The following is a 57671-nucleotide window of genomic DNA, read 5'->3' as shown; positions in this document are numbered from 1 at the left end:
CATGGTGCTGTCGATCCTGCAGGTGGCCGGCGGCGCGCCACGCGCTGATCTGAGCACCAACGCGATCGTGCTGGCCGACATCGTGCTGGTGCTGATGGTGCTGCTGGTGTTCTGCCGGCCGCACCAGCGCTGGACCTGGGTGATCGTGGGCATGGTCGCCGGTTGCGTGACCATCGTGCTCAGCGGCAGCCGCGGCGTCTGGCTGGCGCTGTTGGCACTGCTGGTGGTGATGGCGATGAGCCTGCGCTGGCGCACCGGCCGCGCGCGCCTGGGCGTGCTGTTGGCGCTGGTGGCGATCGCCGGCACCTTGACCCTCACCATCCCGAGCCTGCGCGAGCAGGTCCGCCTGACCGAGCTCAAGCACGACGTGGTGCGGATGGAGCGCGGTGACAGCGACTCCTCCGCCGGCGCGCGCGTGGAGCGGCTGCAGGTGGCCTATGAAACCTTCCTCGATCACCCGCTGACCGGCGTGGGGATCGGCCATTTCGACAGCGCCATGCAGCGCCTGCCGGTGTGCCGGGATGATCCGAGTGAGCAGCGTTGCCATCTGGGCCACGCGCACAACGATCTGGCCGAGTGGGCCGCGACCCAGGGCGCGCCGGGCCTGCTGTTGCTGCTGGCCATCTACGGCGTGCCGCTATGGGTGTTCACCGGCCTGCACCGGCGCAGCGGCGAGCAGACCTTCCGTGGTCCGGCGGCCGCCGGGATCATGGTGGTGGTGACCTATGTGCTGTGCGGGATCACCCAGTCGATGTTCGCGCATCAGATCACGGCCAGCTTCTACGTCACCATCGTCGGCCTGCTGGCCGGGCTGTCGATCGTCCAGGGGTACACGCGGCGCCTGGCGCTGGCGTCGGCCGGGGCTCAGGCGCCGGGCTGATCCCGCGGCGGGTCGGTGACTGGCTGCCCGTTCTGCAGCATCCACAGCATGATGGTCTTCTGGCGCACGTAATTGGCGCGTACGTAGGCGTAGACCAGGCCGTGCCAGCCATCGCGGAAGCCGCCACGCAGCAGCAGCCCGCGCCAGAACCGCCACGCCGGCGCCAGGATCAGTTTGGGCAGGGTGGCGCGCTTGCCGCGCGCGAACTCGTGCTCGGCCATCATCCGCGCGTAGCGCTGGGTCTTGAGCAGCTGCTGCTCCAGCGAGCGGTAGGGGTAATGGATCAGGTCGCCGCGCAGGGTACCCACCGCACCATCGACGCTGGCCGCCTCATGGATCTCACGCTTGCCGCGCCAGCCGCCATGGCGGCGGTCGAACAGGCGCAGGACCCGGTCCGGGTAGGCATTGCCATGCTTCAGGAACTTGCCGAAGTACGCGGAGAGCCTTGCGAACCGGTAGCCATGGTGGCCGGCGAAGCCGTTGGCCTGGGCGGACAGGATCGCCTCGCGCAGGGTGTCGCTGATGCGCTCGTCGGCGTCCAGGCACAGCACCCAGTCATGCGCGGCCTGCTCGACGCAGAACGCCTTCTGGCTGCGGAAGCCATCGAACCGGCGTTGCAGCACCCGCGCCCCGGCGGCCGTCGCGATCGCCACGGTGGCATCGGTGGATTGCGAGTCCACGACGACGATCTCGTCGCAGAAGGCCAGCGAGGCCAGGCAATCGCCGATGCGGTCGGCTTCATTGAACGCGATAATGCAGGCCGAAATGCGAGGCCGTTCAGTGGGAGCGGTCGAGGAGGACATGATGGCCGAGTACCTGCTGTTTGCGACGGAGCGTTATGCGCTGCCCATTCTCGCCCCTCTGGCGCAGGCGTTGCACGCATCCGGTCAATCGGTGTCGGCCTGGTTCGCCGATGGCGCCGCCGGGGCCTCGCTGCCCGGCGTGCCCAATGTGGCCCTGAACGAGGCGCTGACACTGCGCCCGCGCGCGGTGTTCAGCGCCGCCAACTGGGTGCCGCCGTTCATCGCCGGGGCCAAGGTGCAGGTCTTCCACGGCTTCAACGTGCAGAAGCGCGACAGTGCCCGCGGCCACTTCCGGGTGCGCGGTCTGTTCGATCTGTACTGCACCCAGGGCCCGGCCACGACCACCCCGTTCCGCGAGCTGGCCGCGCGCGAGGGCCACTTCGCCGTGGCCGAGACCGGCTGGCCCAAGCTCGATCCGCTGTTCCGCGATGACGGTGGCTTGAGCGCCGGATTGCGCGTGCCGGCACAGGGCCGCCCGGTGATCCTGTTCGGCTCGACCTTCACCGAGCGGCTGAGCGCCGCGCCGCATCTGTACGAGCAGATCGCGGCCGATATCGGCCGCGGCGAGCACTACTGGCTGCTGACCCTGCACCCCAAGTGCGCCCCGGAGCTGTTCGAGCGCTACCGCGCGCTGGCCGGTGCGCATGCGCGCTTCATCGAGCCGGAACAGGTGATGGCCGCGCAGCGCGCCGCCGATGTGCTGGTCTCGGATACTTCCTCGATCGTCTCCGAGTTCATCGTGCAGCACAAACCGGTGGTGACCTTCCGCAACCGGGTCCCGCAGCCGCACATGATCGATTTCGACGACGCCACCCAGCTGCCGGCGATGCTGGCCCAGGCGTTGGATCCAGCGCCCGCCCTGATGGCCGAGATCCGCCGGTACGCGGACACCATCCATCCGTTCCGCGATGGGTATTCCTCCGAGCGGGTGATCGCTGCCACCGAGGATTTCCTGTCCGGTGAACTCGGCGCGCTCAAGCGCAAACCGTTCGGTGCGTGGACGCGCGGCCTGCAGATCCGCAAGGATCTCGGGTACTGGGGGCCGGCGAAGCGGTAGCGTCACCAGGTAGATCCACGCCATGCGTGGATGCGCTCCTACCAGCGCAGGCGACGCTTCGCCAACGCACGGCCCAACTGCTCGTACACCGCACGCGCCTCCGCTTCCGGCAGGTACTGCAGCACCAGCGGCGTGCCCATGCCTGCACCCGCGGTATCCAGCCATACGCTGGCGGTGCCCAGCCGGCGGTCCAGCGGCGAGCGGGTCAGGCGCAGCGCCTGCAGCTTGTCCAGTTCGGCAAAGCGCCACCAGCGCTGCCACCAGCCACCGCGCACGGCGACGTAGTCGTCATCCAGGTGATAGCCGATGCGCGCCATCTGCCGGTGCGCGCGGAACGCCGACCACGGCAGCCATAGCAGCACCAGCGCCCCCCACGGCCCGCCGTACCAGATCGCCGCCGCCGTCAGCAGCGGAACCAGGCACAGCGCGCCCAGGCACAGCCGCCACCAGCCGCGCCTCTGCACCGGCTGCCAGCGCGCCGGCGGCCACTGCAGGTGTGGCAGCAGATGCTGGACCAGCCCATCGCAGACGGCCGGCGTCGCCAGCGGCGCCAGCTCACGCAGGTCGCGGCGCTCGCCTTCGCCGGGGTTGCCTGCAGCAATATCGATACGCAGTTGCCGGCGCTGGAACCAGCGCTGCAGCGCGCTCTCGCGCAATGTCCACGCCTGGATCCGGCGCCGCGCCACGCTGGTGCGCATGCGGGTTAGAAGCCCACTGGCCACGGTCAGCCGGCGCTCGTGCTCACTGAGCCGGAAGCCGTAATAGCGCAGCAGCGCGAGCCCCACCGACAACACCCGCAGCATCACCCAGAAGCCCACCACGGCGACTACCGCGGCCATGGTCCAGAGCCACATTCCGGGATGCAGGTGGCTGGCATACCCGAAGGCCTGGCGGCCGCCGGCTTCGATCACATCGGAGACGCTGCCACGCGGGAACAACTGCACCATCGCGCCCAGCACTGCCACCACCACGACCCAGCCGCGGTTGGAGAGCAGGCCGATACGGACCACCTCGCCCGGGCTCAAGGCGAGCAGCACATCCTCGGCCGGTTCGGCCGCAGCGGCTTCGCCCTCGGCCGTGGCCGGCACTGCCTGGCCTCGCTGGCGTACCAGGCGCTCCAGTGCGAGCGCCTGATCGAGTTTGAGCACCCGCATTTCCGCTTCGGGGCGATGGCCACCGGCCGATTCCAGCTTCAGCTCGGCCACGCCGAACAGGCGGTGCAACGGGTTCTGGTGGACAACCACGTTGTGGATGCGGGCGAAGGGAATCTCGCGCCGATTGCGCGCGAACACCCCGCTGCGCACGGTGATGGCCGACGCGCCGATCCGATAGCGATAGGTGAGGTACTGCAGCACCGAGTACGCGACCAGCGCCACCACGGCGATCACCGGGCCGAGTGACAGCCACAGCTCATCGCGGTCGCCACGCTGGCCGAACACCACCAGCGCGATCAGCGGTACCAAGCCCTGGCGCAACTGCATCAGCAGCACGAACAGCCACGACCAGGGATGCAGCCGCTGCTCCGGCGCGGCATCAAGCGGCGGCGGGGTACTCACAGCGCGTCGTCGTCCTGGTCCAGCTGGTGCGCCAGGGTGTCGCGCAGGCGCTCGGCATCGGCGCTGTCCAGCCCACTGAGCGTGACCGCACTGAAGCGGCTGCCGGCGGTATGCACGACCAGCGTGCTCAACCCGGCGCTGCGTTCGATCGGCCCACGGCGCAGATCCAGGTGCTGCACGCGCGAGGTCGGTACACGGGTTTCGTTCTGCCAGAGCAGGTCGCGGCGCAGGCCGAGGCCTTGGGCATCCAGCCGCCAATACGTGCGGCGCTGGCGGCGGAACGCGAGGGCCGCACCGATCAACGCGCCGAGTACGACCATGCCGGCCGCACCCCACCAGCGGCCCGGCAGATCAAAGACCACCCAGAGCGTGCCGAGCACGCCGCCGAGCATCAGTGCGCCAGCGATCGCACCACCGAACGCGGCCAGCGAGGCCGAACGCAGCGGCATCGCCTGCCAGTCGGGGGCAGGCGGCAACGGCGGCAGGGGCGGCGGCACGGGAGTGTCGAGGAGATCGGACAAGGCAAGGCGCTCGGCTGGGGAACGGGCCGGGCGCATGCATACAGGTGCAACCGCCCGTGGCGCAGACGGTAGCAGGTTGCCGTGGGCTATTGCGCGGCCTGGATCAGCGCGTCGACATCGAGCAGATGGCCAGCGCGTTCGGCCTTGGTGCGCAGGTACTGCTCGTTCTCGGCGGTGATGTCGCCGGTGACCGGCACGCAGTCGACGACGTCGATGCCGGCATTGCGCAGGCGCTGGGCCTTGGTCGGGTTGTTGCTGAGCAGCTGCACGCGGCTCACGCCCAGGCCCTGCAGCATCGCCACGGCACTGCCGTAGCGGCGCTCATCGGCACCGAAGCCGAGCTGGGCATCGGCGTCGATCGTGTCCAGGCCGTCGTGCTGGTACCCGTAGGCGCGCATCTTCGCGGCGATGCCGGTACCACGGCCTTCCTGGTCCAGGTACAGCAGCACGCCGCCGCCAAGCTCTTTGAGCTTGCGCAGGCCGCGCCGCAGCTGGTCGCCGCAGTCGCACTTGAGCGAGCCGAACAGATCGCCGGTCAGGCAGGAGGAATGCACGCGCACCGGCACCACGGCGGACAGATCCGGGGTGCCCACGATGATCGCGACCTGGTCACGCTGGGCCACGCCGCCGCGGAACACCGCGAATTCGGTCATCCCGACCTCGCGCAGCGGCACCGGCGAGCGGGCCACCAGTTCATACGCATGCGCGGCCTGTTCGGCGCCCTGGCTCAGGTCGCACAGCGAGACCTGCGCGCAGTCGTCGAAGCGGCGGTCATCGGCGGTCAGCAGCACGCCGACCATCGCCGGCAACAGCAGGCCGAGGCGGGCGATCTCCACCGCGCCATCGTCCAGCGCTTCGCCACCGGTCCAGCCCGGCGGCATCGCACCCGGGTCGCGCAGGTAGCTGAGCGAGGGCAGGGCATCGAAGTCGATGCCGGCCAGCGGCACGCGCGCGCCACGTTCGGCACTTACCCCGAGCACGCGGGCGCGGGTGGCGGTGAGGAACAGGTAGTGGCGATCTTCCGCGGCCGCCGCAAAGGCGCTGAAGCTGGTGCGGGTGCTGCTGTCCAGTGCGATGAACGCCAGGCGCTGGCCGTGGCCATCGTCGATCACCACCGGGCGGCCGGCACGCAGTTCGGCCACCGCGCGCTCGCAGCGGATCGCGGCCGGGTCGCCGAACAGGGAAGAAGCAGGGGACATGTCAGGGGCCGTGGGGGACATCGTGGTTTCCACAGTGGGGACGGATCGCGGCGATTCAATCGCTCCAAGGGCGCGACGCTGCGTCGCAGTCAGTGCGGATGGTCCTCGGTGGCATAGGGATCGTCCTCGCCGCTCTGCGGTGGGCGCAGCGTATAGCGCTTGTAGGTCCACTGATACTGCGCCGGATCGCGCCGGGCGATGCGCTCGATGCCGGCATTGAGGGCGGTGGCCGCGGTGCGCGGGTCGGGATCGGCCACGGCAGGCGAGGTGGCTTCAATATGCAGGGCGAACTCCATGCCCGGGCCGATCCGCTCGCACCAGCCGTACAGCACGGTCGCGCCGGTGCGCTCGGCCAGCCGGTTGACCAGGGTCATGGTCAGCGCCTCTACCCCGAAGAACGGCGCGAACACGCCGTCGCCGGCCTTGGGCTGCTGGTCGGGCAGGATGCCGGTGGCGCCGCCGTCCTTGAGCACCTTGAACAACTGGCGCACGGCCGGGCCTTCGGCGCGCACCTGCTGCACGTTGTCGCCGCCGCGGACCAGCTGCAGGAAGGCATCGCCCACTTCCTCATCCGGCGCCTTGTAGACGATCGCGATCGGCCCGCGCGAGGCCAGCCACTGGTTGAGCAGCTCCCAGTTGCCGTAATGCGGGGCCGCCACGATCACGCCCTTGCCGGCGGCCAGGGCTGCGTCGTACAGCGCCTCGCCGTGGCGCTCGGTCAGGCGGGCCAGGTTGCGATCACGTGGCTGGGTCCACAGTCGCAGGGTCTCGATGGCCTGCAGCGCGGTCGAGCGCAGCACCTCGCGGTGGAGCACGGTCCGCTCGGCCTCGCCCATCTCGGGGTAGGCCAGCTCGAGGTTGCGACGGGTGACGCGGCTCTCACGGGCATTGAGACGTATCCACAGCCAGGCCAGCAGGGAGGCGAAGGCACGCAGCCAGGACCAGGGCAGGCGGGTGAACAGGGCAGCGGCGCGGTAGGCCAGGCGGGCAGTGGTGTGCGGTTTCATCACTGCAAAGTCTAGCGGCTGGCGGCCAGCCTGTCGGCGCGCGGGCGCGTTAAGGTAGTCCGCCTTCAGTTGCGGAGCCCTGCCCATGCTTGTTCTGATCCAGCGCGTCAGCGAGGCCAACGTCCGTGTCGAGGGGGCCGTGATCGGCCAGATCGGGCACGGTCTGCTGGCCCTGGTGGGCATGGAGCCGGGCGACACCGAGGCCCAGATCGGGCGGATGGCCGATCGCCTGCTTGGTTACCGTGTGTTTGGCGATGAGGCCGGAAAAATGAACCGGTCGCTGCGTGATACCGGCGGCGGATTGCTGCTGGTCAGCCAATTCACCCTGGCGGCCGACACATCCAGCGGGATGCGGCCGGGCTTCAGTACCGCCGCGCCGCCGGCGGAGGCTGAACGCGGATTCAACCGACTGGTCGAGATCTGCAGACAAAAACACGCCCCGGGGGTGGAAACCGGCCAGTTTGGTGCCCATATGGTTGTCAGCCTGGTCAACGATGGTCCAGTGACCTTCCTGCTCAGACCCTAGCCCCGGGACCACCGCCCGGGAACGCGGGGCGCCGGGCTGGTATAATGCTAGGTTCTATTCCCTCTCCCAGCCGGTGGCGCGAGCACTACATGGCCAACGAACGTCCTGCCCAGCAAAACGACATCAAGCTTCTGATCAGCAAGGGCCTGGAACAGGGCTACCTGACCTACGCCGAAGTCAATGATCACCTGCCCGACGACATCGTCGATCCGGAGCAGATTGAAGACATCATCGGCATGATCAACGGCATGGGCATCGATGTCCATGAAGTTGCTCCCGATGCAGAAACCCTGTTGCTCAACGATGGCAACACCGGCAACCGCGAAGTCGATGACACCGCGGCCGAAGAAGCTGCCGCCGCGCTGAGCGCGCTCGACACCGAAGGTGGTCGCACCACCGACCCGGTGCGCATGTACATGCGCGAAATGGGTACCGTCGAGCTGCTGACCCGCGAAGGCGAAATCGCCATCGCCAAGCGCATCGAAGAAGGCCTGGGCCAGGTCCAGGCCGCACTCGGCACCTTCCCGGTGTCGGTGGAATCGCTGCTGGCCGACTACGACGCGCACAAGGAAGGCAAGAAGCGCCTGGCCGAAGTGATCGTCGGCTTCAACGACCTCGTCGAAGAAGTCCCGGCCCCGGCCGTGGCCGAAGACACCAGCGACGACGCTGACGATGACGCCGATGAAGAAGATGACGGCGACGACGTCGAGGAAGAGGCCGGCCCGACCGGTCCGGATCCGGAAGAAGTCGCACGCCGCATGCAGGCCCTGAGCGACGCGTATACCGCGTTCAAGAAGGCCGCTGCCAAGGGCGACCGCAAGCCGCTGGCCAAGCTGCGCGACGACATGGCCGCCGTGTTCGTGACCCTGAAGCTGCCGTTGCCGCTGACCGATGTGCTGGTCAAGCAGCTGCGCGACGTCATGGCCTCGATCAAGTCCCACGAACGCCGCGTGCTGAACCTGGCGACCGTGACCGCGCGCATGCCGCGCAAGGACTTCATCCGCTCGTGGGAAGGCAACCAGACCAACCTGGAGTGGGTGGAAGACGCACTGAAGCGCAAGCAGAAGTGGTCCTCAGCCCTGCGTGACGTGAAGGATCAGATCATCGCCGAACAGCAGGCGACGATCGACATCGAGAAGACCACCTGGCTGGAACTGGACGAGCTGAAGGAAATCAGCCGCGCCATGGCCTACGGTGAAGCGCGTGCGCGCAAGGCCAAGAAGGAAATGGTCGAAGCCAACCTGCGCCTGGTCATCTCGATCGCCAAGAAGTACACCAACCGCGGCCTGCAGTTCCTCGACCTCATCCAGGAAGGCAACATCGGCCTGATGAAGGCCGTGGACAAGTTCGAATACCGCCGTGGTTACAAGTTCTCCACGTACGCGACCTGGTGGATCCGCCAGGCCATCACCCGTTCGATCGCCGATCAGGCGCGCACCATCCGTATCCCGGTGCACATGATCGAAACGATCAACAAGTTGAACCGCATTTCCCGTCAGATGCTCCAGCAGTATGGCCGCGAGGCTACGCCAGAGGAGCTGGCCAAGGAAATGGACATGCCGGAAGACAAGATCCGCAAGGTGATGAAGATCGCCAAGGAGCCGATCTCGATGGAAACCCCGATCGGCGACGACGAGGATTCCCATCTGGGCGACTTCATCGAGGACACCAACGTGGAGTCCCCGATCGAGAACACCACCAACATCAACTTGTCTGAAACCGTGCGTGACGTGCTGGCCGGCCTCACCCCGAGGGAAGCCAAGGTGCTGCGCATGCGCTTCGGCATCGACATGAACACCGACCACACCCTCGAGGAAGTGGGCAAGCAGTTCGACGTCACCCGCGAGCGTATCCGCCAGATCGAAGCGAAGGCGCTGCGCAAGCTGCGTCATCCGAGCCGGTCCGAGCAGCTGCGCAGTTTCCTGGATATCGATTGATCGATACCGGCGCATCGCGTTGAAACCCGACAGACCCCGCGCAAGCGGGGTTTGTTTTTTGGGGCGGGTGGCGGCGCGTGGTGTACTCGAGCCTAGCGGCGGCGCAGCGGATGGAGGGGTGTTCGAAGGGGTCGGGATCGCTAGGCTGATTTGGTGATTTCGTTTCGTGTTTCGTAACTTAATTACGGATTTTTTATCGGTGTTCTCCGGGGTGATGTTATTTCAATCAATGGCTTATATGTTTAATTGGGTTGCGGTTCGCCGAGGATTGGCGTATAGATTCGTAACTTAACTCGTCCCGAAACTCAGGCCATGGCCCGTCCCCGTACCGTCCAGCTCCAGACGCTGTTCGACAACCTGCCTGCTGGCGAGGTCGTCTCAGCTGCCGATCTCGTCGATCGCCTGGGGGTTACCCGGACAACCTTGAGTCGTCTTGTCGCCGAGGCCGGGGACCGCCTGGTGCGACTTGGCCGCACGCGCGCCACGGCCTATGCCGTCCGCCAGCAGACCGCCGCGGGCAGCGAGTGGCCGCTGTTCCGGCTGGGGCCGGACGCCACCCTTGAAGAACTGGGCACGGTCGTGGCACTCACGGGCGAGACCTTCCACGTGGCGACCACCGCCGCACGCCCCAATCTGACCCGTTCGCCAGACGAGACCGTCGACGGCCACTTCCCGGGGCTGCCGTGGTACCTGGACGACCTGCGCCCGCAGGGTTTTCTCGGGCGTACGTTCGCGCATCGTCGCGGGCGTGACCTGGGCGTCCCCGACGACCTCAATCGATGGCAATTGGGTGACACCCTGCAGGCGCTGGTGCGTGCAGGCGGCACCGAGATCGGTGATCTCCTGCTGGGCGGCGATGCCGTGCAGATGGCGTTGCGCGCGCTTGATGCGCCTCGCGATCATGTCCTGGCCGGGCAGCGCGCACGTCGTTATCCCGAGCGCGCGGCGGCGTCACTTGAAGGCGAAGACGTCGGATCGTCGCCGGGTGGCGAGCAACCGAAGTTCACTGCCACGGTAGAGCATGAGGGAGGGCGCTATGCGGCGCTGGTGAAGTTCGCGCAGCCCACCGCAGGCGAGGCCGCAGAACGCTGGGCAGACCTGCTGGTCTGCGAGCACCTCGCCCTGCAGTGCCTGCGCGACGCGGGCGTGCCGGCAGCAGCGTCCGAGATCCTCCAGACCGACACGCACACGTTCTTGGAAGTGCAGCGCTTTGACCGCACTGTCGACGTGCTCGGCCGGCGTGGCTTCGTCTCGCTGCTGGCGCTGTCCTCGGCCTTCGCTGGTGACGTGACCGTGGACTGGGGGACGGCTGCCGACGCGCTGCTGACGCAGGGCTGGGTCGATCGCGACGCGCAGGCCGCGATGGGAAGGCTGCACGCGTTCGGCCGACTCATCGGCAACAGCGACATGCATCAGGGCAATCTGGGTTTCCACCTGGTCGATCGCGGCCCGCTGCCGTTGGCGCCCGCGTATGACATGCTGCCGATGTCACTGGCACCCTCGCGCACAGGGGGGCTGCGTGCGGCTGCGCCGCTCGCCTCCATCGCGCCGGAGCGCAGGGGCCAGCTCGCACACCTTCACTGGGCAGCGCCGCTGGCAGTGGACTACTGGCAACGTGTGGCCGGTTCGGCGCTGCTGCGCTCGGGCGTGCTGCGTGACCTGGCGGCGGAGAATGCGCGTCGGGTGCAGGCGATGGGGCAGCGTTTCGGCTGATGTGAGGGTTGTAGTGGAAAGCGCCTGCGGGCCTCCACTACACTGTGCGGCCGCAAGGGCCTATAGCTCAACGGTTAGAGCAGAGGACTCATAATCCTTTGGTTGAAGGTTCGAATCCTTCTGGGCCCACCATCGAATCAGGCACCTGGCATCAACCTGTGGGCGAAAGCATAAGTTGGCCGTTTTGGCCAACTTTTACTGGAGCGTAAAGCACAACTTGGCCGGTTTGAGGCCTCTCTAAGCAGGCCCACCTAAGCGATTCAAGGGCTTATGTGCCGCAAGTGATGATTTTTCCAGGTGCGGCCAACTTATGCTGGAGTGCCCGAGTACCGGCTATGCGAGAGTTGGGTTCAAGGGGATCCAAGTGATGATGGTGCTGCCTGTTGGCCGGCCTACGATGACAGGCCTAACAATGTGCACCAAACGACGGGCTGTCCCCGGTAGAGTTCGATAGGCAGTACGCACTACACGGCTGACGATGGTCTGCAAAACCCTGGGCGATTCACCTGACGCGCCCCTTATGAAGAGGCGGCTCATGGCCGCACGCGGAAATCGCCGATGACGTGTACAGGGTGCGCTGCTTCCGGTGGAAGGCGTGGCGGCGCGCGGCATTGCCGACGCGTTCAGTGCTCCGCGTGGCCGCGACCGTTTCCAGGCCGGATCGATATCTGTGCCAAGCGCGACACGCCGGTACGCAGCATTGGTCCGCGCGCGGTCGCTGCCGCTCGTGACAGGGGGCTGGGTGGCCGGCAGGTTCGGCGTGGTGGGCCCAGCGCACGAACGCTACTACTACGCGCATCTTGAAGACTGGCGCGAAGGCCTGGCCGAGGGCGAGGCGGTCAGCGAAGGCAGTGTGCTGGGCTACTGCGCCACGGTAGGTGCCCCACCGTGTGTGGGTCCGGTTTCCGCAGGGACGTGGCCACCGCCACGCCCTGCCAACCAGTTCAGCGAACAGTTCAGACCGGGTCGTGAGCCAGCGCGTGCGGCCTCCCTTCGCGCAGATCGAGCACGCGGTCCAGCTTGCGCTACCCCCTTGCTTGCAGACCCGGACACGTGCGCATGACCGCGAAAATCGTCGCTGCATCGACCCGAGCTGGCGCTGCTCAACGCAGCGCCAGCGGCTGATTCGCCGCCATCCGCGCAAGCTTTTCCGGGTTGCGCTGCACCAGGATCTGGGTGATGCGCTCGCCGTCGGTGTCGAATGACATCGCCGATTCCAAGTGTTCGTCGAAAAAGCGCAGCAGCCCCAAGCGGCCGTTGAATAGCGCCGGCACCATGCGTAGCTCGGCGCGCCGCCGGAGGGTGGGTGCGAGCAACAGCTGGGCGATGCGGGCACCGCCCACCATCGGCTTGGGGAAACTGCTGACAATGCCGCCCCCGTCACCGATCAGCTCGGCTGAGCTGTGCATCAGCGCCATCATCGACTTCAGGTCGGCTTTGTCCAGCGCGTCGGCGAAAGCCCGCAGCAGTTGCTGGTGGGTATGGTGTGGCACCACATACAACGGGCGTGCATCGCGCAGGCGGATACGCGCGCGATGCACGGTCTGACGGCAGGCCGCTTCGCTCTTTTCCAGGATCCGGGCGATTTCAGGGTAGCCGCAGTCAAAAACATCGTGCAGTAGGAAGGCGGCACGCGCTTCCGGTGCCAGCCGTTCCAGCACCGCTAGGAATGCAACCGAAAGATCACTCGCGGCCTCATGCAAGCGTTCGGGCGTGTCCGAATGTTCGGTGGGTACCGGCTCGGGAAGCCAGATGCCGACGTAGTGCTCGCGGCTGCGCCGTGCCATGCGCAGTTCGTCGATCGCGATGCGGGTGGCGGTGGCCACCAGCCAGGCCTCGGCATTCTCGATTGCGGCGCGGTCGGTCCCGTTCCAGCGCAGCCACACCTCCTGCGCGACATCTTCGGCCTCGGCCATGGAGCCGAGCATGCGGTAGGCCACGCCGAGCACGCGCGGACGTAATGATGTGAACAGGTCGGGGAAGGTGTCCATTGCGGCATTCAACACGAGCAGGGGCCACCGCAACAGTGCCGGGAGAGTGGCACGGCTGCGGTGGCGTCCCGCACTGCGCTCAGTGCGGGGCAAGTACGGCGGGTTTGCCGGCGTCCTTGATCAGGAACACCACGAATCGCGCCGGTTCGGTACTGCTGGCGTTGCGGCCTACGGTATGCAGATCCTTTGGACCTTCGTGGAAAGCTTCGCCAGGGCCAAGGGAAACTTCGCGTCCACCGGCCACACCCATCACGATATGGCCTTCCAATACGTAGACAAACCCATGCGCGTCGTGCCGGTGCACCGGGTCGGCGCCGCCAGGCGGATACTCCACGGTGAGGATCAAGGCCTCCTTGCCCGGGTACTCGGGCAGGGGCTTGCTCATCACAGCAGTCACCACCGGTTCGGGTGCTGCAAGGGGAGGCGTGGCGGCATGGACGGCAGGGCTGGCCACGGCCAGCAGCAGGAAGCAGAGCAGAGTGCGCATGGGTGTCTCCGTCAGTTGAGGTCGGCCTTGTCCAAGCCCCAGGCCTTGTCGCGCGAGCCCGGCTCGCTGCGGAAGGCGATGTTGATGCGGTTCCAGGCGTTGATGCCCATCACCGCATGGGTGAGGTCCAGCACATCCTGCTCGGACAGCTGGCCCCGCACCCGCTCGTACAGTTCGTCCGGTACGCCCTGCGGCGGCAACTGGGTCAGCACTTCGGTCCAGGCCAGCGCTGCGCGCTCGCGCGGACTGAACAGGGGGGATTCGCGCCACACCGCTAGGTGGTGCAGGCGCAGCGGGCGCTCGCCGTGCAGCGTGGCCTGCTTGACATGCATGTCCACGCAGAAGCCACAGCCATTGAGCTGCGACGCGCGGATGGCTATCAGGTCCTGGATCGGCTCTTCAATCGCGCCGGCGTGCGCGGCCATGCTGTAGTCCAGCAACTTCTTGAACAGGGCGGGAGCTTGCTTCTGGTAGTCGAGGCGTTCGGTCATGGTCGTGATCCTGGCAGCGGAGGGGGAAATACGAGGCTGCAGGCTAAGCGCCGCGCCGCAGGCACGGTAGCCGGCGCGGCGGACCCACGGTGTTGAGCGCAATGCACCAATCCAGATGGGGGTCGGGCTGTCACAGCGCATCGCGCTGGTCCGTCTGCCAGGTATGAGAACCCTGAATTCCACCGATGCCGCAGGCCCGCCGCGACCCGTAGAACAGGTGTGGACGACGTTCCTGTCGGCGCTGGAAGCCCTGCCGGCCGACGCGCGCCTGCTGCTGTTGCTGCATGACGTGGCCGGAAAACCCATCGAAGCGCTCATGCCCCTGTTCGGACTGTCTGCAGCCGATTGCTGCCAGCGTCTGGACGCTGCCCATGCCTGTCTGCGCGCCCACGCGCGCCGACTTGGAGTGCCACCCACATGTCCCTGACCGAACTAGGTACCGTCGAGGACGGTGCCGATCCGCTTACCACAGGCTTTTCGGCTAGCTATGCCGGGGTAATGGCCTTCATCGCGGTGGCCCACGAGGGCAGCTTCTCGCGCGCGGCGGACCGGCTTGGCATTGGCCGCTCGGCGGTGAGCCGCAGCGTGCAGAAGCTGGAAGGACAACTGGGCGTCCGCCTGTTCCTGCGCACCACGCGGTCAACATCGCTTACCCGCGAAGGCGAGCTGTTCCACGACGGTTGCCGGCCGGGCGTGGACCGCATCCTGCAGGCGCTGGAGGAAATGCGCGACCTGCGCGATGGTCCACCGCGCGGGCACCTGCGGGTCAGCGCGAACCACGGCTTTGGCCGTAAGGTGATAGCGCCGCTGCTTTCACAGTTCCGCGTACTGTTTCCCGAAGTTACGTTGGAGCTGCAGCTGGAGGAACGCACGCTGGACCTGGCTGCCGACCGCATCGACGTAGCGTTCCGCGATGGCGTGCTGGAAGACAGCGAGGTGATCGCAAAACACCTTATCCCGATGCAGCTACTGGTGTGCGCCGCACCGGAGTACGTGGAGCAACATGGCCTTCCCACCAGCGTGGCGGACCTGGCCGCGCACGCCTGTATCAGTCAGCGCCAGTCCAACGGGCGCTTGCAGCCGTGGGAATTCCGCGTGGATGGCCGGCCGTTGAGCGTGGAGCCGGTGTCGGCACTGGTATTCAACGACGCCGACTTGGCGCTGCAGGCGGTGCTGCAGGGCCAGGGGCTGGCCCAGCTGTCCAACTACCAGGTGCGCGCGGCACTGGACGCGGGCCTGGCCGTGAGCTGCCTGGGCCAATACGCTGCCGACGACCGCGGCCATTACCTGTGCTACCTGAGCCGACGCCAGCTGCCAAAACGAATCCGCGCATTCATCGATTTCATCACCAGCGAGGTCCGCGCGCTCGACCTAGACGTGGTGACGCACTGGGAAAGCGTGCAGCAGGCGGGTGCGCCGGCACGGGACATCGACGCCGGGGCGTGGCGATGAGCTGCATTGGTGCCCAACAGGCAACAGTGAGCGTCCACGCGCGGGTCTACCGCCGCTGTGGCGCCCCGCATAGCATCGCTGCATGCCCAAGCCAACACGGGCTGTCCCCTTCCAGCACTGGAGCATTTCCATGAAGATCCTGGTCATCGGCGGCACCGGCCGCATTGGCAGCAAAGTGGTCGACCGCCTGCGTGCAGCCGGTCATGACATCGTCATCGCTGCCCCGTCTACCGGTATCGACATCATCAGCGGAGAGGGCCTGGATATGGCCATGGCCGACACGCAAGTGGTGATCGACCTGGCCAATTCGCCCTCGTTCGAAGACGCTGCGGTGCTGGCTTTCTTCCAGACCGCCGGGCACAACATCCTGGCCGCCGAGGCGAAAGCTGGTGTCGCCCACCATGTCGCGCTGTCGGTGGTGGGTACCGACAAGCTGGCAGCCAGCGGCTACTTCCGCGGCAAGATCGCACAGGAAAAACTGATCCGCAACGCGGGCGTTGCCTACACCATCATCCATTCCACCCAGTTCTTCGAGTTCCTGCCGGGCATCATCCAGTCCGCCGGTGATGCGATGCGGCTGCCTACCGCGCTGGTGCAGCCGATTTCCGCGGAGGATGTTGCCGATGCAGTGGTGCAGGTGGCACTGCAGCCGGCGGTCAACGGCGTGGTGGAGATCGCAGGTCCCGAGCGCGCGCCGATGGACGCATTGGCCCAGCGCTTCCTAGATCGCACCGGCGATCCACGGCGGGTGGTTGGCGATGCGCAGGCGCCGTACTTCGGTGCGCAGCTGCAGGACGACACGCTGGTGCCGGTGGGCCAGGCGTGGCTTGGCCGACAGAGTTTTGACGGATGGCTGCAGCAGTCCGGACTTGAACACTCCCACTGACCGCCAGCACTGCGTGGATCCACCATGTCTGATTTGAAGCCGCCATCGCCTGCCGTTCTCGATAAGTACCGTGGTGATGAGGTGCGTCCCCTTTATACCGGGCGGGTGAGGGTAAGGGGAGGGCAGACGGGACACGGTCGCGCATCCGGCGAGGTGGCGTCAGACGATGGCGCATTGCAGCTGGACTTGCGGCTGCCACCGTCGCTCGGTGGCCCAGGCGGTGGCAGCAACCCTGAGCAATTGTTGGCGGCAGGTTACGCGGCCTGCTTCCATGGCGCGATGAATCTCCTTGCCAGCCGTGCCGGGCTGGTGCTGGTGGATTCGTGCATCGAAGTAGCGGTGACCTTCTCGCGTGATCCGATTGACGGGCTCTACCTGCTCTCGGCAGAAGTTGAAGCCTACCTGCCAGGGCTGGACAGCGGGATTGCCGCCGAGCTGGTGCGCAATACCGAGCGCGTTTGTCCCTTCGCAAAGATGTTCCGCAACGGCATCACACACGTGGTCTGCGTGGTGCCCACCGCAGCGCCCTGAGCGGTGCCCCCCTGGAGACAACACCATGCATGCTGGTCGCTCCTATACCTTCACCGAATTCCTGCTGTGGACCCGGCGCCCGCTGTACCTGCTGATCCTGCTCGACGTGGCACTGGTGGCGCTGTACCAGCTGGGTGGCCTGCACTGGCTGGCCGTGCCGTGGAATGTGATCCTCATGCTCGGCACCAGCGTGGCGTTGATTGCCGGGTTCAAGAACACCCAGACCTACAACCGGTTGTGGGAGGCGCAGCAGGTGTGGGCGTCGATCACTGCGGCAAGCCGGCTGTGGGGCACTATGACCCGCGACTACGTCAACCGTCCCGAGCACAACCGGCGACTGGTTTACCGGCACCTTGCCTGGCTGACCGCGCTGCGTTACCAGATGCGCGAAAGCAAGCCGTGGGAAACCCAGAAGCTGATGCCTAACGTGGAGTATCGAAAGCACTACGACGTGCCGGAGAAGGTGCGTACGCTGGATGCAGAGCTGATCAAGTACGTCAGCCCCGAGGAGCGTTCGCGCATTCTTGGTGCTACCAGCAAGGCCACCGAGGTATTGTCGCTGCAGGGTGCCGCACTGCGCCAGCTTCTCGACGATGGGGTGATAGTCCAAGCCACCTTCGCCGAACTGCAGCGCGTGCTGCGTGAACTGCACGAACAACAGGCGCGCAGCGAACGGATCAAGGATTATCCGTATCCCCGGCAGTATGCCGTCATCAACGCGATCTTCGTGCGCATTCTCTGCCTGCTGCTGCCCTTGGGCATGATCGACCTGCTGGCACCGATGAACGACACGGTGGGCGGGGCGATGGGGGGCCAAATGGTATGGCTGGCCATTCCACTCAGCGTGCTCGTGTCCTGGATTTACTCTGCGCTGGACCAGGTGGGCGAGAGCAGCGCCAATCCGTTTGAGGGCGGTGCCAACGACATTCCAATCTCGCAGCTGTGCAACACGGTCGAGCGCAATCTGCGTGAGTTGCTGGACGAGCGTGATGTTCCGGTGCAGCACGCACCGGCCAGCCCCATCGTGCTGTAACCCGGGAGTACACTGAGCATGAAGATCGTCGTCATCGGGGGGCACGGGCTGATCGGCAGCCGGGTCGTGGAGGGCCTGGCTAGATTGGGACACGATGCGGTGGCCGCGTCGCGCCGCAGTGGCGTGGACGTACTGACCGGCGAAGGGCTGGCAAGAGTGCTTGAAGGTGCCCAAGCGGTGGTGGACGCCTGCAACGCGCCGATCTTCGAAGACCCCCAGGTCGGCGATTTCTTCCGGAGCGCCACCACGCAGTTGCTGGCTGCGTGTGAGCGTGCCTCCGTGCAGCACCTAGTGGGCCTGTCGATCGTGGGCACGCCTTACCTGCAGGACAGCGCCTACTTCCGCGCTAAAGCGGTACAGGAGGACCTGGTCCACCAATCGGGACTGCGCTCCACGCTCATCCGCGCCACCCAGTGCTATGAGTTCATGTCCCAGCTGGTGGCGCCACTGGGCGGCCGACAGGCGCTGCACCTGTCGCCAGCAAAGGTGCAGCCTGTGGCGGCCGACGACCTTGGCGCCCTGGTTGCGCAGGTTGCGGCCGCAGCGCCGGGTCAGCGCATGGTGCAGATCGCAGGCCCCGAGTGCCACCGCCTGTTCGAGCTGGTGGAGTGGGTAATGTACTTCAACCAGGACGACCGCCCGGTGGTGGCAGATCCCGACGCGCGCTACTACGGCGCGCTGCTGAAAGACACGACGCTCACCCCCGAACCTGGTGCGCTGCTAGGCGGCACACGCTTCGCAGATTGGCTGGCCCGGCACACGCGCCGCGCCTTCCCCTACGTGCACCTGCCCGCGCCGTAATGTCGGGCTCGTTTCGCTCGGTTCTCTGGGCGACCGCACGCGGATCGCGATTCTGCTAGCAGAAGCACTCGAAAGCAGAGTCATTTTCCCACCATCGGCGGCGCATTCGTCCGCGCTTGCAGTGGCCGCGAAATAAACCTCACGAACGCCGATGTGGAATCCCGCGCGACGCGTTGGTGAAGTTCTCCGCCATATCTGTCTCCGGCAAATCGTCGCTCGCCTTCGACATTCTCTAAACAGAAGCGCAGCGTCCATCCCTTGTACAGCACTCGCCACCGTAGCGGCTGAAGAGAAGTGCGCGGGGTGGCGTTATCTAACGTCGGGCAATCTGCTTCAGGGCTTTCACCTCGCGCGGTCCGATTGCGCGAGGTAGCTCTTGGCGGTGGGCGGCGATAGCGCGCGGAATCGTCGCGGGCAGTTGCGTTGATCAGCCCAGATGCGCGGCCCGCCCTCGACGCAAATGAAGAACGTTAGGACAGTTGCCGCGCGCAGAGTCGACGCTCCAACGGCCGTGCCTCACAGCCGCTAGTCAGGCAATCATTATGGACCATCGCCGACACCCGTCTCTCTGCTTAGCTGACGGACATCCGCATGTGAACGATAAAGAGAGACCAAGCAGGGTGTCGATTGTAATCGGCACCCTGGGCGACTTAGGTGGCTTCAGCTTCGTGTGACCAAGCAGTAGATACAAGACCCTGAAACTCCGGATTCCGTGGTAGCGCGGTCCAAGCCAGTAGCTTCGTCGCAACGTAAATGCTGCAAAACGCCTACCCGGCGATGCCCTGCTTCGGAGAAGTGAACAAGCCATTGCTGCCTGATGGACAACATTGTGAGCCCGCGCGCATGTCTACCGGCCATGCGCTCGATCTCCTACATTGAATCTGCACGGCGCCTTGCCGTGATTGCCGCGAAGACCAATCCCCCTGTCAGCTCAGGCCGGCCTCCGGCCCGGCCGTGCAGCGCCAGCTTCGCATTTCCGCCAGCCAGCCTCTTCCCTGGAAATCCTCTCATGTTCAGCCTAGACACTACTGAAAACCCATCCGCCACCGCGCTCGACGAGCTGGTGCCATCACGCTACGCACTCAAGGTCGGTGACATCGACGTGCTGGTTGTAAGCGACGGTGTGCTTCCTCTTCCTACCCAGATGCTTGGTCACAACGTCAGCCAAGCCGAACGCGCCGTCTGGTTTGACGACATGTATCTGCCACAAGATGCGTTCGACTGGTCATTGAACGTAATGGTGGTCCGTAGTGCGGACCGGGTCATCCTCATCGATGCCGGCCTCGGCATGGACCCCGATCTGCAGTTGCCGCGTGCGGGCCAGCTGATCCGCCGCCTGGGCGCTGCCGGGATCAACTTGGAGGAGATCACCGACGTAGTAATTACACACATGCACATGGACCATATCGGCGGTCTGCTCGTCGACGGTGTCAAAGAGCAGCTGCGTCCTGACCTTCGCATCCACGTTGCAGCATCGGAAGTAGAGTTCTGGAAGTCGCCGGATTTCACCCGCACCAGCATGCCACCGGGCTTCCCGGACGCGCTGCGGGCAACCGCAAAGCACTTCTGGGCCGAGTACGGCAGCTCGATGCGGTTGTTTGAGGAGCATCATGAGGTCGCGCCGGGCGTGACCGTCCGCCGCACCGGTGGCCATACCCCTGGTCACAGCATTGTGCGACTGGACTCCAATGGCAGCGCTCTGACCTTTGCCGGCGATGCAGTGTTTGCGGTCAGCTTCGACCAACCCAACTGGTACAACGGCTTCGAGCATGACCCGGAGGAGGCGGCGCGCGTACGTCTGGACCTGCTCAACGACCTGGCAGGGACCGGTGAAATGCTTGTGGCAACGCATTTGCCATTCCCGTCGATCGGACGGGTCTCCGCGGAAGGCGGCGCCTTCCGTTGGGTGCCCGCGTTCTGGGACTTCTGAGCCAGCTGCGCGCTTGGACCCTCGGTCAATTTTCATCGGCGTCTGGTCATCCAACGTCCGGCCGAGAGGTCCAGTGTAGCGCGTGCGACCTTTCCCCCACTCGACGTTAGCAGAGGTCTACCCATGAACATGATTACCCGTACCCTGGCGGCCACCACTCTGGCACTGGCCGTCCAGGCGGGCACGTCAGCCCAGGCAGCCGAGCCGCCGCATGTGGCCGCGATCAGCCCGGCCCGCACCGCCAGCACCATTACTACCTCCGACGGGGTACAGCTCTACTACAAGGATTGGGGCCCAAAGAACGGCCCCGTGGTGACCTTCAGCCACGGCTGGCCACTGGACTCGGACAGCTGGGATGCGCAAATGATGTTCCTGGCCAGCCACGGATACCGTGTGGTCGCGCACGACCGACGTGGCCATGGCCGTTCCAGCCAGCCATGGGACGGCAACGACATGGATCACTATGCCGACGACCTGGCCACGGTCGTCAATACACTGGACCTCAAGGATGTGACCATGGTGGGATTCTCCACCGGTGGAGGCGAAGTAGCGCGCTACGTGGGTCGCCATGGTACCGGTCGGGTGCGGAAGATCGTGTTGATCAGTTCGGTAACGCCCTTCATGCTCAAGACGGCGGACAACGAAGGCGGCGTGCCGATTGAAGTGTTCGACGGCATGCGTAACGGGCAGCTGGAGAATCGATCGCAGTTGTTCAAAGACGTCCCTAGCGGCCCGTTCTACGGCTACAACCGCCCCGGTGCCAAGCCCAATCAGGCATTGATTGATTCTTGGTGGGCGCAGGGCATGCTAGGTGGAAGCAAGAGTACCTACGACTCGGTTGCAGCCTTCTCGGCTACCGATTTTCGCGGGGACCTGAAGAAAATTGACGTGCCCACGCTGGTCATCCACGGCGACGACGACCAAGTTGTACCCATCAACGTCGGCGGCCGCATGTCGGCCCAACTGATCAAGGGTGCCAAGCTGATCGTCTACCCTGGTGCACCGCACGGTCTCACCGCCACCCACCAAGACAGGGTCAACCAGGACCTGCTGGCGTTCCTGCTGCAACACTGAATTACCGCAAGCGCCCGCAGGCGTGATGCAGCGCGGACATGGCCATCTCCGTGTCCGCGCCCCTCCGGAGAACGCAGACATGCATGTATCCAACACTCAACGATTGCTGCGTCTCGCACGCAGGACAAGCGGGGGCCTAGTGCTGGTTGCCCTCTATTCCACGGCGGTGGTTGCACTGTATCGGTGGACGGATGGACAGTGGATCAGCTTTCCATGGGGCCTGCTGGCGTTTCCTGGGCTGAGCCTGGCCGTATCCACTGGGTTCAAGGCCTTCCATCGTCGCAACCATCTTGCCTCTGGAGAGGCGACCTGGGCATCCATCCATGCCACCAGCCGGAACTGGGCGCTGCTGGCCCACGCCGCACTGGGCGACCAAGGGAACGCACAAACCCTGGTTGAGCGCCATCTGGTATGGCTTGCAGCATTGCGTCGGGAGCTGCGATGGAACGATACAGGGGAGCCGGTCGAACTCACTCGGGGCGTGGACGTTCGCAGTGGTCAGCAAGGCGCGGAGGGAGTGTTGCGATTGCAGAGTGCGGCGCTCAAGTCGCTGAGAGTGGAAGAGACGCTGGATCCAGCGTCTTTCAATGCACTGCACAGCCTGCTGCAGCAGATGCAAAGTCAGCGGGTCGATGCGATGCGATTCAGAGAGGATCCGGCTACCGGACGGCATTCAATCGTCGACACCGTACTGCTGTGGTCCTTCGGCCTGCTTCTGCCCTTCGGCTTGCTCGATGCGATGAGTCCGCTGATACTGTTTGACGATACATTTACTGCCACAGTTGCGTGCTGGGTCGTGGTTCCACTCGCGGCGCTGCTCCAAGGAATGTTCTTGGCCCTGCACAGCCTCGGGTCATGCAAGGCCTTGCCAGGCGATGCGGACCACGTCACATCCGCTGCCAACGCCTTTCAATCGCTCGAAAGCGAATTGAAGGCCTGGCCCAGCGGATCCGCGCAGGCCCGAGGCGGAAGGGCAACAGCGGCCTTATCGCATTGAGGCACGGCTGCATCGCATTCCTGTCGCATAAACGCGACGCCTGCGCCAGTTGCGATCTGCGATGGCAGCAGCCAACCGTCTGCAATTCGATCAGCCATGAAGTCTACGAACGCCCGTGTCCTAGATGGCATGTGCTGCCTGCTCTGATAACAGATGTAATGGCCTTGGTCATGAACTGCGTACCGATCAAGAAGCGGGACCAGTAACCCTGACGCCAGTGGCCTCGCCGCCAGGTACGCAGGAAGCTGCGCGACACCATGATCGTCGAGTACCGCCTGCAGTGCCAGCTCAGGGTCGTTGAAGGTTACCTGTGCGTTGGGCAGCATGCGCTGGATCCGGTCGTCAAGGTTGAATTCCCATTCGTCAATCCTGCCCGTGGCCAATCGCAGCGTGACGCAGTCATGTCGGGCAAGGTCTTCCAGCTGCATCGGCGTCCCACGACGTGCGAGGTAGCCCGGCGAGGCGTAGGTCTGAACGCACATGGGCACCATCCTGCGCGCAATCACCTGCGAATCGAGCAACCTTCCTTCAAGGAATGCAACGTCGACCCGGTCGACGGTGAAGTCGACCGGTTGGTCGTTCAATATTAGATCGACCGACACTTCAGGATATTCGTGCTGGAAAGCCCCGAGTAGGGGCGCAACGATGCGCCGGCCGAAGCCGACTGTCGATTGAATCCGGATGCGCCCACGAGGAGGGCCCGCTTTGAGGTCGCGCATCTCCTCCAGCGCCTGCACGATACGTTCGACGCCTTCATGGCAGCTTGCGTAGAAGGTGTTCCCGTCGGACGTCAACGTAGTTGATCGCGTCGTTCTATGGAACAGGCGTACGTCGAGCTGGCTCTCCAGTTTCTGGACGCTGCGGCTTACCGCAGACCGACCGATGCCCAGCCGGTTGGCTGCCTTCGAAAAGCTGCCATCTGTGACGACCGCAATGAATGCCACGATGCCTGAATAGGTGGTGGCGAAGGAGCCCGCCAGCGGATCGCCTAGCATCTGTTGGTGACGAGAGTTTTCCATGGAAGGGGGCCTGGTTAGGGACAGGACGCGCTGCCGCTAACGCTGCTGCGCCAGGCGTGGGTGCTAGATTGATGGCACCTGCGTGGGTGACGCCAGTCACGACGTGTAAAAGTGTGTAAAGGCACGCTGCAGACAACCCCGAGTGCACTTTCGTCGCTAGCTCTCGATACGCCGGAACAGCGCACTGGCGAGTCTTTCAATACGCTTCAACAGGGGCGCGCTATCGGTCCGGGGCCAGTTGGCGAGCACCTTGCGGACCACGCTGGACGCCTGCCGATGCTCGCCCCGCCTGATGAGCAGACGGGCCAAATCGTAGGAAGCGCGCCAGTGCCATGCCGCAGCACCCTGTTCCAATGCGACCGCCATGGCCTGATTCAGACATGCTTCGGCCTCTCCCAGGTTACCCTCGCGTGCGTGTCGCCTGGCCTCGCCGCGCCAGACCTCTGCGGCGCACCACGCGGACTCCCCCGCCAGCACCCTGGCCATCAGCGACGGTGCCACCCAGTCGACACTGAAGGTGGCAAGCATTTCCTGCCTTGGCACCTCGAAGCCGGGCAGCAGCTCGCGCACCTTGCGTCTATGCTCTGCAGCATCCTCGAACAACAGTCGCCACCCATCGTGGTACCACTCAGGGAAGCGCAGCCAGCCCCCTAGTCCGCGTCGCGTTGCTTCCTTGCGCATCAGCTCGATCCATTCACCGGCTAACTCCTTCTGGCCGGACCATAATGCGACCGGACATGCTCCAAATAGTGCCGCGCACAATGAAAGGGAATGCTTACTCTGTCGCGCACGTTCCACCATGCCGATTGCAGTTTCTAGGGCTTGAGCGAGGTCTCCCTGCAACCATTGGGTCCGCGACAGCATTGCATTCGCGGCGACAATCGGATCCACGCCCACCATGTTCGTCGGTGTGCGCGGCGCGTGCTCGCCTATTAGCAATGAGGCGTGGGAATGTGCCGAAGAAATCGCCAGCCGCCCAGAGAAGTGATTGGCCATCGCGCACGTGCGATGCGCAAGGTTCAATGCCGCAGCATCCCCCCAAGGCATAATTACTTGCATCAGTTCATCCGCATGCCGGAGCGCGAGTGGGTATTCGCCGCGGAACATTTCGTAGGTACACCGGCCCCACAGCGCCTGCAACTGGAACACAGGGGCCTCGGCCTGGCGTGCCGCCGAAATCGCCTTGAGCCAAAGCCCATCCAGCGATGGGCTGAGTGCATCGGTATGGAGCATTGCGACCAGCAGCGCGGTCGAGAGGGAGGCGGTGGCCATGGCGTCATCAGCGCGCCGTGACTCCATGGCGGCCAGGGTGGCGGCGACGCCATCGCGGTATTCAGCGAGCAGCGAAGCATGAAACCAGAGGGGCGAAGACGCAGCCACCAGTGCGGCCGCCACTTGCAGGTCGCCTGAATCGGCTAGGCTGTTGCGCAAGGCGAATCGGACATCGTCGAGCCTGTGCACGTGACGTTCGCCCCACTGCGCCTCCTCGATCAGCGGAAGTTCAGCCGTCGCTGCACGCATGGCATCAAGCATATGGGCGGCATGACGTTGCAGGAGCATGGGCTCTTCGCCGACGCGGGTAGCATGGGACGCCGCATAGGCCCGAGTAGTGTCCAGCAGCCGGTACGGCGCCACCTGAGAGCTGGGATCGAACATCACCAGCGATTTGTCGACGAGCGATGAGAGCGCATCCAGTGCGTCGTCAGGTTCGATCTTTCCCATGCAGATCGCTAGCGCCGCCTCCATATCGAAGCGCCCCCGGAACGCCGACAAGGCGCGCAGCAGCTGCGCCTCCTTTTCATCAAGTAGCGCCATGCTCCAGTCCAGTGCAGCAGCAAGACTCCGCTGGCGATCAAACGCACCGCGACGCCCTATCGAGAGCAACCGAGCGTGGTCCTGGAGGCGCAATGCCAGATCCCGCGCAGGCTGCTTCCCCAATTGTGCCGCAACCAGCTCTATGGCCAGTGGTACGCCCTGCAGTTGACGTGTGATGGCAGCCAGCGCTTCGGTATCGCCTTCGTTGAAGTCTGCTGCACCTGCAGCCTTGGCACGGGCCAACAAAAGTTCAGCAGCTGGCGACCGGGAAAGCTGCTCCAACGAGGTCGACCTGCCAGCCGGCAGATCTAGCCCCAGAAGTCTGATGAGCCGTTCACCGGGCAACTGCAGGGATTCGCGGCTGGTAGCCAGCACGCGCAATCCGGGAAGCCTGGACAGCAACCGATCAACCGTTGCCGCCAGCGGGCCCAGGACATGCTCACAGTTATCCGCCACCAACAGCACCGGCCGGCCCACGAGGTTGCTGTGGATTGCATCAATGGCATCGGACGCACCCGCAGGCACTCCAAGTGCCCGTGCAACTGCGTCCGGAACGTGTTCTGGTGACACCAGTGGAGAAAAGTCCGCGAACGCAGCTGGAATTCCCAACTCGGCCTGCAGCCGGACGGCCACACACACCGCAATGCTGGTTTTGCCTATTCCGCCCGGGCCGACGATGGTCACCAGACGGTTTACCTGCATCAGTGAGGCGACCTCATCCACTGTAGCCTGCCGGCCCACCAGTGTAGTCAGCCTTGACGGCAGTAAGGTAAGTGCTGGGTGGTTGGCGGTTTGACTGGTGACACTCGTACTGCTTCTCCTGCTGGTCAGCTGGCCGTTGAAACGGTAGCCGCGCAGCGGTACGTTGCTTATCCACTCTAGGCATCCGTCGCTCGGCAGTGGCGCGCCGAGCGCCTTGCGTATCAGCGAGATATGGACGCGGACGCTTGCGTCCTCGACCACGACGCCCGCCCAGACGGCTGAGAGCAGGTGGCGGTTGCCCACGAACTCCCCGGCGTGCTTCACCAGCAGCATGAGCAGTTCAAAGGATCGCGGACCGATCCTTACCGGGCTTCCGCGCACTTCTATCCGACGCTGCAATTCAGAGATCACAAGCGAACCAAACTGCCAAGCATCACCACCAGCCTGCGGCGGGTGATCGCAAGGCTGGCCTGCCATGTTGGTCTCCACGCACCCTCCCATCGCGATTGGGCTAGACCTGGCAAGAGTACACCCGTAGGGAGGTTGGCCTTTGGGTGTGCTGTCGATGCTGCAGCTGATCGATCGGCCTGCCTACCCAGGCAGATCCATGGCCCCAGGGCCCCACCCATTCATGAATACCCTAACGACCGAATCTACGTGCGTAGCAATCCGCTCAGGAGAGACTGCCGAAGAATCCCCGAACAATGCCTCGAGGTACAGGTCGCCGCAAAGCATCGAAACAAATGAACGCGCTGCCTGGCTTGCAGAGCCATCGGCCAGCCCCCCTGCATTGATTGCGCCTAAGAAAATCCCCGCAAACGCCGCCGTGACGCGCCCTGGACCCTGCCGCCAGAACACATGCGCGGCCGCAGGGAAGTGTGGCGCCTCCACGATGAACGCCCTGCACAGACTGATCATGGAAGGATGCACTAGGTAGCCCATTAGATCCCTGCCTGCACGCTTCAGGGATTCTTCGAGCGATTCGCCCTGCATCCTATGCATGCCGGTTAAGGCCGCGCGCATCTCCTCCTGGGCGAGCTGGCGGGTGTATCCCGCCAGGAACTCGGGCAACTCCACCCGCGAAGTTCCGGGCTCCGCGGCCAGACGAACCCGAAGGCCATTCGGTGTCCAGGTCCGGTAGCCCCGCCCGAGCAGGAAGGCGACCAGTACGCTGCAATTGGCCCAGCCACGCATCTGGCTTGCATTCCCGGGAACGTGCTCGGTAGCGCACATGATGGCGCCGGCCGCACCCCAGCGCAGGTACCTCATCGCCTGATCGAGGGTGAGGACCCGGATCATCATCCGCGTCCACCATGGCTCAACGATCAACCATTCACCGCCCCCGAGCGGGCGCATTGCATATACATGCTTGTACCTTGCATGCGCAAAGCTATGCCACCATTGCTTGCGCAACCCAGGCACGAAGCACACGAACCACTCCACTGCAGGGGAAGAAATCGGGGCACCGTCCTGGTCTACGTTGATTCCCAACGCCGGCGCGGAGTATTGGCCGCCCCGCGTTGCCAATGCACTGCGGCGCTGCGGCCTAGGCGGCAGCATATGCATGCGGCGCCTCCTGACAGACTCCTGCACAGAACAGATCGACAATCCTGCGAATGTCGACCCGGTCATCGTCGCTTCGCTCCGGGCAGGGCCAGCCCAGCATGTCAGCCACGTGCCACCCGCCGCGCAGCAGTGCAAGCAGGTGGCTGGCCATCTCCCGCTCATCCGTCGGCTCCACCACACCTGCATCTTGCGCCAACCGAAGGAAGCGTCCAAGCGCCTCGTTGACCGCCGCTGGTCCTGCCTGGAAGAACAGATTTCCCGATTCGCGGCTGCGCGCGCTCTCGCCGAGACCCAGGCGATAAAGCTGCGCCAATGCCCCTCCCGTGTTAGCCGCGACAAAGCGACTTGCGAATTCTCGCAGCACAACCTTCATGTCAGCCGCTGTCGCACAAGCGCGCAGCGGTGCAACGAGGAAAGATGCGTAATGCCCGGCAAGGGCAAGCACCATCCCGCCCTCGCATCCAAAAGCAGCAGATATCTCTTTTCGTGAGATCCCGACCGCTTCGGCGACGCTGCCGGGGTCGCTGAGTGATGCGTCACCTGTCTGCAGCGCTTCTGTCAGCCGTTCCAGAATAGCTTTCTGGTAGCCCGAGATAGCTACGGCCGGCGATGGAGATGGCTTGTACATGGTTGAGTTCCTGTTGAATGGCACGGGCCACGTGGGTCATCACCGTGGCTTCCTATACGACGAATGCTATATATCCGCCGGCGCATCCACTAGGTGCTTATTCCTCAGTACGTTGTTTCATCGTAGGAATCACAACTGTGCCTGGAGGTGTGGATTGTTGCGTGCCGCTCAACAGGGCGCGTCCCTCTAGTGGCCTTATCCACGAAGGCCGGTGGCGCGAGACTACGCACATGTGCCTACGCACCTTACAAGGACGGCCTTTCAGCGCCGAGTCGATGTCATGATGAACCCCGAGAAGCGTTTCCGTTTGTGGATGTCCACATGCCTGGCAACCGCCGTGGCCGCCTTTGCCTACTTCTTGATCGCTGACATCCACATGCCTATATCGGCAGACGCACGCCTGATCTATCGCGTCACCCAGGTTTCTCCCGAAGTTAATGGTCGGGTGGTCAGGGTCGCGGTCGCGAATAACCAGCGTGTGCAGCGGGGTGATCTGCTCTTCGAGATTGATCCGCTCGTATACCGCAATGCCGTTCAGAATGCGGAGCTACAGCTTGAGCAGGCCGTCCAGAGCAATGCGGAACTGGATGCCGCAATCGCAAGCGCGGCCTCGCAGGTCAATCGGGCCCAGGCGCAGTACCAGGACGCCGAACGTGAGCACGGCCGCTTCCGGCTTCTGTCCAAGGAGGGCTTTGTCTCACGCGCGGCCTTAGACAAGGCCGAAGCCCAAAGCGTGACCGCAAGCGCCGAGCTGGAGGCCGCACGGGCCGCCCTGCAGGCCGCAAAGGTTCGTCGCGGTAGCGCCGGGGAGCAGAGCCTGCGGTTGCGGCTTGCCCACAACGCCTTGGCCAACAGTCGTATCGACCTGACCCGCTCAAAAGTGACCGCGCTCGAACCGGGTGTCGTCAGCAACCTCCAACTGGAGGCTGGCACCTACGCGCAGGCCGGTGTGCCCAGGTTGGCATTGGTCAGCACCTCCCCACAGCTCCATGCGGATTTCCGTGAAAAGTCCCTGCGAGGGGTTGCCGCAGGCACTTTGGCGGAGGTTGCGTTTGACGCATTACCGGGCTTGGTATTCAAGTCCGAGGTTACGTCGCTGGAGCCAGGCATCGCCGACGGCCACATCGTTGCAGATGGCCGCCTTGCCAGTCCTGACCATAGTGATCGCTGGCTGCGTGATGCTGAGCGGGTCCGTGTCAACCTCAGGTTGCTCCAATCTCCCCCTGTCCAGCTGATGTCGGGCGCCCGTGCAACCGTCCAGCTTCATACCGGGACTGGAGGCGTGAGGCTATGGCTTGGCCACGCCCAGATTCAGTTCGTCAGCTACCTGCACTATGTCTACTGACGCGATGCCACCTGCTGCAGCCGGTGCCGTCGATGTGGCCGGATGGCGCCAAGCCTGCCGGATGACGGCGGCCAGCGCGGCCTGCCTCTTTCTAGCCAAGGTAATGGACTGGCCCTATGCCGCGTTCTTCGCGGTTTACCCAATCCTGCTGTTGGGACTGGTACCCGTCTGCAACCTTCGCATCTTTGCCCAGTTCGGCGTCTCCAGCCCGGTAGCGATCATGATGTCAGGCATGCTAGCCATACTAGGGAACGTCTCGCCCTACCTAGCCAGTCTGATCTTCGGGCTCTTTGCAGCAGGGTGTTTCACGCTGATGGCCAAAGGAACCTGGTTTCTCGTGGGCGCGCTGTCGCTTGTTTCCACCTCGATTCTCGTCCACCTGGCAAGCTACCCACAGATCGACGGCGACATGCTTAAGACGGCGCAGTTGTTGGCCACGTTCGTCGCGATCATTGCTTCGCTGCTTGTCCACGCCGCTTTTCCCGAGCGTAGGGCAGCACCTGCCCCCCCGACGCCGGCACCTGCCGAGCGGCCGCAGCGGATCGCGCTGGGAGCACTCTGCGCGACTGCGTCGTACATCGCGTTTCAGCTGCTCGACCTTCCCGATTCGCTGTCTGCCCAAGCTGCGACGGTACTCGTACTGTTCCCCATGACGCTCAGCGCAGGGCGCAGGGCGTCGTGGCAGCGCGCCCTAGGCACGCTTGCCGGCTCTGCCTGTGCCCTTGCATCGGAGCTGCTGCTGCACGCGCACCCTGGAAACCTCCTGCTGCTGTTGAGCCTGTACGTTCCCGGCCTACTCTACTTCGGACTTATGCATGCGCGTGAACGCGCCGGACCGGCCGTTGGCTTGGCCGCGGCGACTGCGCTTGCTGTATTGGCCGGCCAACTTACTCCCGACGGAGACATTATTGGAACGTCGCTGTATCGGTTCTCGTCGGTAGCGGTGGCGCTGGGCACCACGCTACTTTTCATGTTTGTGGTGGACACTTGGCTGTCCGCACTCTTCCGCGCTGGGACCGCCGAAGAGCGCGGCCGTCGATGAAGCGCATGTTGATCTGGACTTCCGTGGTTTTGGCGGCAGCACTGGCTGTGATGCTCGGCGGTCTTCTGCTCATTGACGAGGTCGCACCGGCAGCGACCGGCATGCCCGGCTACGCGCTTCCAGTGCAGTCTGCCGACACAGCTATCGACCGCGATCTGGCGCCCTTGCTTGCGGCCCATCCAGGTGAGACTGGCGCAATCTTTCTGGCCGACGGACTGGATGCCTTTGCTGCGCGCGCGATAACCGCGCTGAACGCCGGCCGCAGCCTCGATCTGCAGTATTTCATCTGGCGCGACGACATGGCGGGCCGGCTGCTGGCGCGCAAGGCATACGATGCAGCGCAGCGCGGTGTCCGCGTGCGGATTCTGCTCGATGACATGAATGCCTCCGGGCTGGACCCATACCTGCTCGCCATGGACGCACACCCGAACATAGAGCTCCGACTGTATAACCCGCTTCGCAATCGAAAAAGTGGTTGGCGTGCTCTGGAACTGGTGCGCCGCGCGATGACGATGACTCATCGAATGCACAACAAGGCATGGATCGCGGACGGTCGCGTGGCGATCATCGGTGGTCGCAACATCGGCGAGCAGTACTTTAGTGCGGATTCCAAGATGAACTTCCGGGACCTTGACCTGCTACTGCTAGGGCCGGCGGTATCGCAGGCGAGCTTGATCTTCGACGACTACTGGAACAGCTCCGCAGCGATTCCGGTCGGTACGCTCGGCAGTCGTGGACCGGAGGCCGTGCGTACGCTGCTCGAAGGGGTGTATCGCGATGCCGGAAGTGCGGGCGCAATGCGCTATCTCGCGCGCGTGGCAGATTCCCATCTGATGAGTGCGCTCCATGACAGAGGCCTGCAGCCTCATTGGAGCCCCAGCATCCAAGTCGTCGCCGACCCGCCGCTGAAGCTGTCGGGCGACAACCACGCCCAGTGGCTGGTGGCGCGGCTTGCGCCGATGATCTCCGGCGCTGGCAGCGAAGTGATGGTGATCTCGCCCTACTTTGTGCCTGGCGAGGACGGCACCACGCTTCTCGCCGCCGTGGGTAGCCGTGGCGCGCAAGTCAGCGTAGTTACCAACTCACTTGCGGCGAACGATGTCTCTGCAGTGCACAGCGGCTATGCAGTCTACCGTAAACGTCTCCTGCAACTCGGCGTTCACCTTTACGAGCTGCGTGGCGAGGCTCAGGCGCATGCGCAGGCGGCACCGGCGTACTTCGGCAAGCGAGCCAGCCTGCACACAAAGGCTTTTGTCTTGGACGGGACCCGTGGTTTCGTTGGGTCCTTCAACATCGACCCGCGGTCGAAGAACCTGAATACGGAGATGGGGGTACTGTTCGATGACCCCGACATGGGTCGTGCGCTTCGCACCGAATTCCTTCGCTTGGCCACGCCCGACCTTAGCTACCAGCTGTCGTGCAGCCGGAATGGCGAGTTACGTTGGCGCGACGGAACACGACAACCGGCCGTCATGCTGGAACAGGAGCCTGATGCCGGACCATGGCGCCGTGCGCTGGCGCGCGTGGCCGGCTGGTTGCCGATCGAGTCGCAACTATGACTGCGATGCAGTCGATCGAAGGCCTTGACTCATGGCTTGCTTGGGCCGCACGCGCCGGAGCGGCGCACCATAGCTCGCTGCAATCCTGGTTACGCTGCGCCACGGCGGCCTACCGTACGCTTAACGCGTGCACGGAGGGCCGTACAGATGCAGCCGCAGCCCTGCTGACGCGGTGCACGGAAAGGGTTCTTCTGCAGCTGCTTAAGGAACACTCCGGTGGGTGGGCCGCAGGGCCGGTCGACGTCGGTGGTACGCGCCTGCTGCTGGAGTTTCGCCGGGTTCCGCAAGTCGTGCAGGCACCGGTTAGACTCAGGCTGGCCAGTGACCTGTCGATGGCCGCGTTTGGCGGCCAACGGTACGGATACCCAGGTTTCGGGGTTCCGTTGGCCACGCTGTCCTCGTACGGGGGAACCTCGCCCCAGGCGATGCTGCAGCCGCATTCTGGCGCCTTTCGCAATCTCACCTCATGGATCGAACCCGACCTGCGCGATCCGCATGGGCCCCTGCGGTTGGTCCTGGCCGACCCGCAACGAACCCCCAATGTTTCCGTGGGCGGCTGCACATTGACGCTGGCTCGAGATACTTCTGCTGCCTATGCTTGGGCTATGCAGGTTTCCAACTTGGCGCGCAAAGGTGTGTGGGGGCTACTGGGCGGCCGCCAGATACGCGATAGAGTGGGCGTGTTCTTGCTTGATGACTATGATCCTGCCAAGCGCCCACTTTTAATGATCCACGGCCTGGGTAGTATTCCGCTTATCTGGGCGCATCTCACCAATGCGGTGTGGGGCTCAGATGACCTGCGCGCCCGCTATCAGGTATGGCAGGTGGTCTATGAAACCGACCTTCCCCTGTTAGCAGCGCGTTCGCGCATTCATGAGTATCTGCAGGAAGCATGGAACGTGCTCGATCCGGGCGAAACTGCGCCGGCCCGAACGCAGATGGTGCTGGTCGGGCACAGCTTGGGAGGCGTGATTGCACGGTTGCTGTGTGTCGACAGCGGGGAAGGCCTGTGGAACGCCGCCTTCGCGGTGCCGCCCGAGGCGCTCATGGCCAGCCCCAGCGATCTAGACAAGGCTACAAGCGTCTTCCGATTCGCCGCCCATCCCGGCATCGCGCGCGCAGTCTTCCTTGCTGCACCACACCGTGGTGTCAGTACGGCCATTGAGCTGGACCACCTAAGCAGTTTACTGATTCCCCGACGCGCCCCTGAAGTATTGGCATTGCGCCGGATCGCACGTGCAAACCCTGGAGCGATACAGCCCACGATGCGTCGTGCGCTATTGCAAGGTTGGATCAACAGCGTCGCCACATTGCAGGCGGACCATCCCGTGCGGATGGCGACGGAATTGCTCCTGCCGCCCAAGAATGTCCAGTATCACACCATTGCCGGCGTAAAGGCGGGCCTCGGAAAGCAGACCGACGGTATGGTGCCGCTGGACAGTGCAATCATCCCCGGCGCCGAGTCGTCGCTGGTAGTGGGGGGCAGCCATCACCTGTACGACAGCCCGGAGGTCATTGCCGAGGTCGTGCGGATCCTCCGTGAGTAATTCCAGAGGCCCAGGGTCCGCGTCCGACAACATCATCGTACTGGGGTATCGCCCGACCTGAAACGGTCGATCAGATCATGAAGAAAAGGTAGAGGTGGGGTGATGTCTGCTTCTGGCCGATAGCAGCCGCTGCTGGCCAGAGACAGCAGCTTGAAGGAGTCTATGAATCTATGGTGGATTCAGGCCCGCGCTGCTGGTTATCGCACTATCATCGCCCAAGATCGTCCAACGTCGTCCGCTTCACATCGGCTCAAAATGTGAGTCAGAAAGCGAGTCAAGTATCAGTTTAGGTAAGGCGAATGTTTGTAAAAACAGAGATATACGCTAGCTATTCGTGAGCTGGTGGGCACCACACCGGCGTCTCCTGGCGCCCGGCATCCCTGCGATCTACTTCGCTCACCTCGGCGCATCCCGAACCACAGACGCGCGCTGTTGGATGACGATCGCGCTTCCAAACAACCCCTCCATGGGCCACGGCACCTCGCCGCAGCGAGTACCGTAGCCATACTTCCCATCCCATGACTTCTGCCACTACAGTCTGACTACATCTGTAGTTACGCTGTCTCCGTTGCCGGAGGAATGCGCATGCGCTTGAAATCATGGTGGATGGCACTGAGCTGCCTGGTGTGTTGCAACGCCTCGGGCCCAGGTGGGCTGACACGTACGGCCGGGAGATCACCAGCCGAGGGATCAAACTTACGGATCTGTTCGATCAGGTGCGCGGGCCGGTCGCCGCCTATGCTGCCACGGGTTACATGGGCCAGTATCTGGTCGTGGTTCCAGAGACATCCCTGGTCGGGGTCCGCCAGATCGCGCGCAAGGAGGGACACGATTTCGCCGTCGACGACTATGCGATGTTTGCCGCCGACGTGTTGACCTTGTCCAAAGCACTGTAAGACGTTCGAGCCCATCTCCCCTGCAAGTGCGGCGCCCAGCTCGAAGGCCGTGGACACGGCGCCGAGCGTCACATTGAAGCGGCCGGTTCGCTGGGGCAGGTCGCTGATGATGATGGGGGGCAATGCACGGAAGATCTCCGCACCGACGTCAGGCCCGTGTCCTGAAAGCGCCCGCCCGCGGGCGCCTCGCGTCAATGTGACCGCCCGCCCACCGGGTCAAGCGCGGCACTCGGCAAACAGGTCCAGATCACGCTGGTAGACCTTGCTGCGGATATCGAACAGCCCCAGCAATGAGTGGTAAACGTTGTCGTGACTGTACGCCGTGCCCTCGGCGCGGTTCCGCAGGCAGGCCAGATTGAGGTTTGCATGGTGTGCGAACGCTGGCGAGAACCACATCACCATCGGGACGCGGGTCTGCTCCTGAGGCGCAATGAGGTAGGGCGTGCCGTGCAGGTACATGCCGCGCTCGCCGAGTGACTCGCCATGATCGGAGACGTAGATCATGGCTACGTCCCGCTGCTCCGAATAGCCCTGCAGCAGGTCAATGGTCCTGCCCAGCATGCGGTCGGTGTAGACCAGCGTGTTGTCGTACGTATTGGTCAGCGCGGCGTTGGTGCACTTCTGGATCTGGTTGCTGTCGCAGGTCGGGGTGAAGACGTTGCCGTCGGCAGGGTAACGCTCGAAGTAGGTTGGGCCGTGGCTGCCCAGCTGGTGGAGCACGATCAGGCCGTCCCCCTGCATGGCGTCGATGCGCGCGTCCAGCTGATGCAGCAGCACTTCGTCGTAGCAGGTGCCGTCCTTGTTGACACACTGCCCGGCCACCTTGAAGGCCGGCATGTCGTCGGTGGGCACGCGCGCGCACACGCCTTTGCAGCCGCCATTGTTGTTGTTGCGCCAGAGGATGTTCACACCGGTGCGCTTCAGGATATCCAGGAGGTTCTCTTCCGTCGCCGCACCTACGTCATCGTACTGGGTGCGTGTCATTCTGGAGAACATGCAGGGCAGGGAGATGGCCGTGGCCGTGCCGCAGGATGAGACGTTCTTGAAGGCGATGATGTCGCTTCGATTTGACAGCACGGGATTGGTGGCGCGCGGGTAGCCGTTGAGCTGGAAGTTCTGCGCACGCGCGGTTTCGCCCACCACGGCAATCACCAGTCTGGGACGCCTGCCCGTGCTCGTCGGCGGACGGGTGGCATCCTCGGCGACGCGCTGCAGCGGCCGTGACACCGCCATGTACTTGCGCTTGAGATAGCCGTTGGCATGGCGCACGAAGTTGACCGGTAGTACCTGGTCCCTGAGCTCGCGGTTGTTGCGCAGCAGGGAGGCATAGTCCTTGTAGAACACCATGGATATCACGGTCAGGATCGCCAGGATCGCCAGCACGTTGACCACCATCCAGGAGGCGGTCTGCAGCACGCTCCCGCTGCGGATGCGCAGCGACATCATCGCGGCGGCTGGCAGCACGCCCAGCAGTACGATGGTGAGCAACAAGGGGATGGAGAAGTAAGACCCGAGCTCGGCCTGGTTGGTTTCGAACACGTTCTGCACCATGCTGCGGTCGATCAGCACGTTGTAGTGCAGCATGAAGTAGGTGCTCGCGGCGCTGATGATCACCAGCAGTGCCAGCAATGGTCTGCGCAGGTAGGGCAGCGCAAGCACCGGCATGAGCAACAGGTTGAACAGGCAGAAGAAGAAGACCGGCAGGCTCAGGAAGAACAGTATGCCGCGTACGCTGTCGAATTCCGCGTGCCTCCATAGCGCCTGCCACAGTGCAACGTTGCCAACGGTGGTGAAGAACAGTGCGACTATCCATGTCAGCTGCACCGGGTTGAGTCGCACGAACACAAGACGCTGAAACACGCGCATTCTTCCAATGAATGAAAAGTGCGCGCAGTATCAGAATGTGTTTATCAGGAAGTTGTCAGGTGCACTGCCTGATGTTCTTCTGCGCTCTATCCGAGCAGGATGACCGCCCATACGACGCCCACCATCAACAGCGCCGTTGCTTGTGCGGTGCTGCCCATGTCCTTGGCATTCTTCGACAGCGGGTGAAGCTCGAGCGAGATGCGATCGACAACGGCCTCGATGGCGGAGTTGAGCAGCTCCACGATCAGGCTGATGAAGCTGACGGCCAGCATCAACGCCCGCTCCACCGGGCTGACATCGAGCACAAACGTGCCTCCCATCAGAACGCCATGCAGAACGAGCAGCTGTCTAAAAGCGGCTTCGCCCCGCACGGTCGCGAGGAGCCCGTCCCGCGAGTGGATCACGGTGTGGACAATCCGGTTGAATCCGGTCCTGCCGTGGCGAAACTTGCCGGCTCCCTCCGGGTCTGACCAGTGCATCTGCATCTCCTGCATGTATTGATGGGTGCGCAGGATGGGAGAGACGGCGTCAGGAAGCTGTCAGGAAGGGGCGCTAAAGCACTTGGTTGCCGCAATGCGGTCGAGCCTATTGTTGCTGACCCTGCGTGCCGGACATGTCCAGCGTGAAGCGGCAACCGCTCTCCGAGCTCTCCACGGCCATGCGCCAGTCCAGGTGGTCCACGATCCGTTGCACGATCGACAGGCCAAGCCCTTCGCCGCTCTGGCGCAGACTGGGTGCAAAGCGCTGGAACTGCTGGGGATCCATGCTGGGTGGCAAACCCGGACCGGTGTCCACGATGGACAGTGTGGCGCCCCGCACGGCGATGCAAATCTCGCCCTTGTCGGTGTACTGGCAGGCATTGCGCAGCAGGTTCCAGAGCACGCTGCGCGCCAGTTCGGCGTTGGTGTGGATGCAGGGGTCCTGCGGTGCATCCAGCAGCAGGACGACCGGCTTGCCCGCCAGCCAAGGCGGGCAGCGCGTCATGCATTCCTCGATCAACGGACGCAGTGGCACGTTCTCCTTGGCAAGACCCTGTGGGTCACGCGAGAGCAGCAACAGGCAGGACAGCTGGCGCTGCATTTCCTGCGTGGTCCGAACGATCCTCTCGCCGCTCGCTCGCAGGTGGCTGTCCTCGGGCAGCTGGTGAACGATGGTCTCGGCCGCGCCGGAAATGATGGCCAGGGGCGTGCGCAGTTCATGACTGGCATCCCCCACGAAGCATCGTTCACGCTGCAGGTACTGCTCCGCCTCGTCGCTGTGCTGTGCGAAGGCGCGCGCCAGTACCCCGATCTCGTCGCGCGCCTCCTGGAAGGGAAATGGTGTCTGCCCGCGCTGCACCGCATCGGCCAGCAGGGTGATGGGGGCGATGACGCGCGCTGCGGTCAGCCGCCCGATCCAGAACGCGCAGAGGATGCACAGCAGCATGACCACGAGCGCATACCCATCGATCACGTGCTCCAGATACTGGTACCGCTCGGCATCCTGGCGGAGGTAATAACGTTGGTCGCCTAGGTCGAACACCAGCAGATGCCAGACGTCGGGCGGGTCGGCACTGTAATAGCCCGGTGTATACGGGCGCAGGGCATCGGGCACGTTTCGCGCATCATATAGTTCACTGCCTGGGGACAGCGCAGGCGGAATGCCTTCGGCAAGGTCGGCCTGCAGGCGGTCCATCTCGTCGTGCAGGCTTCTGGAGATGACGTAGGCCCTGAGCTCGTCATAATCCAACTGCTCGGCGGCGACCACGAAGCCCATGACGGCCACCATCAGCAGTACGAACGACACGGTGATACGCGTTCTGAGCGTCATCTGGCGGTAGATCGTTGTCATGACGGCAACTGCCCTCCTCGGGTTGTCATTCCGGGACAGACGTCGTTGGCGCACTCAGGCGCCATCCGATGCCGTGCACCGTCTCGATGAGCGGATACGTGAAGCTCTTGTCCGCATGCTGCCGAAGCTCATGGATATGGGTCCGCAGCGCACCGCTTTCCGGTGGATGGTCGCCCCACAGCAGGTATTCCATTTCCTGCTTCCTGACCACCCCGGGCGCGGCCCGCATCAGGCACAGCAACAGCTTGTGGGTGCTGGGGGTCAGCGTAATGGTCTGGCCCTGCCGCCACGCCTGCGGTGCACGGGTGTCCACCCGCAGGTCCTGCCAGGTCAGCGTGCCTTGGACGCTGCGGCCCTGGGCACGGCGCACCAGCGCCTGGATGCGTGCATCGAGTTCTACCAATGAGAAGGGCTTGACCAGATAGTCGTCCGCGCCCAGTGCAAAGCCCTGCACGCGGTCGTCCACCGGATCGCGCGCGGTCAGCATGATTACCGGTACGGGATTCTGGAATTCCTGGCGAAGCTTGTGGCAGAGCGTCATGCCGTCCAGCCGCGGCAGCATCAGATCCAGCAGGATGGCGTCGTAGTCATTCCCGGTTGCCAGGCGCAGGCCCGCGGCGCCATCGCGTGCATCGTCGAGCACATAGCCCAGCGGCTCCAGGAATGCGTACAGGTTGGCCACCAACTCGGGGTTGTCCTCGATGATGAGCAGGCGTGTCATGGTGCAGTGGGATCCGTGAGCATGGGCGAACTGTGCGGGATCGCCGTAGTGTTGCCAAGCACTCCGGTCAATCAGGGGCACCGCATCGCCAGCTACGGCAGCGCGCGGAAGCGCGCGGAAGTGCCGGGATCGCAACGGACGCAAGCCTTACCTCAACAGCGATGGCGCCTGGTCGATCCGCCACGAACCATTCAACGCAAGCACCACCGCGAACGTTCCGCACAGCAACACGTCGGCCTCGTTGTTGTCGCGCAGGGAGCGATCCGCCCCCGGCAGCATGAGTACCTCCACCTCGCCGATGAAGTCATGTCGCTCGTGATGTCGGGCGCGCACCATCACGCGATACGGCCCGCACAGTGTGCGCACCACCGGACGGCTGCCTGCGGCCCGTGCCGCCTTGATCAGGTCGATCACGTTGCCGCGCGGCATGCGCCAGACGATCCGCTCGGGTTGGCCGAACCACTCCAGCGCCTTCACCTCGCGGGTGTGAAGGGCGCGCTTGGCTGGCGTGCGGCTCAAGGCCAGCGCTGCGCGGCGGCTGCGCAAGGCAATCCACAGCATGCTGCCCACGATGAACAGCCCGGCGGCCAGCAGGTACACGAACACCAGCCCAAACCAGGGTGAGCTGTTGGGGATACCGAACAGCATGGCAAAGAAGATGAGCAGCATCATCCCCTTGAGCCACTCGACCTTGGTGTTCCTTGTCGCCATGCCGGATCCCTTGAGACACCCGCAACACGCGGGGAGCCGGCCATTCTGACCCGGCAGGGGGCGCTCGTCAGCGGTTGGGTGGCTTCTTTCGCAGGCTGAGGACGACGATGGCGATCACCGCTGCGATAGCGACCGGGATGAGCATCAAGCCGACGATGATGATCCAATGGTAGATACTGAAACTGCCCATGCGTAAGACCTTCCGTTGGTTGCTTCAATCCTACTATCTTGTCAGTAGGCGGCATCGGGAACTGGGTGGTGGCGCCCATAAGCCGGAACGAACTCCCGCACGGCGCCTTTGGTCCCCGTGTCATTCGGCAGGTGTCGCGGTACCGGCGCCTTGCTAAAACATCCGTCAACCACCTCTCAGGCCATGGATGATGAAGCGACGCTACTCAATGCTGTGCGGCTGCCTGGTAACGCTGCTCCCCGCGGTTACGTACGCGGCTGTGGACCTTGCGGCGCTGGACAAGGACATGGTCGGCCCACGCACCGAGGTCCTCGTGCTGGGCAGCGTGCACCTGAGCGAGCACGAGGCCTTCGATCCCAAGGCGCTGGATCCGCTGCTGGACAGGCTGGCGGCCTTCAAGCCCGCCTACATCACCATCGAAGCCATCAGCGGCGAGCAGTGCGATCTGGCCAAGCGCCATGCGGCGGTCTACGGCGATGACTACTGCGCCAGCACGGACACCGCGAAGACGGCCACGGGATTGGAGGTGCCGGCGGCGATCGTACAGGTCAACAGGACGTTGGCGGCCTGGCCGGCTGCCCCCACCGCCGCGCAGCGTCGCCAACTGGCCGCCCTGTTCCTTGCCGCTGGCGAACGGGCGTCTGCCTACGTGCAGTGGCTGCAGCTGCCCGTGGCCGAGCGACGCGCGGGCGACGGCCTGGACGGCAGCCTCGTCGAGCTGCTCAAGCAGATTCAAACGCGCAAGAACGAGAGCTACCAGATCGCTGCGGTCCTGGCCGCGCGGCTCGGTCTGCAGCGCGTGTACGCCGTCGACGACCATACCGGTGACAATCACCAGATCGCCGACCGCAAGGCGTTCAGCGCGGCGCTCCAGCAGGCGTGGAGTGGGTATGGCCCCACGTTCGATGCCATGACGGAACGCGAAGCGGCCTTCATCGCGTCCAACGATCTGCTCTCGCTGTATCGCAGCGTCAACGATCCCGCGGCGCTGCAGGTGCTCGCCGAGTCCAACGTGCGCCCGACACTGGCCGCCGTGTCACCGCAGCACTACCCCCAGATCTGGGTGCAGGGCTGGGAAATCCGCAATCTGCGCATGGTCGCCAACATTCTCGAGGTTGTGCGTGACCACCCCGGTTCCCGCGTCCTGTCCATCGTCGGCGCTTCGCACAAGCCCTGGTTTGATGGCTGGCTGGGGCAGGTCTCGGGGGTGGATATCGTGGAGGCACAGGACGTTCTCAAGGAGTAGGAGGGCGCCGCAGCACCCTCCACGCTGCCTCAGAACCGATAGCCGACTTCCGCACCGACGATGCGCGGGCGGTCGATGGGACCGTAGTAGTTGCCGTCACGGCCGAACGCCAGGTTGTCGAAGATCAACCCGTTGATGCGCCGCTTGTTGGTCAGGTTGTCGACGTACACGCGCGTGCTCCACGGCCCGGTTTCATAGCCGAGCTGCACGCCGAGGATGGCCACAGCCGGCTGGTAGGCGCGATTGCGTTCGTCCAGCGCCATGCGGCCATTGAACGATGACTCCACGCGCGCGAACAGCCCGGAGCGGTGCTGGTAGCGTGCGGCAAGATACGCCGTGTACTTCGGAGTGAGTTTGACGTCGTTGCCGGCCAGGCTTCCATTGGCGCCGACGAACAGCTTGCGGTACTCGGCGTCCACGTAGCCCGCGTTGGCGGTCAGCGTCAGGCCTGGCAGCACCTCCAGCGCGCCTTCCAGCTCCACACCGCGCGAGCGGATGGACGCATCCGAGCCTACGTAGTCGGAGGAGATCGGCCGGCCGTTGGCATCGGTGGCCAGCTGGATTTCCTGCCAGTTGTCCGAGGTGATGTGGAACACCGCGCCACCGATATGCCCGCGCCCGCCGAGCACGTTCATCTTGAAGCCGAGCTCGTGGCTCCACATCATTTCCGATTCGTAGCGCAGCACTTTGTCGTTGACGACGTCGCTCTGCGCGGCCGCCAGATTGAAGCCGCCCGGAATGTAGCCCTTGGCGGATGCGGCGTAGAACGAGAGCGTGTCGCTGGCGTCGTAGCGCAGTGACACGCGTGGCAGCGTGGCAGTGAAGGTGTGTGCGAGCTCGGCATCGCGATAGAACACCAGGCCGCCCGGGCCCAGATCGAGCGTGCCTTCGCGCTGGCGGGTGGAGCGCTTGGCCTGCTCATGGCGCAGGCCAACGCTGGCGGTCAGTTTCGGCAGCGAGGGTGGGGTGTAGCTGGCCGTGCCGAACACGCTGTAGTCCTGGCCATCCGAGCCCTGCAGCGGAGCGAGGTCATAGCTGCCCAGGCCGCGCAACGGCGGGCCGACCAGCGTGCCCAGGATGGAGTCCTTGTGGTGCCGGTAGGTGGAGATGCCGGCGATGTAGGTCAGGGCCTGATCGCTGGGGGAGCTGAAGCGCAGCTCGCCGTTCCAGCTGTGCTGCTTGTCGTAGATGCGCCCGGCGAGGGCGGGCGTGGCGGTCATGTCGAAGTCGTAGCCGGCGGAGGTGTCCTCCTCTTGGCGGTAGGACAGGGCCGCATCCAGAGTGCCGCCGGACAATTGCCATTGCGCGCTGGTCCCGGCGACGGTTTCATTCTTGGTGGTGCGCTTTGGCGCATCGTTGATGTAGGTGAAGTCACCGGTACCACGGCCGCCGTTGTAGAGATCGCCATAGGTGCGGTTATACAGACCGACATCCACCGGCAGATATTCGTACTCGAACATCCCGGGTGCACGCGTGCCCAGGTGATAGGCGATCGCATTGATGGCCAGCGTATCGGTCGGCTCCCAGCGAAGTTTGCCCTGCAGGTAGGTTTCCTTGACCTTGCCTTTTACGCCATTGAACGGCGTGAGGTTCTTGAGGTGGCTGTCTTCGTCCGAGGCCATGAACGCCATCGAGCCGAACAACCGGTCGCTCTTGCCAAGCGCGCCGCCGAGGAAGCCATCCACGCTGCGGCCATGACCGTTGCTGAAGGAGGTCAGCCCGACATTGACCTCGCCCTCGGTGGTGGCCGACGGTGCGCGCGTGCGCACCAGCACCAGGCCGGATTCGCTGTTGGCACCGTACAGCGTGCCCTGTGGCCCGCGCAGGATCTCCACCGACTCCACATGGTTCAACACCGCGTTGCTCAGCTCGCGGAACGGAATGCCATCGATATAGACCGAGGCCCGGTTGACCAGAAACGGGTTGGACTCGATGCCGCGGATGGAGATGAACATGTCGCTGAGCTGACCCATCACGTTGAACTTCACGTTGGGGGCCAGCTTGTCCAGGTCGCGGAACTCGGTGACGTGCGCTTCTTTGAGGGCTTCGCGGTTGAGCACGGTGACCGACATGTCGCTCTTGAGGTACGGGGTAGCGCGTTTGCTGCCGGTTACTACGATGCCGTCCAGTTCGGTGGCCTTGGCGGCCGGGGTGGACTGGGCCTGGGCGGGCGCACTGGGCAGCAACTGAAGCGCGGCGAGCACGGCGCCGGCAAGTACAGCGTGTTTCACGAGGAGCCTCTGGGGTGGTGGCGCGCACCACGGTGATGGGGAGGAATTGCGAATGTTATTGTGTAACAATGAGGTGCTGCCGCTCCATTCCCGGCAGGGCGGATCCAGAACTGGACACCTGATGACCTCCGCCACTGCCACTGCCACTGCCACGCCAGCGACTGCCGTGGCTGCACGCGTGGCGGCCGAAAGCGGCGGTCCGCTGGACGCGTGCGTGGGCAATGCCGACGGCTCGGTGCTGATGCTTCGCCACACGTTCGCCGCGGCGCAGGGCACGATGGGTGAGGGCGGTGCGTTGCGCATCGGGCTGCTCACGGCGGGCGGCGGCACCCTGTATCAGCGCACGGCGCTCGGACGCATCGCGCAGCCTTGGCGCCCAGGCGCGTTCAATCTGGTGTTGCCGGACTGCCCGGGCGAATTCCGCAGCCCAGCGCTGGCGCTGCTGGGCCTGGCCATCGACGCGCGGCATCTGCAGGGGCACGACGTGCGCTTGGAGCAGCTGCATCGCGCAGCATCGGCGCTGCATGGGGACCCGGTGATCGCCTCGGTGATGGGGGCGCTATGGCACTGCGCTGAAGCGCATGCAGGCTCAGCCGCGTTCTTCGAGCACGGTGTCGATCTGGTGCTGAAGCGGTTGGCGGGACTTCCGGTTGCGTCGCCCCCGACGCGACGCGCGTTGTCGCCAGCGCACGTCAAGCGCGTGCAGGAACTGATCGATGCCCATCTCGGCGATGACATGGGCGTTGCCCGCATGGCGCAGGAAGTCGGGCAGGAAGCCAGTGGCTTCAGTCGTGGCTTCCGGCTGGCGACCGGCATGACGCCCTACGCGTACCTCACCTGGCGCCGGATGGAAGCGGCCAAGCCGATGCTGCTGGCCGGCCGCAGCGTCACCGAGGTCGCCCTGGCGATGGGCTATGCCAACCCCGGCAAGTTCGCCGCGGCGTTCCGGCGGGTGACCGGGCAGGCACCGTCGCGCTGGGCAGGCAACGCGCGAGGTGAACTGGCTGGCCATGTTTGAGGCCATCGGAGGACTGCGCTATCCTGCGCGCCGCTTTCGCTGCCCCGGCAGGACCCTTGTGATGACGCCACCCTGATACCGCGTTGACGACGCGCCGGCCCTTGCGCTGGCTCAGGGAGTGCTTTGTCTTCATCACACAACGCGCCGTGCGCATCGCCGGTGCGTGGAGTCTGTCCATGTCTGTGTCCTATCCGCTGCGCCAGCAATGGCTCGGCAACATCCGCGGTGATCTGCTGTCCGGCGCCGTGGTCGCCCTCGCGCTGATTCCCGAAGCGATCGCGTTTTCCATCATTGCCGGGGTCGACCCCAAGGTCGGTCTGTACGCTTCGTTCTGCATCGCGGTGGTCACCGCCATCGCCGGCGGCCGGCCGGGCATGATCTCCGCGGCCACCGGCGCGATGGCGCTGGTGATGGTCGATCTGGTCCGCGACCACGGCCTGCAGTATCTGCTGGCCGCGACGATCCTGGCCGGGCTGCTGCAGATCGTCGCCGGCGCGCTCAAGCTGGGTGCCCTGATGCGCTTCGTCTCGCGCTCGGTGATCACCGGCTTCGTCAACGCGTTGGCCATCCTGATCTTCCTTGCGCAGTTGCCCGAGCTGATCGGGATGCCATGGACGGTGTACGCCGTGTGCGCGGCCGGTCTGGCGATCATCTACCTGCTGCCGCTGCTGACCCGCGCGGTGCCTTCGCCGCTGGTGGCGATCGTGGTGCTCACCGGGCTGTCGATCTGGCTGGGCCTGGACATCCGCACCGTCGGCGACATGGGCGCGCTGCCGGACAGCCTGCCGACCTTCCTGCTCCCCGATGTGCCGCTCACCTGGGAGACCCTGCGCATCCTGCTGCCGGTCTCGGCCACGCTGGCGGTGGTGGGGCTGCTGGAGTCGATGATGACCGCGCAGATCGTGGAAGACATGACCGACACCCCCAGCCAGCGCAACCGTGAGTGCGCTGGGCAGGGCCTGGCCAACATCACCGCCGGGCTGTTCGGCGGCATGGGTGGCTGCGCGATGATCGGGCAGTCGGTGATCAATGTGTCCTCCGGCGGCCGTGGCCGGTTGTCCTGCCTGGTGGCGGGCGTGCTGTTGCTGCTGCTGGTGGTCTACGGCGCGGAGTGGGTCCGGCAGATTCCGATGGCCGTGCTGGTCGCGGTGATGATCATGGTCAGCATCGGCACCTTCCACTGGCGCTCGTTCGCCGAGGTCCGGCTGCATCCGAAAAGCTCCTCGGTGGTGATGCTGGGCACGGTGGTCGTCACCGTGGCCACGCACGATCTGGCCAAGGGGGTGCTGACCGGGGTGCTGCTGTCGGCGCTGTTCTTCGCCCGCAAGGTGGGCCGGATGCTGGACATCGCCGAGGCCGACACGGCCGATGGCACCCGGGTCTACACGGTCAGCGGGCAGGTGTTCTTCGCCTCGGCCGGGCAGTTCGCGGCGGCCTTCGACCTGCTGCATGTGCCTGAGCGCGTGACCATCGATCTGAGCGGCGCGCACTTCTGGGACCTCAGCGCAGTGGGCGCGCTGGAACGGGTGACCGGCAAACTGCGCGCACGCGGGGCGCAGGTGGAGGTGATTGGACTCAATGCGGCCAGCCAGACACTGGTGGAGCGCCTGGGACACGGCGACCGCAGCACGGGCGTTCACTGAACACGGTCAGGATTCGGCACTCAATATCGCTGGCATGACGCCGTTATCCAGCTGAGTCCCTTCTCTGGGCCGGTGCCGTCGCGGTGCCGGCAGGCGATATCTGCACAGGGCAGGGCAGTGGCATCGATCCCCGCTGGCCGCGCCGTGATTGCACCGCGCGCGTGCCGGCCCGCAATGGACTGCGTGTTTCCGTGGCGGCGCATGCGTGCGCCCGCCGGTATGCCCTTTTTCCGGAACCGCCCCCATGCCCGTGTCCCGCCCCACTGCTTCCAAGCGCCCTGGCAGCATCGCCAACCGACTGATGCTGGGTACGGCGTTGATCGCCATGCTCTGCTTCGGTGTCACCGCTGCCATCAGCTATCGCGAAGCCAGCGCGTCGCTGGTGGATGCCTCCCGCCACACCATGCAGAGCGAGGCCCAGGCCGAAGCGCTGCGGGTGAGTGGTGATCTCTCCAGTGCTTTCGCCACCAGCCAGGCGCTGGCGCAGAACCTGCTGGTGCAGCGCGCTGCGGGAACGCTGTCGCGGGCGACGGTGTCTGCGGTGATCCACCAGCAGGTGCAGGTGCACCCGGAATGGGTGGGCTTCGGCACGTTGTGGGAACCCGACGCCTTCGATGGCAAGGATGCCGAGTTCGTCGGCGCCGAGGCACACGATGATACCGGCCGGTTCATGAGCTACTGGGCCTGGCACGACGGCGCGCCGATGCAGGATGCGCTGACCGGCTATGACGTGCCCGGCGATGGCGACTGGTATCTCAAGCCGAAGGCGCTCAAGCGGCAGACCGTCGCCGAGCCCTACACCTACGAGATCGGCGGTCAGAAGGTGCTGATGACCACGCTGTCCACCCCGGTGATCGATGACGGCAGCTTCCTCGGGGTCGTGACGGTGGACTTCGCCCTGGCCGCATTGCAGAAGCACCTCGCCGCGCTGCGCCCGATGGGCGAAGGCCATGTGGAACTGATCTCGCCCGGCGGCATCGTCCTGGCCGCGAAGGACGCCAACGAGATCGGCAAGCGTCGCGAGGATGCGCTGACCACGCAGGTACTGGCGGCGGTCAAGGCAGACAAGACCTTTGATGCCTTCGAGCCGGATGCGGCAGGCAACGTGAAGACCTACGTGCCGCTGCGCATCGGCGGCAGCGAAGAGCATTTCGCGCTGGGTGTGATCGTGCCGCATGCGCTGATCACCGCGCAGGCACGTGCGCTGCTGTGGATCATCCTGGCCGTTGGCCTGGGCGCGGCACTGGTGCTTAGCGGCAGCGTGTACGTGCTGCTGCGCCGTCAGGCGATCCGTCCGTTGGCCGATGCCGTCCGCCTGTCCGCAGACGTGGCCGAGGGGCGTCTGGATACACCGCTGCCGCCCGCGCGCAATGACGAAGTCGGCCGCCTGCTCGAATCGATGCAGCGCCTGCGCAGCCAGCTGCGCGCAGTGATGGCCGCGCAGGGTGAGATGGCCCAGCGACATGAGGCGGGCGAGCTGAGTTACCGCATGGACGCGCAGACCTTCCCCGGCGAGTACGGCAAGATGGTGGAAGACACCAACCAGCTGGTGGGCGCCAACATCGCAGTCACCCGCCGTCTGGTCGAGGTGATGCAGCGCTACGCGGTCGGTGACCTGAGCCAGGACATGGACCGCCTGCCCGGCGAGCAGGCCGCTTTCACGGCTGCAATGGATACCACCAAGGCCAACCTGCGTGCCATCAATACCCAGATCGGGGATCTGGCCGGGGCGGCGGCGGTGGGTGATTTCAGCCAGCGTGGCGATGTGGTGCGCTTCGACCACGACTTCCGCGCGATGGTGGAAAACCTCAACACCATGATGCAGGTCAGCGATGACAACCTGCAGCAGATTTCCGCGCTGCTGCGCGCCATCGCCGCGGGTGATCTCACCGCACGCATGCGTGGTGAGTTCCATGGCGTGTTCGCCCGGATGCGTGACGATGCCGATACCACGGTGGCGCAGTTGACCGACATCGTCGGCCGGATCCAGCAGGCCACCGGCAGTATCAACCTCGCCGCCGGCGAGATCGCCGCGGGCAACAGCGACCTGTCGCGCCGCACCGAGCAGCAGGCTGCCAGCCTGGAAGAGACCGCCGCATCAATGGAGGAACTCACCTCCACGGTTCGCCAGAATGCCGACCACGCGGTGCAGGCCAACCAGCTCGCCGCCGGCGCTGCCGAGGTGGCTTCGCAGGGCGGTGTGGTGGTCGGCCAGGTGGTGACCACCATGGCGGGCATCGAGGCCTCGTCCAAGCGCATCGCCGAGATCATCTCGGTGATCGACGGCATCGCGTTCCAGACCAACATCCTGGCGCTGAACGCTGCGGTGGAAGCCGCGCGTGCCGGCGAACAGGGCCGCGGTTTCGCGGTGGTGGCCACGGAAGTCCGCGCACTGGCGCAGCGCTCCGCCGGGGCAGCCAAGGAAATCAAGACCTTGATCGACGACTCGGTCACTCAGGTCAGCGCGGGCTCGGCCCTGGTGCAGACCGCCGGCCGCACGATGGAAGAGATCGTCACCGGCGTGCGCCGGGTCAACGACATCATGGCCGAGATCTCGGCAGCTTCGAAGGAGCAGTCCGCCGGTATCGAACAGGTCAACCAGACCATCACCCAGATGGACGAGACCACCCAGCAGAATGCCGCGCTGGTGGAGGAAGCGACGGCGGCCGCGCGTGCGATGGAAGAGCAGGCGCAGCAGCTGGGCACGGCGGTGGCGATCTTCCGCCTGCAGGCCAGTGCGGCGGCGGGCACACCGGCGCGTCGTGCCACGCCCGCGCGGACCGCTGCGCGCGTGCCCGCAGCAGCAGTGGTCGGCGAGGACTGGCAGACCTTCTGATCCGGACCGGCGCGCCGGTGCCAACGGCGCGCCGGCAGGGCCGGTTCACCCGGTGCTCACCGCCGGGCATTGGTAATCGGCGCTATTCTGTTTGCCGATGGTGAGCACATGACCTCTCGTTCCGACCGGCTCGGCCTGACCGCGTTGACTGCCCTGGTGGTCGGATCGATGATCGGCGCCGGCATCTTCTCACTGCCACAGAACATCGCGCGCAGCGCCGGCCCGGGTGTGGCCTTGATCGGCTGGATGATCAGTGGCCTGGGCATGTTGATGCTGGCCTTCGTGTTCCAGAATCTGGCCAACCGCAAGCCCGAGCTGGATACCGGTATCTACGCGTACGCGCGCGCCGGGTTCGGCGATTACATCGGCTTTTCCGCGGCGTGGGGCTACTGGGTCTGCTCGCTGCTCGGCAACGTCAGCTACTTCGTGCTGATCTTCAGCGGCCTGGGCTATTTCGTGCCGGCCTTCGGCGAGGGCAATACCTGGCAGGCGGTGGCATGCGCCTCCGTGCTGCTGTGGGCGATGCACGCAATGATCCTGCGTGGCATCCGCCAGGCCGCCTTGGTGAATGCGGTCGTCACCGTCGCCAAGATCGTGCCGATCGTGGTGTTTCTGATCATCGCCGCCGTGGGCTTCAAGGCCGATATCTTCACCGGCGAGTTCTGGGGCACGGCCGAACTGGGCAGCCTGGGTGAGCAGCTGCGGGGCATGATGCTGATCACGGTCTGGGTGTTCATCGGCATCGAGGGTGCCAGCATCTACTCGCGGCGCGCGGCCAGGCGTTCGGATGTCGGGCGCGCGACGATCATCGGGTTTGTGTGCGTGCTTGCGCTGCTGATGCTGGTCAACCTGTTGTCGATGGGCGTGCTGCGCCAGGAAGCCCTGGCACAGGCGCGCAATCCCTCGATGGCCTTCGTGCTGGAGGCCATCGTCGGGCCCTGGGGCGCCACGTTGATCATCATCGGCATGATCGTCTCGGTGCTGGGGGCATTGCTGGCATGGGTGCTGCTGTGCGCCGAAGTGCTGTATGCGGCGGCGGGGGATGGCACGATGCCGGCGTTCCTCGGGCGCGAGAACGCACGACAGGTTCCCGCCAACGCGCTGTGGCTCACCAACGGGCTGATCCAGTTGTTTCTGATCATCACCCTGTTCAGTGCCGGCACCTACACCAGCCTGGTGCTGCTGGGCGCATCGATGAGCCTGGTGCCCTATCTGTTCTCGGCCGGTTACGGTGCATTGCTGGCGCTACGCGGGGAAACCTATGGCGGGCAACCCGGGCTGCGGGTCCGCGATCTGCTGGTGGCCGGTCTGGCCACGGTATACGCGCTGTGGCTGGTCTATGCCGGTGGCCTGTCACAGGTGCTGATGTCGGTGTTGCTGTACGCACCGGGCATCGCCATGTTCGCGGCCGCCAAGCACCAGCATGGGCAGCGGATATTCACCCGGGCGGAGCAGGTGATCGTGGCGGGCGTGATCGTCGTTGCCGGCTGGGCGGCGTGGGGTCTGTACCAGGGTGATCTACACCTGGCGTGAGCCCAACGGGATCGACTCAGCCCTCCCGATGGCCGCGCGCCTCCGGTTCGTTCAGCAGATCGATGGGTGTCTCAACACCGCGGCCGACGCTCCACAAAAAAGCCCGGTCAATGACCGGGCTCTTCATCCACGCCTGCGCGCTGCTTACCAGCGCATGCCGGCGAAGGGGTTCCAGCTGGTATCGCCCTTTACCTTTTCAAGGTAGTACGAATAGTTGGTGGTCAGCGCGATCAGCACCGACCAGGCCACACCGATCGCACGGCCGACCACGTCCGGCAGGAAGGCCACGACGACCATCAGCACCAGGGTGATGCCCAGGATCGTCAGCGCCTTGCGCCACATGCCCAGGATCAGCAGGTAGATCCAGCTGAAGAACAGGGCGAACAAGTTGAAGTTGACCTTGATCTTCTGGCCGAACGGCAGCGTCTTGTACGCGGCCTTGAAGGTCGGCGAATTGGGGGCGCCGTGCTGTTCGAAGAAGTTGAAGCGGAACTGCCACTTGGGGCTGTAGGGGGAAGCAGTGTTGGAATCCATATCCGAATTGTATGTTGAAAACGATTACATGATAGCCGCAAGCTCTTGATTAGCGCCAATTTTTCGACGCTTTGCACGCCCCCTGTCAGGGACTGCGCGCACCGTCACACATTCGTCCCGGTTTTCCGATAGGGTGCGCAATCCGCGCGGCCGGAAGCCCCGCGGGTAATGAGAAGTCAACGAGATGCCAGACCATGTCCATTGATGTGATGACCCCCGATCGCCCGCAAGCAGGGCCGCAGATCACCCCGTGCCCGGTTGCCACCCAGGCACAACACCTGCTTGCCCAGCTGCAGTTTTCGCAGGTGAGCGCCCGCGCGCTGTCGCGCCTGCCGGTAGACACCGACCTGGCCATCGCCGCTACCGTCGCCTGAGCCGCTGCCGCACCCCGTCAACGCTGCCGGCCCGCCCCCTCCAGGGCGAAAAACTGCGCACCACTGGCGGCGCTTCCTCCTGCCGAGGCCATGGGGACCGGCCGCGTTGCGGCAGGGGGCTGATCGCCGCCGCCCGCAAGATGAATGGGCAGAAGCCCATGGCACAGGGCCTGCGCGCCCTTGGCCGCGAGAGGGCCTCCACTTGTCTCGATCCAAAAGCTGAATGCGGAGAAATCCCCGGTCCGCCCTTCGCGCGCACCTTACATTTCGCGCCATAGACTGAGCCGCATTTTTCGTCTCAAGCGGTTTGGAGAGTTCGTGGGTTCCGGTAGTCACAGACATACGCTGCGTGCCGGTCTCCGGCCTGCGCCGACAGGACGAATGCGTGCCATCGTGTACGCCGGGCTCAGGATGCCCCTTTCCACACTTGGCACCCCCGGCCTGGCACGCCCTGCACAGGGACACCGCGCATGAGTACCCAGACCCTGAACGCCCTGCTGGATGCCGGCCGGGCGACGTTGCCGGCCGAGTCGCCGTTGCCGATGCCCGAGCAGTCCCTGCGCGAAGGGCAGCTGCAGGTTCCGCGCCAGCGCACCTCGCCGCGGATGATCGGGCTGCGCCGTTTCTACATCCTGGGCGGTACCGCAGCCATGACCATCGCCGCCAGCCGGATGATGTGGAAGGTGCTCGCCGTTGATGGCATCAGTGTGCTGGAAGCCTGCCTGCTGGTGCTGTTCGTGGGCCTGTTCGCCTGGATCGCGTTGTCCTTCGCCGGGGCCGTGGCCGGCTTCCTGACCGCGGTATTCGATCGGGGCTACAAGCTCGGCATCGACCCGGATGCGCCGCTGCCGACCGTGCATACGCGCACCGCGCTGCTGATGCCGACCTACAACGAAGATCCGCGCCGGTTGCTGGCCGGGTTGCAGGCGATCTACGAGTCGGTGGCCGAGACCGGCCAGCTGGCGAATTTCGATTTCTACGTGCTCAGCGATACCCGGCGCGATGACATCGGCCAGGCCGAGGAAGCGGCCTTCCACGCCCTGTGCGACGCGGTGGGCGGCCATGACCGCATCTTCTATCGTCGCCGCGGCGACAACGGTGGCCGCAAGGCCGGCAACATCGCCGACTGGGTCCGCCGTTTCGGTGGCGCCTATCCGCAGATGCTGATCCTGGACGCCGACAGCCTGATGACCGGCGACACCATCGTGCGCCTGGTCGCCGGCATGGAGCACAACCCGGATGTGGGGCTGATCCAGACCCTGCCGGCGGTGGTCGGCGGGCGCACGCTGTTTGCCCGCATGCAGCAGTTCGGTGGCCGCGTGTACGGCCCGGTGATCGGCCGCGGCGTGGCGTGGTGGCATGGCGCGGAGAGCAACTACTGGGGCCACAACGCCATCATCCGCACCCAGGCCTTCGCCGAGCAGGCCGGCCTGCCGTCGCTGCCGGGCAAGGAGCCGTTTGGTGGGCATGTGCTCAGCCACGATTTCGTCGAGGCCGCCCTGATGCGCCGCGGCGGCTGGGCCACCCACATGGTGCCGTACCTGAAAGGCAGCTACGAGGAAGGCCCCCCCACCCTGACCGACCTGCTGGTGCGCGATCGTCGCTGGTGCCAGGGCAACCTGCAGCACGCCAAGGTGGTCGGTTCCAAGGGCCTGCATTGGGTCAGCCGCATGCACATGCTGGTCGGCATCGGGCACTACTTCACTGCGCCGATGTGGGCGATGCTGATGTTGATCGGCATTGCGATCCCGCTGTTCCAGGGCGGCATCGACCTCAATGAAGTGCTGCATCTCTCGCCCGGCGTGTACTGGCGCCACCAGGACGAGACCCAGGTTATCCGCATGTTCGCCATCACCATGGTGGTGCTGCTTTCGCCCAAGGTGCTCGGCTATCTGGCGATGCTGCTGGAGCCGGTTGAACGCCGTGGCTGCGGTGGCACGATCCGCGCGTTCATCTCGATGCTGCTGGAAACCATCCTCGCCGCGCTGATGGCGCCGGTGGTGATGTACGTGCAGTCGCGCGGTGTGGCCGAAGTGCTGGCCGGCAAGGACTCGGGCTGGGACGCGCAGCAGCGCGACGATGGCGGCGTGTCCTGGTTGGCGCTGACGCGTGGCTACGGCGGGCTGAGTGTGTTCGGCCTGTTCATGGGCGCGCTGGCCTATGCGGTCTCGCCCTCGCTGGCCGCATGGATGGCACCGGTGGTGATCGGCATGGTGCTGGCGATTCCGGTGGTGGGCTTCACCTCCTCGCGCACCGCTGGCGTCTGGATGCACCGGTTGGGCCTGATGGAAATCCCGGAAGAATCGGCCCCGCCGAAGGTGCTGGTGCGCGCGGCCGAGCTGCGCCGTGCTGCGGCCGAGGCACATCCCGCCGGCTGATCACGGCCATCCAGGCATCGCCCCCATTGCGGTGGGCCGCGGTCATAATGCGGCTTGAACGTACTGGAGCCGCCTGATGCTGGATACCGTGGAAAACGAAACCGGCGCCGACCCGCAGTGGTCGGTGCTGTGGCTGCATGGCCTGGGTGCCGATGGCCATGACTTCGCCCCGATCGTGCCCGAACTGGTGCGCCCGCACTGGCCGGCGATCCGCTTCGTGTTCCCGCATGCGCCGGTGCAGCCGATCACGATCAACAACGGCGTGCCGATGCGCGCCTGGTATGACATCGTCAGCATGGATTTCCGTTCGCGCGCGGACAGCGCCGGGGTGGACGCCTCGATCGTGGAACTGGAACTGCTGATCGAGCGCGAGGTCGCCCGCGGCATTCCGGCCGAACGGATCCTGCTGGCCGGCTTCTCGCAGGGCGGGGCGGTGATCCTCAGCGCGCTGCTGCGTCGCACCCGTCCGCTGGCCGGGCTGATCGCACTGTCGACCTATCTGCCGGATCCGGCCAAGGCGGCTGCCGCGCGCGTGGCCGATGCCATCAGCGTGCCGGTGTTCATGGCCCATGGCACCCAGGATCCGGTGATCCCGGTAGCGATCGCCGAGCACACCGCGCAGACGCTGAGCGCGCTCGGCCTGCCGGTGCAGTGGCACACCTACACGATGGCCCACCAGGTCTGCGCCGAGGAGCTGCAGGCGCTGGGCGACTGGCTCGAGGCGCGCTTCGCCGCCTGACGCCATGAGCGACCCGCGCCAGCAGTCCTGGTTGCCCGAGCTGTGCCGCCTGCCGCGCCTGGCGGCAATGCTGGGGTTGGCCGAGCTGGTGGTTGTCGTAGTGGCGCTGGCCCCCGATGGCAGTCGCCACTGGACGCTGCCGGACTTCCTGTCCGCCAGCGGCTTCGCGTTGTGGCTGGCGCTGGCAGTGACGGTCAGCCTGTGCAGCGTGCGCGCGGTGCTCTCGCGCCTGCCCGAAGTGCCGGGCATGGTGCTGGTGGTGCTGATGACCGGGCTGATCGCCGGTGCGTGCGCGGCGATCGTGCATGCGCTGTACGGCGTGCTCGGCGGCAGCAGCTTTGCCCAGGCGGTCGGCTTCTGGCGGTTCACGTTGGGCAGTGCGGCGATCACCGCGCTGATCACTGCCCTGGCGCTGCGCTACTTCTACGTCAGCGACCGCGGCAGCGCGCAGATGCTGGCCAACGCACGGGCCCAGGCCGATGCATTGCAGGCGCGGATCCGGCCGCACTTCCTGTTCAACAGCATGAACCTGATCGCCAGCCTGCTGCGGCGTGATCCGGAGGTGGCCGAGCGCGCGGTGCTGGATCTGTCCGATCTTTTCCGCGCCGCGCTCGGTGCCGGCGATGGCGATTCCACCCTGCAGGCCGAGTGCGAACTGGCCGAGCGCTATCTCTCGATCGAATCGCTACGGCTGGGCGAACGCCTGAAAGTGATCTGGCTGCGCGACGAGCCGCTGCCTTGGTCGTTGCCGATGCCGCGGCTGGTACTGCAGCCGCTGGTCGAAAATGCCGTACTTCATGGCATCTCGCGGGTGCCCGCGGGCGGCACGATCGTGCTTGCACTGTCCAGTGACGGCACGAATCTGCGCATCCGCGTGCGCAACCCGGCGCCGGATCCGGCCACGCGCGGGCTGCCGCTCCTGCAGGGGGCCGGGCATGCACAACGCAACATTGCCCATCGCCTGGCCTGGCGCTTCGGCCCGGCCGCCCGGATGACGGGGGCGTGGGCCGACGGCTACTATGCTTGCGAAATCACGGTCCCGGTCCAGTGAGGAAACTGTCTTGAAGGTGGTGATCGCCGACGACGAACCGCTGGCCCGCGAGCGCCTGCGCTCCCTGCTCGCTGACCAGGCCGGCATCGAGGTGGTGGCCGAGGCCGAGAACGGCGAACAGGCGCTGCACGCCTGCGCCGAGCTGCAACCGGACCTGGTCCTGCTCGACATCGCCATGCCCGGCCTGGACGGGCTGGAAGCCGCGCGCCATCTGGCCACCTTCGAGCCACGCCCGGCGGTGGTGTTCTGCACCGCATACGACGCGCATGCGCTGTCCGCGTTCGAGGCGGCCGCCATCGACTACCTGATGAAACCGGTGCGCCCCGAGCGCCTGGCGGCCGCGCTGGAGCGTGCGCGCACCTTCCTCGCCGGCCGCAGTGGCCCGGCGACCGCCGCCAGCCAGCAGGCGCGTACCCTGCTGTGCGCGCGCCTGCGCGGCAGCCTGCGGCTGATCCCGGTCGAGGACATCCACTACCTGCAGGCCGAAGAAAAATACGTCGTGGTGCACCACGCCCGCGGCGAAGACCTGCTGGAAGAGTCGCTGAAGTCGCTGGAAGAGGAATTCGGCAACCGCTTCGTGCGCATCCACCGCAATTGCCTGGTTGCCCGGCACGAACTGGTCGAGCTGCGACGAAATGGCGCAGGCCAGGTCCAGGCGGTATTGCGGCATGGCCACGGGCCGCTGGAAGTCAGCCGCCGTTGCGTGGCCAGCCTCAAGCAGGATCTCAAGTACCTCTAAGTGCGGGTGCGCCCGACCGTTGGTCGATACGCCCCTGTGCGTCGATAATGGCGCCATGAAGACCCTGCGCATCGCCACCCGAAAGAGCCCGCTTGCCCTGTGGCAGAGCGAATATGTTGCCGACCGCCTGCGCCAGGCGCATCCCGGTCTGGACGTGGTGCTGGTCCCGATGAGCACGCGCGGCGACGAGGTGCTGGATCGTTCGCTCGCCGCGATCGGCGGCAAGGGCCTGTTCCTGAAGGAACTGGAACTGGCCATGCTGCGTGGCGAAGCGGACTGTGCCGTGCACTCGCTCAAGGACGTGCCGATGGAGCTGGACGCGCCGTTCGCGCTGCCGGCGATGCTGACCCGTCATGACGCGGCCGATGGTTTCATCTCCAATCTGTACGCCTCGCTGGACGCGCTGCCGATCGGCGCGCGGGTAGGCACCTCGTCGCTGCGCCGCCAGGCCCAGCTGCGCGCGCTGCGCCCGGACCTGGAGCTGCAGGACCTGCGCGGCAACGTCAACACGCGCCTGGCCAAGCTGGACAACGGCGGCTACGACGCGATCGTGCTGGCCGTGGCGGGGCTGGAGCGGCTCGGCCTGGGCCACCGCATCGTGGCGCGCCTGGCGGCACCGGACTGGTTGCCGGCCCCGGCGCAGGGCGCGGTGACGGTGGAATGCAACGGTGAGGACGCGGCGGTGATGGGCCTGTTCGCGGCGCTGGACGATGCAGACACACGTGCCTGCGTGGAAGCCGAGCGCGCCATGAACCGTGCACTGCACGGCAGTTGCCACGTGCCGGTGGCCGGGTTCGCGCAATGGGAAGGCGAGAACCTGTTCCTGCAGGGCCTGGTCGGCGGGGTCGCCGATGGCCGCATCGTGCGCGCGGAAGCGCGTGGCCCGGCCAGTGATCCGGAGACGCTGGGCCAGCGCGTGGCGCGTGGCCTGCTGGATGCCGGTGCCGGGGAACTGCTCGCGGTGTAGTGGCCGGGGGGGGGGGCCGTACCCCGACACACAGCCGGCCCCCCAATCCCCCCCACCCCCCCCCAACCCAGAC

Annotated in this window: 50 protein-coding genes, 1 tRNA gene and 1 pseudogene (1 of these 52 running past the window's edge); 30 read left to right on the top strand and 22 right to left on the bottom strand. The window is 65.1% G+C overall.

Features of this window, described 5'->3' with window-relative positions; genetic code table 11:
- Positions 1–880, top strand: partial view of an O-antigen ligase gene (locus ABE546_RS05935; protein WP_313209059.1) — the 3' portion only. It extends 422 nt beyond the left edge of the window; only the last 880 of its 1302 coding nucleotides appear in the window; the start codon falls outside the window, past its left edge; it ends in the stop codon at positions 878–880.
- Here ABE546_RS05935 and ABE546_RS05930 read toward each other — a convergent pair.
- On the bottom strand, positions 865–1683 hold the full coding sequence (locus tag ABE546_RS05930; protein WP_313209060.1) for a glycosyltransferase family 2 protein: 819 nt from the start codon (positions 1681–1683) through the stop codon (positions 865–867). The genes ABE546_RS05935 and ABE546_RS05930 overlap by 16 nt on opposite strands.
- On the opposite strand from ABE546_RS05930, the gene ABE546_RS05925 reads away from it, so the two are divergent.
- Positions 1682–2740 carry a CDP-glycerol glycerophosphotransferase family protein gene (locus ABE546_RS05925; protein WP_346462930.1) on the top strand — a complete coding sequence of 353 codons (1059 nt, stop codon included), beginning with the start codon at positions 1682–1684 and terminating at the stop codon, positions 2738–2740. The genes ABE546_RS05930 and ABE546_RS05925 overlap by 2 nt on opposite strands.
- 38 nt (positions 2741–2778) lie before the next feature.
- Here the strand turns inward: ABE546_RS05925 and ABE546_RS05920 are convergent, their stop codons facing one another.
- From ABE546_RS05920 to ABE546_RS05905, 4 genes are all read right to left on the bottom strand, one after another.
- Complete coding sequence (locus ABE546_RS05920; protein ID WP_313209061.1) at positions 2779–4296, bottom strand: PH domain-containing protein; 1518 nt, start codon at positions 4294–4296, stop codon at positions 2779–2781.
- Entirely contained in the window at positions 4293–4745 is a 453-nt protein-coding gene (locus ABE546_RS05915) for a PH domain-containing protein (protein WP_313209113.1), read from the bottom strand. The genes ABE546_RS05920 and ABE546_RS05915 overlap by 4 nt, the downstream gene beginning before the upstream one ends.
- A 158-nt stretch (positions 4746–4903) precedes the next feature.
- Positions 4904–6037 carry a GTP cyclohydrolase II RibA gene (ribA, locus tag ABE546_RS05910; protein ID WP_313209062.1) on the bottom strand — a complete coding sequence of 378 codons (1134 nt, stop codon included), beginning with the start codon at positions 6035–6037 and terminating at the stop codon, positions 4904–4906.
- Positions 6038–6105: 68 nt separating this feature from the next.
- Positions 6106–7023, bottom strand: coding sequence for a lauroyl acyltransferase (locus tag ABE546_RS05905; protein WP_313219504.1), 918 nt, complete (start codon positions 7021–7023; stop codon positions 6106–6108).
- 85 nt (positions 7024–7108) lie between these two features.
- Between ABE546_RS05905 and dtd the strand changes: the two genes are divergently transcribed.
- From dtd to ABE546_RS05880, 5 genes and pseudogenes are all read left to right on the top strand, one after another.
- A complete protein-coding gene (gene dtd, locus ABE546_RS05900) occupies positions 7109–7549 on the top strand; it encodes a D-aminoacyl-tRNA deacylase (RefSeq protein WP_313209064.1) in 441 nt (146 codons plus the stop codon).
- 89 nt (positions 7550–7638) lie between these two features.
- On the top strand, positions 7639–9486 hold the full coding sequence (gene rpoD / locus ABE546_RS05895; RefSeq protein WP_121040252.1) for an RNA polymerase sigma factor RpoD: 1848 nt from the start codon (positions 7639–7641) through the stop codon (positions 9484–9486).
- A 312-nt stretch (positions 9487–9798) separates the two neighbouring features.
- On the top strand, positions 9799–11199 hold the full coding sequence (gene yjjJ / locus ABE546_RS05890) for a type II toxin-antitoxin system HipA family toxin YjjJ (protein ID WP_346462929.1): 1401 nt from the start codon (positions 9799–9801) through the stop codon (positions 11197–11199).
- A 56-nt stretch (positions 11200–11255) separates the two neighbouring features.
- A tRNA-Ile gene (locus tag ABE546_RS05885) sits at positions 11256–11331 on the top strand.
- 448 nt (positions 11332–11779) lie between these two features.
- Positions 11780–12061 (top strand): annotated as a pseudogene (locus ABE546_RS05880) (M23 family peptidase); the annotation flags it as partial.
- A 241-nt stretch (positions 12062–12302) separates the two neighbouring features.
- Here ABE546_RS05880 and ABE546_RS05875 read toward each other — a convergent pair.
- The 4 genes from ABE546_RS05875 to ABE546_RS05860 all read right to left on the bottom strand — a co-directional run bounded on the left by ABE546_RS05875 (position 12303) and on the right by ABE546_RS05860 (position 14541).
- Positions 12303–13190, bottom strand: a complete 888-nt coding sequence (locus ABE546_RS05875) for an RNA polymerase sigma-70 factor (protein WP_038686005.1) — start codon at positions 13188–13190, stop codon at positions 12303–12305.
- Positions 13191–13269: 79 nt separating this feature from the next.
- Positions 13270–13677 carry a cupin domain-containing protein gene (locus ABE546_RS05870; protein ID WP_038686008.1) on the bottom strand — a complete coding sequence of 136 codons (408 nt, stop codon included), beginning with the start codon at positions 13675–13677 and terminating at the stop codon, positions 13270–13272.
- An 11-nt stretch (positions 13678–13688) separates the two neighbouring features.
- A complete protein-coding gene (locus ABE546_RS05865) occupies positions 13689–14168 on the bottom strand; it encodes a carboxymuconolactone decarboxylase family protein (RefSeq protein WP_346462928.1) in 480 nt (159 codons plus the stop codon).
- A gap of 130 nt (positions 14169–14298) precedes the next feature.
- Positions 14299–14541, bottom strand: coding sequence for a hypothetical protein (locus ABE546_RS05860; RefSeq protein WP_038686012.1), 243 nt, complete (start codon positions 14539–14541; stop codon positions 14299–14301).
- Between the two features lie 44 nt (positions 14542–14585).
- Between ABE546_RS05860 and ABE546_RS05855 the strand changes: the two genes are divergently transcribed.
- The 8 genes from ABE546_RS05855 to ABE546_RS05820 all read left to right on the top strand — a co-directional run bounded on the left by ABE546_RS05855 (position 14586) and on the right by ABE546_RS05820 (position 22872).
- A complete protein-coding gene (locus tag ABE546_RS05855) occupies positions 14586–15620 on the top strand; it encodes a LysR family transcriptional regulator (RefSeq protein ID WP_306987420.1) in 1035 nt (344 codons plus the stop codon).
- Positions 15621–15750: 130 nt separating this feature from the next.
- Entirely contained in the window at positions 15751–16506 is a 756-nt protein-coding gene (locus tag ABE546_RS05850; protein WP_038686016.1) for an SDR family oxidoreductase, read from the top strand.
- A 24-nt stretch (positions 16507–16530) separates the two neighbouring features.
- Positions 16531–17037 (top strand): Ohr family peroxiredoxin, encoded by a 507-nt coding sequence (locus ABE546_RS05845; RefSeq protein ID WP_038686018.1) that lies wholly within the window; start codon positions 16531–16533, stop codon positions 17035–17037.
- Positions 17038–17062: 25 nt separating this feature from the next.
- Entirely contained in the window at positions 17063–18070 is a 1008-nt protein-coding gene (locus ABE546_RS05840; RefSeq protein WP_038686020.1) for a bestrophin family ion channel, read from the top strand.
- Between the two features lie 18 nt (positions 18071–18088).
- Positions 18089–18871: an NAD(P)H-binding protein gene (locus ABE546_RS05835; RefSeq protein ID WP_038686022.1), complete on the top strand. Its 783-nt coding sequence runs from the start codon at positions 18089–18091 to the stop codon at positions 18869–18871.
- Positions 18872–19880: 1009 nt separating this feature from the next.
- Positions 19881–20801 (top strand): MBL fold metallo-hydrolase, encoded by a 921-nt coding sequence (locus tag ABE546_RS05830; protein WP_038686023.1) that lies wholly within the window; start codon positions 19881–19883, stop codon positions 20799–20801.
- A 123-nt stretch (positions 20802–20924) separates the two neighbouring features.
- Positions 20925–21875: an alpha/beta hydrolase gene (locus ABE546_RS05825; protein ID WP_038686024.1), complete on the top strand. Its 951-nt coding sequence runs from the start codon at positions 20925–20927 to the stop codon at positions 21873–21875.
- 79 nt (positions 21876–21954) lie between these two features.
- Positions 21955–22872 carry a bestrophin family ion channel gene (locus ABE546_RS05820; RefSeq protein ID WP_185753443.1) on the top strand — a complete coding sequence of 306 codons (918 nt, stop codon included), beginning with the start codon at positions 21955–21957 and terminating at the stop codon, positions 22870–22872.
- On the opposite strand, the gene ABE546_RS05815 is transcribed toward ABE546_RS05820, so the two are convergent.
- From ABE546_RS05815 to ABE546_RS05800, 4 genes are all read right to left on the bottom strand, one after another.
- The gene (locus ABE546_RS05815) at positions 22785–23891 is read right to left on the bottom strand and encodes a LysR family transcriptional regulator (protein ID WP_081797126.1); all 1107 of its coding nucleotides are present in this window, start codon (positions 23889–23891) and stop codon (positions 22785–22787) included. The genes ABE546_RS05820 and ABE546_RS05815 overlap by 88 nt on opposite strands.
- A gap of 156 nt (positions 23892–24047) precedes the next feature.
- Positions 24048–26897 carry a winged helix-turn-helix domain-containing protein gene (locus tag ABE546_RS05810; RefSeq protein ID WP_346462927.1) on the bottom strand — a complete coding sequence of 950 codons (2850 nt, stop codon included), beginning with the start codon at positions 26895–26897 and terminating at the stop codon, positions 24048–24050.
- 102 nt (positions 26898–26999) lie between these two features.
- Positions 27000–27974 carry a TetR/AcrR family transcriptional regulator C-terminal domain-containing protein gene (locus ABE546_RS05805; protein ID WP_185753444.1) on the bottom strand — a complete coding sequence of 325 codons (975 nt, stop codon included), beginning with the start codon at positions 27972–27974 and terminating at the stop codon, positions 27000–27002.
- Positions 27955–28602 (bottom strand): TetR/AcrR family transcriptional regulator C-terminal domain-containing protein, encoded by a 648-nt coding sequence (locus ABE546_RS05800; protein WP_185753445.1) that lies wholly within the window; start codon positions 28600–28602, stop codon positions 27955–27957. Before ABE546_RS05800 ends, ABE546_RS05805 begins: the two co-directional genes overlap by 20 nt.
- Before the next feature lie 283 nt (positions 28603–28885).
- On the opposite strand from ABE546_RS05800, the gene ABE546_RS05795 reads away from it, so the two are divergent.
- The 4 genes from ABE546_RS05795 to ABE546_RS05780 are packed head-to-tail and all read left to right on the top strand — an operon-like array spanning position 28886 to position 34095.
- Complete coding sequence (locus tag ABE546_RS05795) at positions 28886–29947, top strand: HlyD family secretion protein (protein ID WP_306987425.1); 1062 nt, start codon at positions 28886–28888, stop codon at positions 29945–29947.
- The gene (locus tag ABE546_RS05790; RefSeq protein ID WP_081797128.1) at positions 29937–30989 is read left to right on the top strand and encodes a DUF2955 domain-containing protein; all 1053 of its coding nucleotides are present in this window, start codon (positions 29937–29939) and stop codon (positions 30987–30989) included. Before ABE546_RS05795 ends, ABE546_RS05790 begins: the two co-directional genes overlap by 11 nt.
- Positions 30986–32548, top strand: coding sequence for a phospholipase D family protein (locus ABE546_RS05785; protein ID WP_346462926.1), 1563 nt, complete (start codon positions 30986–30988; stop codon positions 32546–32548). The genes ABE546_RS05790 and ABE546_RS05785 overlap by 4 nt, the downstream gene beginning before the upstream one ends.
- The gene (locus ABE546_RS05780; protein ID WP_346462925.1) at positions 32545–34095 is read left to right on the top strand and encodes an alpha/beta hydrolase; all 1551 of its coding nucleotides are present in this window, start codon (positions 32545–32547) and stop codon (positions 34093–34095) included. Before ABE546_RS05785 ends, ABE546_RS05780 begins: the two co-directional genes overlap by 4 nt.
- 554 nt (positions 34096–34649) lie before the next feature.
- Here the strand turns inward: ABE546_RS05780 and ABE546_RS05775 are convergent.
- The 7 genes from ABE546_RS05775 to ABE546_RS05745 form a co-directional block, all read right to left on the bottom strand.
- Complete coding sequence (locus tag ABE546_RS05775) at positions 34650–35114, bottom strand: hypothetical protein (RefSeq protein WP_346462924.1); 465 nt, start codon at positions 35112–35114, stop codon at positions 34650–34652.
- Between the two features lie 93 nt (positions 35115–35207).
- Positions 35208–36857, bottom strand: coding sequence for a phosphoethanolamine transferase EptA (gene eptA / locus ABE546_RS05770; RefSeq protein ID WP_346462923.1), 1650 nt, complete (start codon positions 36855–36857; stop codon positions 35208–35210).
- 86 nt (positions 36858–36943) lie between these two features.
- Positions 36944–37336: a diacylglycerol kinase gene (locus tag ABE546_RS05765; RefSeq protein WP_346462922.1), complete on the bottom strand. Its 393-nt coding sequence runs from the start codon at positions 37334–37336 to the stop codon at positions 36944–36946.
- A 106-nt stretch (positions 37337–37442) separates the two neighbouring features.
- Positions 37443–38687, bottom strand: a complete 1245-nt coding sequence (locus tag ABE546_RS05760) for an ATP-binding protein (RefSeq protein ID WP_346462993.1) — start codon at positions 38685–38687, stop codon at positions 37443–37445.
- 25 nt (positions 38688–38712) lie between these two features.
- Entirely contained in the window at positions 38713–39408 is a 696-nt protein-coding gene (locus tag ABE546_RS05755; RefSeq protein ID WP_179460392.1) for a response regulator transcription factor, read from the bottom strand.
- Between the two features lie 147 nt (positions 39409–39555).
- On the bottom strand, positions 39556–40080 hold the full coding sequence (locus ABE546_RS05750; protein WP_313219522.1) for a hypothetical protein: 525 nt from the start codon (positions 40078–40080) through the stop codon (positions 39556–39558).
- A 106-nt stretch (positions 40081–40186) separates the two neighbouring features.
- Positions 40187–40309, bottom strand: coding sequence for a hypothetical protein (locus ABE546_RS05745; protein ID WP_302476396.1), 123 nt, complete (start codon positions 40307–40309; stop codon positions 40187–40189).
- A gap of 208 nt (positions 40310–40517) precedes the next feature.
- Between ABE546_RS05745 and ABE546_RS05740 the strand changes: the two genes are divergently transcribed.
- Entirely contained in the window at positions 40518–41555 is a 1038-nt protein-coding gene (locus ABE546_RS05740) for a DUF5694 domain-containing protein (protein ID WP_346462992.1), read from the top strand.
- 29 nt (positions 41556–41584) lie between these two features.
- On the opposite strand, the gene ABE546_RS05735 is transcribed toward ABE546_RS05740, so the two are convergent.
- Positions 41585–43786 carry a TonB-dependent receptor gene (locus ABE546_RS05735; protein ID WP_346462921.1) on the bottom strand — a complete coding sequence of 734 codons (2202 nt, stop codon included), beginning with the start codon at positions 43784–43786 and terminating at the stop codon, positions 41585–41587.
- Between the two features lie 121 nt (positions 43787–43907).
- Between ABE546_RS05735 and ABE546_RS05730 the strand changes: the two genes are divergently transcribed.
- The 4 genes from ABE546_RS05730 to arcD all read left to right on the top strand — a co-directional run bounded on the left by ABE546_RS05730 (position 43908) and on the right by arcD (position 50816).
- Positions 43908–44804 (top strand): AraC family transcriptional regulator, encoded by an 897-nt coding sequence (locus tag ABE546_RS05730; RefSeq protein ID WP_346462920.1) that lies wholly within the window; start codon positions 43908–43910, stop codon positions 44802–44804.
- 176 nt (positions 44805–44980) lie between these two features.
- Complete coding sequence (locus ABE546_RS05725; RefSeq protein WP_346462919.1) at positions 44981–46447, top strand: SulP family inorganic anion transporter; 1467 nt, start codon at positions 44981–44983, stop codon at positions 46445–46447.
- Between the two features lie 244 nt (positions 46448–46691).
- Positions 46692–49283, top strand: a complete 2592-nt coding sequence (locus ABE546_RS05720; protein WP_346462918.1) for a methyl-accepting chemotaxis protein — start codon at positions 46692–46694, stop codon at positions 49281–49283.
- 108 nt (positions 49284–49391) lie between these two features.
- Positions 49392–50816, top strand: a complete 1425-nt coding sequence (gene arcD / locus ABE546_RS05715; RefSeq protein WP_313209084.1) for an arginine-ornithine antiporter — start codon at positions 49392–49394, stop codon at positions 50814–50816.
- 144 nt (positions 50817–50960) lie between these two features.
- Here arcD and ABE546_RS05710 read toward each other — a convergent pair whose 3' ends face one another.
- Complete coding sequence (locus tag ABE546_RS05710) at positions 50961–51350, bottom strand: DUF2628 domain-containing protein (protein ID WP_313209085.1); 390 nt, start codon at positions 51348–51350, stop codon at positions 50961–50963.
- Between the two features lie 194 nt (positions 51351–51544).
- Here ABE546_RS05710 and ABE546_RS05705 point away from each other — a divergent pair, with 194 nt between their 5' ends.
- The 6 genes from ABE546_RS05705 (at position 51545) to hemC (ending at position 57598) form a co-directional block, all read left to right on the top strand.
- The gene (locus tag ABE546_RS05705) at positions 51545–51724 is read left to right on the top strand and encodes a hypothetical protein (protein WP_313209086.1); all 180 of its coding nucleotides are present in this window, start codon (positions 51545–51547) and stop codon (positions 51722–51724) included.
- Between the two features lie 470 nt (positions 51725–52194).
- Entirely contained in the window at positions 52195–54102 is a 1908-nt protein-coding gene (gene mdoH, locus ABE546_RS05700; RefSeq protein WP_313209087.1) for a glucans biosynthesis glucosyltransferase MdoH, read from the top strand.
- Positions 54103–54175: 73 nt separating this feature from the next.
- Positions 54176–54841, top strand: coding sequence for a dienelactone hydrolase family protein (locus tag ABE546_RS05695; protein ID WP_282257418.1), 666 nt, complete (start codon positions 54176–54178; stop codon positions 54839–54841).
- Between the two features lie 4 nt (positions 54842–54845).
- A complete protein-coding gene (locus tag ABE546_RS05690; protein WP_313219528.1) occupies positions 54846–55892 on the top strand; it encodes a histidine kinase in 1047 nt (348 codons plus the stop codon).
- Between the two features lie 10 nt (positions 55893–55902).
- Positions 55903–56631 (top strand): LytTR family DNA-binding domain-containing protein, encoded by a 729-nt coding sequence (locus tag ABE546_RS05685; protein ID WP_313219529.1) that lies wholly within the window; start codon positions 55903–55905, stop codon positions 56629–56631.
- Between the two features lie 55 nt (positions 56632–56686).
- Entirely contained in the window at positions 56687–57598 is a 912-nt protein-coding gene (hemC, locus tag ABE546_RS05680; RefSeq protein WP_346462917.1) for a hydroxymethylbilane synthase, read from the top strand.
- Positions 57599–57671 lie beyond the last annotated feature (73 nt).

Source organism: Stenotrophomonas sp. TWI377, from assembly GCF_039674525.1.
Taxonomy (GTDB): Bacteria; Pseudomonadota; Gammaproteobacteria; order Xanthomonadales; family Xanthomonadaceae; genus Stenotrophomonas.
This window is presented reverse-complemented; position numbering and strand designations above follow the sequence as displayed.

Bases quoted from the DNA above. Each gene is read 5' to 3' on its own strand.
- ABE546_RS05925 (WP_346462930.1), top strand. From the start codon at position 1,682: ATGATGGCCGAGTACCTGCTGTTTGCGACGGAGCGTTATGCGCTGCCC.
- ABE546_RS05930 (WP_313209060.1), bottom strand. From the start codon at position 1,683: ATGTCCTCCTCGACCGCTCCCACTGAACGGCCTCGCATTTCGGCCTGC.
- ABE546_RS05915 (WP_313209113.1), bottom strand. From the start codon at position 4,745: ATGCCGCTGCGTTCGGCCTCGCTGGCCGCGTTCGGTGGTGCGATCGCT.
- ribA (WP_313209062.1), bottom strand. From the start codon at position 6,037: ATGTCCCCCACGGCCCCTGACATGTCCCCTGCTTCTTCCCTGTTCGGC.
- ABE546_RS05905 (WP_313219504.1), bottom strand. From the start codon at position 7,023: ATGAAACCGCACACCACTGCCCGCCTGGCCTACCGCGCCGCTGCCCTG.
- dtd (WP_313209064.1), top strand. From the start codon at position 7,109: ATGCTTGTTCTGATCCAGCGCGTCAGCGAGGCCAACGTCCGTGTCGAG.
- rpoD (WP_121040252.1), top strand. From the start codon at position 7,639: ATGGCCAACGAACGTCCTGCCCAGCAAAACGACATCAAGCTTCTGATC.
- yjjJ (WP_346462929.1), top strand. From the start codon at position 9,799: ATGGCCCGTCCCCGTACCGTCCAGCTCCAGACGCTGTTCGACAACCTG.
- ABE546_RS05875 (WP_038686005.1), bottom strand. From the start codon at position 13,190: ATGGACACCTTCCCCGACCTGTTCACATCATTACGTCCGCGCGTGCTC.
- ABE546_RS05870 (WP_038686008.1), bottom strand. From the start codon at position 13,677: ATGCGCACTCTGCTCTGCTTCCTGCTGCTGGCCGTGGCCAGCCCTGCC.
- ABE546_RS05865 (WP_346462928.1), bottom strand. From the start codon at position 14,168: ATGACCGAACGCCTCGACTACCAGAAGCAAGCTCCCGCCCTGTTCAAG.
- ABE546_RS05860 (WP_038686012.1), bottom strand. From the start codon at position 14,541: ATGGGCAGCGTCCAGACGCTGGCAGCAATCGGCTGCAGACAGTCCGAA.
- ABE546_RS05855 (WP_306987420.1), top strand. From the start codon at position 14,586: ATGTCCCTGACCGAACTAGGTACCGTCGAGGACGGTGCCGATCCGCTT.
- ABE546_RS05850 (WP_038686016.1), top strand. From the start codon at position 15,751: ATGAAGATCCTGGTCATCGGCGGCACCGGCCGCATTGGCAGCAAAGTG.
- ABE546_RS05845 (WP_038686018.1), top strand. From the start codon at position 16,531: ATGTCTGATTTGAAGCCGCCATCGCCTGCCGTTCTCGATAAGTACCGT.
- ABE546_RS05840 (WP_038686020.1), top strand. From the start codon at position 17,063: ATGCATGCTGGTCGCTCCTATACCTTCACCGAATTCCTGCTGTGGACC.
- ABE546_RS05835 (WP_038686022.1), top strand. From the start codon at position 18,089: ATGAAGATCGTCGTCATCGGGGGGCACGGGCTGATCGGCAGCCGGGTC.
- ABE546_RS05830 (WP_038686023.1), top strand. From the start codon at position 19,881: ATGTTCAGCCTAGACACTACTGAAAACCCATCCGCCACCGCGCTCGAC.
- ABE546_RS05825 (WP_038686024.1), top strand. From the start codon at position 20,925: ATGAACATGATTACCCGTACCCTGGCGGCCACCACTCTGGCACTGGCC.
- ABE546_RS05820 (WP_185753443.1), top strand. From the start codon at position 21,955: ATGCATGTATCCAACACTCAACGATTGCTGCGTCTCGCACGCAGGACA.
- ABE546_RS05815 (WP_081797126.1), bottom strand. From the start codon at position 23,891: ATGGAAAACTCTCGTCACCAACAGATGCTAGGCGATCCGCTGGCGGGC.
- ABE546_RS05805 (WP_185753444.1), bottom strand. From the start codon at position 27,974: ATGCATATGCTGCCGCCTAGGCCGCAGCGCCGCAGTGCATTGGCAACG.
- ABE546_RS05800 (WP_185753445.1), bottom strand. From the start codon at position 28,602: ATGTACAAGCCATCTCCATCGCCGGCCGTAGCTATCTCGGGCTACCAG.
- ABE546_RS05795 (WP_306987425.1), top strand. From the start codon at position 28,886: ATGAACCCCGAGAAGCGTTTCCGTTTGTGGATGTCCACATGCCTGGCA.
- ABE546_RS05790 (WP_081797128.1), top strand. From the start codon at position 29,937: ATGTCTACTGACGCGATGCCACCTGCTGCAGCCGGTGCCGTCGATGTG.
- ABE546_RS05785 (WP_346462926.1), top strand. From the start codon at position 30,986: ATGAAGCGCATGTTGATCTGGACTTCCGTGGTTTTGGCGGCAGCACTG.
- ABE546_RS05780 (WP_346462925.1), top strand. From the start codon at position 32,545: ATGACTGCGATGCAGTCGATCGAAGGCCTTGACTCATGGCTTGCTTGG.
- eptA (WP_346462923.1), bottom strand. From the start codon at position 36,857: ATGCGCGTGTTTCAGCGTCTTGTGTTCGTGCGACTCAACCCGGTGCAG.
- ABE546_RS05765 (WP_346462922.1), bottom strand. From the start codon at position 37,336: ATGCACTGGTCAGACCCGGAGGGAGCCGGCAAGTTTCGCCACGGCAGG.
- ABE546_RS05760 (WP_346462993.1), bottom strand. From the start codon at position 38,687: ATGACAACGATCTACCGCCAGATGACGCTCAGAACGCGTATCACCGTG.
- ABE546_RS05755 (WP_179460392.1), bottom strand. From the start codon at position 39,408: ATGACACGCCTGCTCATCATCGAGGACAACCCCGAGTTGGTGGCCAAC.
- ABE546_RS05750 (WP_313219522.1), bottom strand. From the start codon at position 40,080: ATGATGCTGCTCATCTTCTTTGCCATGCTGTTCGGTATCCCCAACAGC.
- ABE546_RS05745 (WP_302476396.1), bottom strand. From the start codon at position 40,309: ATGGGCAGTTTCAGTATCTACCATTGGATCATCATCGTCGGCTTGATG.
- ABE546_RS05740 (WP_346462992.1), top strand. From the start codon at position 40,518: ATGCTGTGCGGCTGCCTGGTAACGCTGCTCCCCGCGGTTACGTACGCG.
- ABE546_RS05730 (WP_346462920.1), top strand. From the start codon at position 43,908: ATGACCTCCGCCACTGCCACTGCCACTGCCACGCCAGCGACTGCCGTG.
- ABE546_RS05725 (WP_346462919.1), top strand. From the start codon at position 44,981: ATGTCTGTGTCCTATCCGCTGCGCCAGCAATGGCTCGGCAACATCCGC.
- ABE546_RS05720 (WP_346462918.1), top strand. From the start codon at position 46,692: ATGCCCGTGTCCCGCCCCACTGCTTCCAAGCGCCCTGGCAGCATCGCC.
- arcD (WP_313209084.1), top strand. From the start codon at position 49,392: ATGACCTCTCGTTCCGACCGGCTCGGCCTGACCGCGTTGACTGCCCTG.
- ABE546_RS05710 (WP_313209085.1), bottom strand. From the start codon at position 51,350: ATGGATTCCAACACTGCTTCCCCCTACAGCCCCAAGTGGCAGTTCCGC.
- ABE546_RS05705 (WP_313209086.1), top strand. From the start codon at position 51,545: ATGTCCATTGATGTGATGACCCCCGATCGCCCGCAAGCAGGGCCGCAG.
- mdoH (WP_313209087.1), top strand. From the start codon at position 52,195: ATGAGTACCCAGACCCTGAACGCCCTGCTGGATGCCGGCCGGGCGACG.
- ABE546_RS05690 (WP_313219528.1), top strand. From the start codon at position 54,846: ATGAGCGACCCGCGCCAGCAGTCCTGGTTGCCCGAGCTGTGCCGCCTG.
- hemC (WP_346462917.1), top strand. From the start codon at position 56,687: ATGAAGACCCTGCGCATCGCCACCCGAAAGAGCCCGCTTGCCCTGTGG.